56 protein-coding genes and 1 pseudogene (2 of these 57 only partly in view) are annotated in these 57,671 nt (G+C 45.7%); 11 read left to right on the top strand and 46 right to left on the bottom strand.

Annotation, left to right across the window (positions count from 1 at the left end; translation table 11 throughout):
* The 9 genes and pseudogenes from PUT07_RS16235 to PUT07_RS16195 all read right to left on the bottom strand — a co-directional run.
* A protein-coding gene (locus tag PUT07_RS16235) for an AraC family transcriptional regulator (RefSeq protein WP_274469226.1) crosses the window boundary here: on the bottom strand, window positions 1-326 show its 5' portion. 550 nt of this gene lie to the left of the window's left edge; only the first 326 of its 876 coding nucleotides appear in the window; the start codon lies at window positions 324-326; the stop codon falls past the left edge of the window.
* Between the two features lie 23 nt (window positions 327-349).
* Window positions 350-1,708, bottom strand: a complete 1,359-nt coding sequence (locus PUT07_RS16230) for a sulfatase-like hydrolase/transferase (RefSeq protein ID WP_274469225.1) — start codon at window positions 1,706-1,708, stop codon at window positions 350-352.
* Between the two features lie 16 nt (window positions 1,709-1,724).
* A complete protein-coding gene (locus PUT07_RS16225) occupies window positions 1,725-3,080 on the bottom strand; it encodes a sulfatase-like hydrolase/transferase (RefSeq protein WP_274469224.1) in 1,356 nt (451 codons plus the stop codon).
* 48 nt (window positions 3,081-3,128) lie between these two features.
* On the bottom strand, window positions 3,129-4,640 hold the full coding sequence (locus PUT07_RS16220) for a sulfatase family protein (protein ID WP_274469222.1): 1,512 nt from the start codon (window positions 4,638-4,640) through the stop codon (window positions 3,129-3,131).
* A gap of 22 nt (window positions 4,641-4,662) precedes the next feature.
* Window positions 4,663-6,177: an ABC transporter substrate-binding protein gene (locus PUT07_RS16215; protein WP_274469221.1), complete on the bottom strand. Its 1,515-nt coding sequence runs from the start codon at window positions 6,175-6,177 to the stop codon at window positions 4,663-4,665.
* A 39-nt stretch (window positions 6,178-6,216) separates the two neighbouring features.
* Window positions 6,217-7,053 (bottom strand): carbohydrate ABC transporter permease, encoded by an 837-nt coding sequence (locus tag PUT07_RS16210; protein ID WP_274469220.1) that lies wholly within the window; start codon window positions 7,051-7,053, stop codon window positions 6,217-6,219.
* 12 nt (window positions 7,054-7,065) lie between these two features.
* The gene (locus tag PUT07_RS16205; RefSeq protein WP_274469219.1) at window positions 7,066-8,028 is read right to left on the bottom strand and encodes a carbohydrate ABC transporter permease; all 963 of its coding nucleotides are present in this window, start codon (window positions 8,026-8,028) and stop codon (window positions 7,066-7,068) included.
* 36 nt (window positions 8,029-8,064) lie between these two features.
* Window positions 8,065-9,054: pseudogene (locus PUT07_RS16200) on the bottom strand (formylglycine-generating enzyme family protein).
* 283 nt (window positions 9,055-9,337) lie between these two features.
* On the bottom strand, window positions 9,338-10,012 hold the full coding sequence (locus tag PUT07_RS16195; RefSeq protein ID WP_274469346.1) for an MBL fold metallo-hydrolase: 675 nt from the start codon (window positions 10,010-10,012) through the stop codon (window positions 9,338-9,340).
* A 186-nt stretch (window positions 10,013-10,198) separates the two neighbouring features.
* Between PUT07_RS16195 and PUT07_RS16190 the strand changes: the two genes are divergently transcribed.
* A complete protein-coding gene (locus PUT07_RS16190) occupies window positions 10,199-11,344 on the top strand; it encodes a glucose 1-dehydrogenase (protein ID WP_274469218.1) in 1,146 nt (381 codons plus the stop codon).
* Between the two features lie 349 nt (window positions 11,345-11,693).
* A complete protein-coding gene (locus tag PUT07_RS16185) occupies window positions 11,694-12,788 on the top strand; it encodes a hypothetical protein (RefSeq protein ID WP_274469217.1) in 1,095 nt (364 codons plus the stop codon).
* Between the two features lie 157 nt (window positions 12,789-12,945).
* Here the strand turns inward: PUT07_RS16185 and PUT07_RS16180 are convergent, their stop codons facing one another.
* The 6 genes from PUT07_RS16180 to PUT07_RS16155 all read right to left on the bottom strand — a co-directional run bounded on the left by PUT07_RS16180 (window position 12,946) and on the right by PUT07_RS16155 (window position 16,061).
* Complete coding sequence (locus PUT07_RS16180; RefSeq protein ID WP_274469216.1) at window positions 12,946-13,296, bottom strand: hypothetical protein; 351 nt, start codon at window positions 13,294-13,296, stop codon at window positions 12,946-12,948.
* A gap of 179 nt (window positions 13,297-13,475) precedes the next feature.
* Window positions 13,476-13,847 (bottom strand): hypothetical protein, encoded by a 372-nt coding sequence (locus PUT07_RS16175; protein WP_274469215.1) that lies wholly within the window; start codon window positions 13,845-13,847, stop codon window positions 13,476-13,478.
* 93 nt (window positions 13,848-13,940) lie between these two features.
* Window positions 13,941-14,186: a hypothetical protein gene (locus PUT07_RS16170; RefSeq protein ID WP_274469213.1), complete on the bottom strand. Its 246-nt coding sequence runs from the start codon at window positions 14,184-14,186 to the stop codon at window positions 13,941-13,943.
* Between the two features lie 45 nt (window positions 14,187-14,231).
* Complete coding sequence (locus tag PUT07_RS16165) at window positions 14,232-15,110, bottom strand: metal-dependent hydrolase (RefSeq protein ID WP_274469212.1); 879 nt, start codon at window positions 15,108-15,110, stop codon at window positions 14,232-14,234.
* A gap of 94 nt (window positions 15,111-15,204) precedes the next feature.
* Complete coding sequence (locus tag PUT07_RS16160) at window positions 15,205-15,435, bottom strand: hypothetical protein (RefSeq protein WP_274469211.1); 231 nt, start codon at window positions 15,433-15,435, stop codon at window positions 15,205-15,207.
* 254 nt (window positions 15,436-15,689) lie between these two features.
* A complete protein-coding gene (locus PUT07_RS16155) occupies window positions 15,690-16,061 on the bottom strand; it encodes a winged helix-turn-helix transcriptional regulator (protein WP_274469210.1) in 372 nt (123 codons plus the stop codon).
* A 130-nt stretch (window positions 16,062-16,191) separates the two neighbouring features.
* On the opposite strand from PUT07_RS16155, the gene PUT07_RS16150 reads away from it, so the two are divergent.
* Both PUT07_RS16150 and PUT07_RS16145 read left to right on the top strand, forming a co-directional pair.
* Window positions 16,192-17,376 carry an MFS transporter gene (locus tag PUT07_RS16150; protein WP_274469209.1) on the top strand — a complete coding sequence of 395 codons (1,185 nt, stop codon included), beginning with the start codon at window positions 16,192-16,194 and terminating at the stop codon, window positions 17,374-17,376.
* A gap of 155 nt (window positions 17,377-17,531) precedes the next feature.
* Window positions 17,532-18,581, top strand: coding sequence for a DUF3231 family protein (locus tag PUT07_RS16145; protein WP_274469208.1), 1,050 nt, complete (start codon window positions 17,532-17,534; stop codon window positions 18,579-18,581).
* Window positions 18,582-18,781: 200 nt separating this feature from the next.
* On the opposite strand, the gene PUT07_RS16140 is transcribed toward PUT07_RS16145, so the two are convergent.
* Window positions 18,782-19,123, bottom strand: coding sequence for a hypothetical protein (locus tag PUT07_RS16140; protein WP_274469207.1), 342 nt, complete (start codon window positions 19,121-19,123; stop codon window positions 18,782-18,784).
* 47 nt (window positions 19,124-19,170) lie between these two features.
* On the bottom strand, window positions 19,171-19,551 hold the full coding sequence (locus tag PUT07_RS16135) for a YmaF family protein (protein WP_274469206.1): 381 nt from the start codon (window positions 19,549-19,551) through the stop codon (window positions 19,171-19,173).
* 284 nt (window positions 19,552-19,835) lie between these two features.
* On the opposite strand from PUT07_RS16135, the gene PUT07_RS16130 reads away from it, so the two are divergent.
* A complete protein-coding gene (locus PUT07_RS16130; protein WP_274469205.1) occupies window positions 19,836-20,210 on the top strand; it encodes a hypothetical protein in 375 nt (124 codons plus the stop codon).
* A 148-nt stretch (window positions 20,211-20,358) separates the two neighbouring features.
* Here PUT07_RS16130 and PUT07_RS16125 read toward each other — a convergent pair whose 3' ends face one another.
* The 4 genes from PUT07_RS16125 to PUT07_RS16110 all read right to left on the bottom strand — a co-directional run bounded on the left by PUT07_RS16125 (window position 20,359) and on the right by PUT07_RS16110 (window position 24,560).
* Window positions 20,359-21,171: a glycoside hydrolase family 16 protein gene (locus tag PUT07_RS16125; protein ID WP_274469204.1), complete on the bottom strand. Its 813-nt coding sequence runs from the start codon at window positions 21,169-21,171 to the stop codon at window positions 20,359-20,361.
* A gap of 358 nt (window positions 21,172-21,529) precedes the next feature.
* Window positions 21,530-22,393 carry an RNA polymerase sigma factor SigJ gene (sigJ, locus tag PUT07_RS16120; protein WP_274469202.1) on the bottom strand — a complete coding sequence of 288 codons (864 nt, stop codon included), beginning with the start codon at window positions 22,391-22,393 and terminating at the stop codon, window positions 21,530-21,532.
* A gap of 43 nt (window positions 22,394-22,436) precedes the next feature.
* Entirely contained in the window at window positions 22,437-23,633 is a 1,197-nt protein-coding gene (locus PUT07_RS16115; RefSeq protein ID WP_274469201.1) for an NAD(P)/FAD-dependent oxidoreductase, read from the bottom strand.
* Window positions 23,634-23,789: 156 nt separating this feature from the next.
* Window positions 23,790-24,560, bottom strand: coding sequence for a YheC/YheD family protein (locus tag PUT07_RS16110; RefSeq protein WP_274469200.1), 771 nt, complete (start codon window positions 24,558-24,560; stop codon window positions 23,790-23,792).
* A gap of 130 nt (window positions 24,561-24,690) precedes the next feature.
* Here PUT07_RS16110 and PUT07_RS16105 point away from each other — a divergent pair, with 130 nt between their 5' ends.
* On the top strand, window positions 24,691-25,665 hold the full coding sequence (locus PUT07_RS16105) for a CapA family protein (protein ID WP_274469199.1): 975 nt from the start codon (window positions 24,691-24,693) through the stop codon (window positions 25,663-25,665).
* 151 nt (window positions 25,666-25,816) lie between these two features.
* On the opposite strand, the gene PUT07_RS16100 is transcribed toward PUT07_RS16105, so the two are convergent.
* Window positions 25,817-26,527 (bottom strand): glycosyltransferase family 2 protein, encoded by a 711-nt coding sequence (locus tag PUT07_RS16100; protein WP_274469345.1) that lies wholly within the window; start codon window positions 26,525-26,527, stop codon window positions 25,817-25,819.
* 184 nt (window positions 26,528-26,711) lie between these two features.
* Between PUT07_RS16100 and PUT07_RS16095 the strand changes: the two genes are divergently transcribed.
* Window positions 26,712-27,398, top strand: a complete 687-nt coding sequence (locus PUT07_RS16095; RefSeq protein WP_274469198.1) for a GT-D fold domain-containing glycosyltransferase — start codon at window positions 26,712-26,714, stop codon at window positions 27,396-27,398.
* 39 nt (window positions 27,399-27,437) lie between these two features.
* Here the strand turns inward: PUT07_RS16095 and PUT07_RS16090 are convergent, their stop codons facing one another.
* From PUT07_RS16090 to PUT07_RS16045, 10 genes are all read right to left on the bottom strand, one after another.
* Entirely contained in the window at window positions 27,438-28,742 is a 1,305-nt protein-coding gene (locus PUT07_RS16090; RefSeq protein ID WP_274469196.1) for a nucleotide sugar dehydrogenase, read from the bottom strand.
* Between the two features lie 219 nt (window positions 28,743-28,961).
* Window positions 28,962-30,626: a catalase gene (locus PUT07_RS16085; protein WP_379239737.1), complete on the bottom strand. Its 1,665-nt coding sequence runs from the start codon at window positions 30,624-30,626 to the stop codon at window positions 28,962-28,964.
* A 161-nt stretch (window positions 30,627-30,787) separates the two neighbouring features.
* Window positions 30,788-31,414 (bottom strand): isochorismatase family protein, encoded by a 627-nt coding sequence (locus tag PUT07_RS16080; RefSeq protein ID WP_274469194.1) that lies wholly within the window; start codon window positions 31,412-31,414, stop codon window positions 30,788-30,790.
* Between the two features lie 353 nt (window positions 31,415-31,767).
* Window positions 31,768-32,184, bottom strand: a complete 417-nt coding sequence (locus PUT07_RS16075; RefSeq protein WP_274469193.1) for a DUF4362 domain-containing protein — start codon at window positions 32,182-32,184, stop codon at window positions 31,768-31,770.
* A 257-nt stretch (window positions 32,185-32,441) separates the two neighbouring features.
* Entirely contained in the window at window positions 32,442-33,275 is an 834-nt protein-coding gene (locus PUT07_RS16070) for a carbohydrate ABC transporter permease (RefSeq protein WP_274469191.1), read from the bottom strand.
* 19 nt (window positions 33,276-33,294) lie between these two features.
* Window positions 33,295-34,179 carry a carbohydrate ABC transporter permease gene (locus PUT07_RS16065; protein WP_274469190.1) on the bottom strand — a complete coding sequence of 295 codons (885 nt, stop codon included), beginning with the start codon at window positions 34,177-34,179 and terminating at the stop codon, window positions 33,295-33,297.
* A 96-nt stretch (window positions 34,180-34,275) separates the two neighbouring features.
* Window positions 34,276-35,718, bottom strand: a complete 1,443-nt coding sequence (locus PUT07_RS16060) for an ABC transporter substrate-binding protein (RefSeq protein ID WP_274469189.1) — start codon at window positions 35,716-35,718, stop codon at window positions 34,276-34,278.
* A gap of 216 nt (window positions 35,719-35,934) precedes the next feature.
* A complete protein-coding gene (locus PUT07_RS16055) occupies window positions 35,935-37,056 on the bottom strand; it encodes a GntR family transcriptional regulator (RefSeq protein WP_274469188.1) in 1,122 nt (373 codons plus the stop codon).
* A gap of 310 nt (window positions 37,057-37,366) precedes the next feature.
* Complete coding sequence (locus PUT07_RS16050) at window positions 37,367-37,990, bottom strand: DedA family protein (protein ID WP_274469187.1); 624 nt, start codon at window positions 37,988-37,990, stop codon at window positions 37,367-37,369.
* 108 nt (window positions 37,991-38,098) lie between these two features.
* Entirely contained in the window at window positions 38,099-38,668 is a 570-nt protein-coding gene (locus tag PUT07_RS16045) for a phosphatase PAP2 family protein (protein WP_274469186.1), read from the bottom strand.
* Between the two features lie 685 nt (window positions 38,669-39,353).
* Between PUT07_RS16045 and PUT07_RS16040 the strand changes: the two genes are divergently transcribed.
* Window positions 39,354-40,745, top strand: coding sequence for a phytase (locus PUT07_RS16040; protein ID WP_274469185.1), 1,392 nt, complete (start codon window positions 39,354-39,356; stop codon window positions 40,743-40,745).
* A gap of 178 nt (window positions 40,746-40,923) precedes the next feature.
* Here the strand turns inward: PUT07_RS16040 and PUT07_RS16035 are convergent, their stop codons facing one another.
* From PUT07_RS16035 to PUT07_RS16015, 5 genes are all read right to left on the bottom strand, one after another.
* On the bottom strand, window positions 40,924-41,388 hold the full coding sequence (locus PUT07_RS16035) for a hypothetical protein (RefSeq protein ID WP_274469184.1): 465 nt from the start codon (window positions 41,386-41,388) through the stop codon (window positions 40,924-40,926).
* Between the two features lie 99 nt (window positions 41,389-41,487).
* Window positions 41,488-41,646 carry a hypothetical protein gene (locus PUT07_RS16030; RefSeq protein WP_274469182.1) on the bottom strand — a complete coding sequence of 53 codons (159 nt, stop codon included), beginning with the start codon at window positions 41,644-41,646 and terminating at the stop codon, window positions 41,488-41,490.
* Between the two features lie 207 nt (window positions 41,647-41,853).
* Complete coding sequence (locus PUT07_RS16025; protein ID WP_274469181.1) at window positions 41,854-43,284, bottom strand: MFS transporter; 1,431 nt, start codon at window positions 43,282-43,284, stop codon at window positions 41,854-41,856.
* A gap of 103 nt (window positions 43,285-43,387) precedes the next feature.
* Complete coding sequence (locus tag PUT07_RS16020) at window positions 43,388-43,975, bottom strand: TetR/AcrR family transcriptional regulator (protein WP_274469180.1); 588 nt, start codon at window positions 43,973-43,975, stop codon at window positions 43,388-43,390.
* A gap of 107 nt (window positions 43,976-44,082) precedes the next feature.
* The gene (locus PUT07_RS16015) at window positions 44,083-44,538 is read right to left on the bottom strand and encodes a nuclear transport factor 2 family protein (RefSeq protein WP_274469179.1); all 456 of its coding nucleotides are present in this window, start codon (window positions 44,536-44,538) and stop codon (window positions 44,083-44,085) included.
* Between the two features lie 342 nt (window positions 44,539-44,880).
* On the opposite strand from PUT07_RS16015, the gene PUT07_RS35445 reads away from it, so the two are divergent.
* A complete protein-coding gene (locus tag PUT07_RS35445) occupies window positions 44,881-45,072 on the top strand; it encodes a MerR family transcriptional regulator (protein ID WP_338000759.1) in 192 nt (63 codons plus the stop codon).
* Between the two features lie 322 nt (window positions 45,073-45,394).
* Here the strand turns inward: PUT07_RS35445 and PUT07_RS16005 are convergent, their stop codons facing one another.
* Complete coding sequence (locus PUT07_RS16005; RefSeq protein WP_274469176.1) at window positions 45,395-46,132, bottom strand: TetR/AcrR family transcriptional regulator; 738 nt, start codon at window positions 46,130-46,132, stop codon at window positions 45,395-45,397.
* Between the two features lie 127 nt (window positions 46,133-46,259).
* On the opposite strand from PUT07_RS16005, the gene PUT07_RS16000 reads away from it, so the two are divergent.
* Complete coding sequence (locus tag PUT07_RS16000) at window positions 46,260-47,705, top strand: serine hydrolase domain-containing protein (RefSeq protein ID WP_274469175.1); 1,446 nt, start codon at window positions 46,260-46,262, stop codon at window positions 47,703-47,705.
* A gap of 40 nt (window positions 47,706-47,745) precedes the next feature.
* Here the strand turns inward: PUT07_RS16000 and PUT07_RS15995 are convergent, their stop codons facing one another.
* The 8 genes from PUT07_RS15995 to PUT07_RS15960 all read right to left on the bottom strand — a co-directional run bounded on the left by PUT07_RS15995 (window position 47,746) and on the right by PUT07_RS15960 (window position 56,878).
* On the bottom strand, window positions 47,746-48,549 hold the full coding sequence (locus PUT07_RS15995; RefSeq protein ID WP_274469344.1) for an SDR family oxidoreductase: 804 nt from the start codon (window positions 48,547-48,549) through the stop codon (window positions 47,746-47,748).
* Window positions 48,550-48,614: 65 nt separating this feature from the next.
* Window positions 48,615-50,282: an extracellular solute-binding protein gene (locus tag PUT07_RS15990; protein WP_274469173.1), complete on the bottom strand. Its 1,668-nt coding sequence runs from the start codon at window positions 50,280-50,282 to the stop codon at window positions 48,615-48,617.
* 60 nt (window positions 50,283-50,342) lie between these two features.
* Entirely contained in the window at window positions 50,343-51,239 is an 897-nt protein-coding gene (locus tag PUT07_RS15985; protein ID WP_274469172.1) for a carbohydrate ABC transporter permease, read from the bottom strand.
* A 34-nt stretch (window positions 51,240-51,273) separates the two neighbouring features.
* Window positions 51,274-52,227: an ABC transporter permease gene (locus PUT07_RS15980; protein WP_274469343.1), complete on the bottom strand. Its 954-nt coding sequence runs from the start codon at window positions 52,225-52,227 to the stop codon at window positions 51,274-51,276.
* Window positions 52,228-52,362: 135 nt separating this feature from the next.
* Window positions 52,363-53,124 (bottom strand): response regulator transcription factor, encoded by a 762-nt coding sequence (locus tag PUT07_RS15975; protein ID WP_274469171.1) that lies wholly within the window; start codon window positions 53,122-53,124, stop codon window positions 52,363-52,365.
* Between the two features lie 12 nt (window positions 53,125-53,136).
* Window positions 53,137-54,846 carry a sensor histidine kinase gene (locus PUT07_RS15970; protein ID WP_274469170.1) on the bottom strand — a complete coding sequence of 570 codons (1,710 nt, stop codon included), beginning with the start codon at window positions 54,844-54,846 and terminating at the stop codon, window positions 53,137-53,139.
* 531 nt (window positions 54,847-55,377) lie between these two features.
* Complete coding sequence (locus tag PUT07_RS15965) at window positions 55,378-55,695, bottom strand: hypothetical protein (RefSeq protein ID WP_274469169.1); 318 nt, start codon at window positions 55,693-55,695, stop codon at window positions 55,378-55,380.
* Between the two features lie 817 nt (window positions 55,696-56,512).
* Window positions 56,513-56,878 carry a winged helix-turn-helix transcriptional regulator gene (locus PUT07_RS15960; protein ID WP_274469167.1) on the bottom strand — a complete coding sequence of 122 codons (366 nt, stop codon included), beginning with the start codon at window positions 56,876-56,878 and terminating at the stop codon, window positions 56,513-56,515.
* Between the two features lie 256 nt (window positions 56,879-57,134).
* Here PUT07_RS15960 and PUT07_RS15955 point away from each other — a divergent pair, with 256 nt between their 5' ends.
* Window positions 57,135-57,671, top strand: partial view of an NAD(P)H-dependent oxidoreductase gene (locus tag PUT07_RS15955; RefSeq protein ID WP_274469166.1) — the 5' portion only. The gene runs 3 nt beyond the window's last position; only the first 537 of its 540 coding nucleotides appear in the window; the start codon lies at window positions 57,135-57,137; the stop codon falls past the right edge of the window.

The raw sequence follows: 57,671 nt of genomic DNA, 5'->3' as shown, positions 1-57,671 counted from the left end.
GCTTGATTTCCTTGGAAGGCCAGCCAATACATTCTTAACTGCTGATCGTCATTGGCTTGTGCGAGGTGATAACTGTATCGAATCCCAGGGTAAAGACAGAATAGATCACCTTTCCGCAGTTGAACGGTTTCATTGCCATGCAGTAAAGAAACACTTCCAGTTATCACAGCATGAACAGAGTAACACTCGATCACTCTAGGACCAACCTGGTAGTTCGATTTTGCCCTGTTCTGCCCAGCCCGAATGATCCATAACCCTCCGTTCTTCTCGAATTCAGAGGGGGTGTGGAACAGATATTCGGCGAACTCATGATGATATTCTTTCATCCGCTTCCCTCCTTCTCTAGGAACTATTTTCGTGCTATGAAGCTCTGAAGCATTTCATTTTGCTTCTCTTGGAAACGATGCGCTTTCTCATTCTCCGCCTCAGGTGAGCATATTCGCCGCAGCTCCGCATCAAGCTCTGCAGCCTTCTCAGGATATTGCTCATAAACGTTACAAAGCTCATCCGGATCCGTATCTAGGCGAAACAACTGATGCGGTGCTTCCATGTAAGAAATAAGCTTCCAATTTCCTTTGCGTATCATATAAGCGCCCGAACGGGTGCCGTGACCGTGGTATTCGGAAAAAACGATCCGTTCGTTGTCTTCCACGGCGATTTGCTGCAACGGGCTTCCTGCCCAATCAACAGGTCTTGTCACACCAGCAGCGTGAAACAACGAAGCTTGCACGTCATGCAAATCGACAGGAGTCGTTACCCGAATGCCTTGTGCAAAACCGGGTCCTGCTCCTATACAAGGGATACGCACCGAATCTTCATACAAAGAGCATTTCCACCACATCCCGAATTTACCCATCATTTCGCCATGATCCGAGGTATAGATCACCTGCGTAGTTTCTGCTAACCCAGTGTCATCTACCGCATCCAACAGCCTTCCAAGCTGATCGTCGATAAATGCGACGTTGCCCGCATAACCGCGTCGAAGTCCGCGTATTTGCTCCTCTGTAAACAAATCCGCTTCAAAATGTTCGCGCAAATCCTTGGCATACGGATGATTGGCACTCTCCTCATTGACACCGTATCGGGGCAGATCAGCAGCTTCCGGGTACAGGTCCCAATAAGCTTGTGTGTTCCATTGCGGGAAATGAGGATTGATCAAGTTAATCGTTAGATTCCATGGTGTTGTAAGGGTAGGAGCGACATCCTGCAACCACTCCAATGCCGCATCCATAATCTTTAAATCAGAGACGAAAGCATCCACTTTCACTCCATAACCGTTCGCTCTTTGGGCTGCCCCCTTACGGATGGCAAGCGGCCTGCGTTGGAAATTGACATCACCTGGCTGCTGCCGTTCCTTCGTATAATGGAGCTCCGAGAAGCCTAGACGTTCAATATCGTCATAAACATCCGATTTGCCGAAGTAGACTGTGTGAATGCCTTGCTCTCCCAGCACTTTGCCGTAGGAAGAAGCATCCGTCTTCAAGGCCAGATTGCAATTGCTATAGTTTTGGAGCTCATGAACTCTCTTACCCGTAAAAAATGCACTGCGGCTTGGGCTGCAAAGCGGCGATGGGCAATAAGCATTTTCATAAACCGTACCTCTGCTTGCAAGCCGTTCCATATTCGGCGTGCGAAGAAACGGATGTCCGTATACAGAAGAATAAAATGGGTTGTGTTCATCTGAAATAATAAGGACGGAATTACTCATCGTCATTCTCCTCTCTTTACACACGTGTTTCGAATTCAGATACGCGTCGCTGCCCGCTCCGCTTACTTTGTGCCTCGACAATGACAGCTTTCGGTTCACCTGCCGCTTCCAATCTTCGGAGCAGGCGCTCTCTCAAAATAGCTGTGACCTCGCGATGGGATTCGAACCCGATCAGATTCGTCAGTTCGTAAGGATCCGATTGAAGATCGTATAGAAATTCTTCAACGTAGGAATCAGCAGTCGGTACATCTCCAATAGGATCTTTAGCGGACACGGAATATTTCCATCGCGACGTTCGAATCGCTCTTCCAGTCTGCGCTTCGCTGATCTGTACATACACATCGTCCGGCCAACTTGCAGTTTCCCGACGTAATAGAGGAAGAATCGATTTCCCCTGCATCGACTCCGGTATCGGAATGTCTGCCGCATCAAGCAGCGTAGGCGGCAGATCGATCAAGCTGACAAGCTCTCGAATTTGCCCTCGACTGTCAAACCCTGGACCAATTACCGCTGTCGGTACACGAATGGAGCTCTCATGGCATGACCGCTTGTACTCGCTGTTACGTGTTTTGAAATGACAAGCGTGGTCGGAAGTGAACAAGATAATGGTATTTTCGGCGAGTCCCAAGCTTTTGACTGCGTCGAATAGCCGGCCCAGAGCTTCATCGAGCCTTTTTACCATTCCGTAATAACCGCCTAAATGCTGTGCGCTCGTACCGCCTAGCGCAGCCAAATCAGGTGGAGTCCATCTGCCGGTGTAGGCTTCTTGATATATGTCTGGCGACGGATAGTCGTCCCGATGATTTTGATGATGGGGCTCCAGGAATGATAGGAACAGGAAGAAAGGGTTCTCTTTCTCCTTATCGACGAAACGAATGGCCGCGTCAGTCAACGCATCGACCCGATAACCGGGCAGCTTTACTCTTTCATTGTCATTATTATAAACAACGGCATCGTAAGAATCGGATGTCATTTCCAAAGCGTTCGCCGCAAGCCAATACTCGTAACCGCCTCGTCTCGGCTCGGTAACCGGATTCTCGCCGGCCAGATGCCACTTTCCGATGTATCCGGTCTTGTATCCTGCGTCACGGAAATAATGTGCCAGCGTCTGGGTTCCTTCCGGCAGCGGGATTGAATTGCGATGACAACCTGTCGTCGTTGGATAGAGGCCCGTTTGAAAGACCGATCGCGCAGGACCGCATACTGGCTGACAAGTGAACGAATGGTACAGATGCGTGCCTCGCGCAGCCATGCGGTCGAAATTAGGTGTAAGTCCCAGCGGATTGCCATGTGCTCCTGTTGTATCCCAGCGCTGTTGATCCGTAAAAAATACGATGACATTCGGTTGTGAAGTTTTTTGCGCGTTTGCCATATGTATGCATCTCCTTTTTATCAATGAAAAAGTTAATGGAAATTCTAATTAAGCATGAGAGATTCTAGGCATGACAATGGGTTCTTTCCCGAGCTCTGCCCATGCATATTTTAACAGCAGACTTGATTTTAATGCCTGATGTTCCGGTTCATCCCAGAGGTTCCGCACTTCCTGCGGATCCTCCTGCAGATCGAACAGCTCGCCATAGGTTTGATTGTAGTAAACTGTGAGCTTGTAACGCTCATTCACGTATGTTTTTAAATGAATGGTTGTCGGTTCATGGTGATTCTCACATAGGATATGGTCACGTACTGAGTCCTGACTTCCATTCCAAACCTCCCGTTGGTCTTTCCCTGTCATGGAGGAAGGAATGGGCAGACCTGCATAGCTTAGCAGGGTCGGCGCATAGTCAACGAGTGATTGCATGGAAGCCGACACACGTCCTGCTGGGATCTGACCGGGATAACGAGCGATCATTGGAACGCGTATAAGATCTTCATAGTGAAACGGACCTTTGGCAATGAGACCATGGTGGCCGAATAAATGGCCGTGATCGGATGTGAATATGACGAGCGTATTTTCAGCAAGACCGAGCTCATCCAGCTTGTCGAGAATACGTCCGATATACTTATCCATCAAGCTCGTCATCCCGTAGTACACCGCGATATTTTTGCGCAGTTCATGCTCATTATGTACATGAGAACGGAATCCATGCATTCCGAAACCGGACTCCCGGTACGGGGAGAAATCCGGCTTCTTCTCCTGTGTTAACCGAAAATGCGGCGGATTCGCATCATGTTCTCCCTGTTGCAGCTTCGGAAGCGTCAACTGATTCGGATCGTACATCGTATCCCATGGTTCTGGTACAAGGTAAGGCGGGTGCGGATCAAAGAAGCTTGCCCACAAGAAAAATGGCTGATCTGTTTGTTGGTATTGTTCCAGCAGCGCATTGGTGCGCTCAGCGATCCAAGCGTCATAATGATATTGTTCAGGAATTGACCATTTGTGGGCTTGCTTTGGATCCATCGTGCCAGTCGGTGGAAGGAAATAGTTGCGCCAATCCGTGCAGCCATTCTCCTCTAACCATAGGGCGTAGTGCTGACCAACATGAGCCTCATTCGTATGATTCCGTGAAAGCTCTACATGCTTGAAGCCGTAGAACGATTCGTTGAACTGCTTCCAAAAATCCAAATTCTGCAGTAGTGGATATGCCTCAATTGACGGGTAGTCCACCGTCGAGGTCAGTGGTTGGAAATGCGCCTTCCCGATCAGCGCAGTTTCATAACCAGCTTGTTGGAAGTCTTCGCCGACGGTATGCACCTTCTCAGAAAGCTTAGTCCCAAGCGACCATGCGCCATGCTGACTCGGGTATTGTCCTGTAATTAAGGAGCTGCGTGTCGGCGTACACGTCGGATTGGGGCAGTAAGCTCTAGTGAATGTTGTTCCTTCCTTGACCAAGCGATCCAGATTCGGCGTCTTGATTTCCGGTTGGAAGGCTCCGATTGTATTCCAATGCTGTTGGTCGCTGGTAATAAGCAAAATGTTCGGCTTGTGGTTCACAGAATGCAGCTCCACTTCGAATTTATTTTTTGATTAATTGCTTATAATCTTCCGCTGAATAATCTTTACTCGCATTCCAATTAGGAAAAGTGAAATCGTCTCTGCTCACCTGTACACCTGATGCCTTCACTTTATTCACAACTTCATCCAGGCCTTTGTTTAATTTCTCATCATAAGCTTTCAGCAAAGGTGCAGCATCTTTCTCAGCACCCGTAAGCACAGCTTGCAAAATATCGCTGAATGCCGGCTTGATTTTCGGCTGTGAGAGATTGCCAAGTCCCACGATGACCTTGGCGGTCTGCGGATTAAGAATTGCGTAATCCGGGCGAAGCTTTAAATCTTCTTTATGCAGTTTCAAGAACGATTCAAATTCCGGATACGGATACAGCGCCTTATTTTCATTAATCCGTTCGATTGGTGTCAAAGCTACACCACTGTTGAGGTACTTTTCATAAAATAACGGAGAGGCGAAGCCTTTCTCGATAAATTCCGCAGCGGCTTTCGCATTTTTAGATTTGGACGAAATGAGATAGCCGTTCGGGGCGGCCTGCACATAGTAATAGGTTGGCTTGCTGCCGGTTGGCGTTGGTACGGAAGCGAGTCCCAGTTTAACATCCGGCGTATCCCTCTTTGCAATCCACATACGGGCACGGCCATCAATCAGAAATGCTGCCTTACCTTGACCGAATAGTACACTCGCTTCTGTGCTTTTCAATGTAAACGATGAGGGCAGTATACTACCGTCCGCTTTAAGCTTTTGCAAGAAATCGAAAGCGTCGAGCGTTGCTTTGGAGCTATAGGCGTATTGGCCGGTTTTAAAATTAAACCCATCAGCGGCCTGTGGGTCAACGCCCGCGCTCAGCGCGCTTACGAATTTCCCGATACCGGATGCTTCTCCGCTCTCACCGCCGCCGAAGACGATACCGTATACGTCGCCTTTTCCTTTGTCTGTAATCGTTTTTGACATACTTCGCAGCTCATCCCATGTTGTCGGAGGTTTCTGCGGGTCAAGTCCCGCCTTCTGCAGTACATCCTTGTTATAATACAGAATTGAACTCAGCTGCGGTCCGGTAAGCGGCCACGCGTAGGTTTTTCCATCAATTACGTTAACACCTTCGGCAAAGGAGCCTGCAATAAACTGCTTCTTCCACTCTTCTGAAACAAGACCGTCATAGGGAAGTGCCCAACCATTTGCTACGATAGTACGTATATCCGTATTTTGCGGCGTTTGGAAAATATCTGGAAGCTCATTTGAAGTAGCCGCCGCCTGAACGGCAGAATTGTATTCAGCCCAAGGCATGTAGCGGGCTTCAACCCGAATGTGGCCTTTGTTTTTCTCATTAAACTCCTTAACCATACGCTGACCGGGACTGTCGTCCCCCTTCAAGAAATCACTTCCTCCCCATACCGTAACGACCGCCTCTTGCTCGTCTTTCTTCGATGGTTCATGATTCTCGGAGTTTCCTGTGCAGGCAGAGAGAACCACAACACTTCCTAGCGCCAAAGCACTTAATCTATTTATCCGTTTCTTTTTCATGGTGATCCTCCTCTATTTTGTAAATCTGTTTCGCTAAGCTCATCCTTTAATTGCGCCTGAGACTCCTTCAATAAAATAGCGCTGCAGCAATATAAATACAGTCAGGATGGGCAGTAAAGAGATGCTTGCCGCAGCAGCCATTCCCGTCCAGTCCATCGTATTTTCACCAACGAATTGAAACATACCGACACCGAGTGTCCTTAAATTGGGTTTGCTGAGTGTGAAAATGAGAGGCAGCAGGAAGGCGTTCCACGTCCACATAAACTGCATGATCGCTGTCGTTGCGATGATGGGCTTTGCCATTGGCAGCATAATGCTCGCAAACGTCCTGAAGAAACCGCTGCCGTCAATCTCTGCAGATTCCTCCATCTCCTTGGGAAGTCCGCGGAAATAAGCGACGAATAGCAAAATGAATAAGATATGCCCACTGCCAGCCTCGGCCACAATAACGCCCCAAAGGGAATTGTTGAGTCCCAGCGCATTTACAAGTGAATAAACCGGGATAATCGTATATCCCTTGGGCATGAACATCGTCGCTGTGACAGCCGTTACGAACAACAGCCGTCCCCTGAACCGATACCTCCCTATGGCGTAACCGGTCAGCGAGCAAACGGCGAGTACGATTAGCACAACGGAAACCGTAACGATCAGTGTATTCCAGAAATATACGGAGAAATGTGCTGTCTCCCATGCCCGTTTATAATTAGCAAATTGGAACTTTTGCGGTAATAGCGTGATGCCTGAAGCGATATATTCGTTATTCGTCTTGAAAGATGCGGCAATCATCCAAATAAACGGATAAATCCACACAATACCAAGGCCGATCAACAAAGCATGCAGAGCAACTAGCGGTACACGCACCAGATTCTTTTTCAAATTGAGTCCCTCCTATAACCGCCCAGACGCCTTACGTCCGCCAGTCCATTTGACGAATAGCCCCAGCATGATTGAAATGAGCATAACCACAATACCATACAAAACGCCTGCAGCTGATGCGAAGCCGACCCGTGCTTCCCCGTTACCGGAGAATGCGTAGCGGTAAATATACACATCGACCATATCCGTCTTGAAGGCTGGGCCACCGTTCGTCATCGTCTTAACTAGATCAAAGACATGAAGCGCATTGACGGCTGACATCAGGACGATCACGCTCCCGACCGGCAGCAGCAGAGGTATTGTCAGATATCGGAACAATTGCCAAGAGGAGGCTCCATCGATGCGGGCCGCTTCGAACAATTCCTTGGGCAGCGATTGAATCCCCGCTAACCAATACACCAGCTTCATCCCGAACGTTTTCCAAATGCCAACCACAATGACAATCCCCAGTGCCGTATCAATGGATCCGAGCCAATCCACAGGTCGCTCAATCCATCCGAGCCACAGCAGTACCTCGTTCACTAGCCCTTTATAGGCACCAAATGCAAATCGCATCACTAAGCCGACAACCGCTGTGGTCGTTACAACAGGTAAGAAGTAAACCATACGGTAAAATACCTTCCCTTTCAGCCAATTTGCATTCAGCAGAAGCGCCATGAGGAGAGCCAGCGGTACTTGTATAGCGACCAAACAGATCATAAACACAATACTGTTGCGAAAAGCGTTCCAGAAGATCGGATCAAGAAGCGTCTCCTTGAAATTATCGAAACCGACAAAATCCCGTAGAGGACCGTATCCGTTCCAATGAAAAAAGGCATATACATAGCTCATTGCGATTGGGTACACCGTGAATAACAAGAACAGTACCAACTGCGGCGCGACAAAAGCCCAGCACCACAGCTCTTTGCGCAATCGATAATGCAACCATGCAGGCTTCCTTCTTCTCCCCGTTTGGTGACGAGTTACCATTTGCATGCCGCTAATCATCTCCTTTGATTCAAATGAATAGATTTAGGCATCCGCAGCACAGCGGAACCCCATGTGCCCTGTTGAACTGTCCGGCGTATTAGAACTGCGGGCAGCAACTCTATAACGATTGCAGTAAGACTTATGGCATAAATACGACCCTCCGCGTATCACTCGGTTATCGCCGGAAGAAGGCCCTCGCGGGTTTTTCCGGTTTCCGTTCGCAGCCGGCGCAGCTGTAAACCAATCGGAGCACCATTCCCATACGTTTCCGACTGTATTGTACAAGCCATAACCGTTCGGCGGGAACGAACGGGCAGGTGCAGTACCGGCATAGCCGTCGGAGGCATGGTTTTTCTCGGGGAATTTTCCCTGCCACACATTGCATAGATGCTCTGCGCCAGGTTTTAGAAGATCGCCCCAAGGGTAGCGCTTCTGTACTAAGCCTCCGCGAGCCGCATATTCCCACTCCGCTTCCGTTGGAAGCCGTTTGCCGGCCCATTTCGCATACTGCGAAGCATCGTGTCAGGAGACATGAACAACGGGATGATCGAAACGTTCTTCTATGGAAGAGCCTCCGCCTTCCGGCCGATACCAGCAAGCCCCATTCACAGCGAGCCACCACGGTACATTGGGCACCGGTTTTGCGTTCTCTTCTCGCACTTTGTCTGGAACAAATAAATGAAAGACGTATGACCAGCCAAACTTCTCCGCCTCTGTCACATAGCCGGTTTGCCGGACGAAATTGGCGAACTGCTCATTCGTAACCGTGCAGGCATCGATATAGTAAGGCGAAAGCTCGACCGTTCGAATCGGGCCTTCCCCATCACCCGGGAAGCCTTCGGCATCGTCGGTGCCCATTAAGAAATCGCCTCCCGACAAATAAATCATGCTTTCTGCTTGAAGCTGCTCTTTCTTATCAATCCGTGTTATCAATTCCTTATGTAGCAAAGTGATTGTGCTTGGAGGTGTGACGGTTGCCGGCTGAGCCTCCGTTCGAACGGCGGAACAGCAGCTTAATTGGTTTGATTTCATGAAATATCTTCCTTTCTTCTTATGGAAAGCAATAAAAAAGAGACGTACAGCAAGAACAATTACGTTCATGCGATACGTCTCCGTTGATACGGTCGACTTATGTTGATATTAATTCAATAAAACCGATTAAGTTACTTGGTTATCTATTTGTCTAGAATCTTAACTCTGATCCCTATTAATTGTCAACTGTTTTTGGCAAATTGTATGTAATATAAATTTATAGACAGCAAGGCGGCCTCGGTCCGAATTCCAATAGGACTGAGGCCGCCTGCTCATTTGGGAATTATTGATTCACTACGGGTCCGGCTGTTATGATTTCCTGAAGACGCTCCTGCAGGTTGTCGGTGCAGAGACCGCCGTGGAACGTAATGATCGCATCAAGCTCCAGCTTTTGGAATTTGGAAATCGATGCAAGCGCCGTATCTTGATCGGGAGTATAAATTGGATTGTAGGATTGGAGTACGCCGTCCTTTGATGTGAGCGCATCGCCGGCAATCAAGGTTTTACTCGGGATATGGTAGTAAGAAGTATGATCCGGCGTATGGCCGGGAGAATAAATGACTTGAATGCCTCCGGCAAACGGTAGCATGTCGCCGTCCTGCAGAATAACGTCGACCTTGACAGGAGGAGCGGTTCTGTTGCTTTTAACCAGCGGAATTTCCCCAGCCAAGTAAGGGACAGCTTTCTCATGGGCATACACTTGAATTTGATCGCCGAAGGCCTGAATGAGCGCCGGCAAACTGCCGATGTGGTCCATGTCTTGATGGGTAATTATAATTTTGGTCAATTTCTCAAAAGGGACCGGTAATTCCTGAAAAGCAGCACGAATCTGCTCTAGTTGACCGGGAATGCCGGTATCGATGAGAATGACGTCTTTATCATCCCATAGGATTGTCGGAATGAATGGATTGCTATTATTTGCTGCGCCTAACTGAATAGTTGTAATTCCTGCGCCCATTTGAACCAATTCGAACACCGCCTTATCATTTTAGGATACTCTCTCATTATTCCTCTACCATGTTCGAAAAACAAGTGTGCTCAGTTGAACTTACAAAAATAACACACGAAAAACAAAGATTCACACATATTAAATTCATGTATAATCGCTATAGAAGGTAAAAGTTGAATACAAGGAGTGATGGCGTTGAAAGCGGTTGCGATCAGAGACGAAGAGTCCCGGGTGAAAGTTACAGTGAGGGATATCCCGAAACCAAGTCTGACCGGTCCGGAGGACGTAGTCATTCGAGTGCTCTGTGTCGGGCTCGATGGGACAGACCGGGAAATCATCGTTGAGAACTTTGCCCGATTCCCAAGCGGGAAGTTGGAAATGGTTATCGGGCACGAGCTGCTAGGCGTAGTCGCGGAAGCAGGCATCGAATCCGGATTTGCTTCCGGAGATCTTGTGACGGCGCTTGTAAGAAGACCTTGCGGCGAAGAAGCGTGCGTGAATTGCCATCATGGACGGCAGGATTTCTGTCAAACCGGCAACTATACCGAACATGGAATTGCAAGAGCCGATGGCTTTCTATGTGAATATGTCGTAGAGAATGCGAAATACGTCGTCAGAGTTCCCAATGCGTGCATGCCATATGGTGTTCTGGTAGAACCGCAAAGCATCGTGGAGAAAGTCTGGAATCAGACGATGGTGATTCAAGAGCGCATGATTTGGAAGCCGCGAACCGTACTTATTACGGGCTCCGGTCCGTTGGGGATTTTGGCGGCTCTGACATGCAGAGTACTTGGATTTGATACGTATGTATGGTCCAAATCAGACCCCGAAAGCTTGAATGCGGCGATCATTCGCTCGATCGGAGGGCATTACCGGCAAGCCGAATCCTCAACCGACGGAACATTTTTCTCCAGATTGACGGAATATGGGAATCAACTGGGCATGAGCTTTGATATGATTTGGGAATGCAGCGGTCACGCCCCACTAGGTTATGCAGCAATTCCACTGCTCAACAACAATGGGATTCTGGCGCTCCTTGGGGTTACACCGGGCAGTGACCGCCTAGACCTCCCTAGCGATCAGACATATCGGGAAATGGTTGTTAAAAACAAGTGTATCATCGGTTCCGTCAACGCGTCGCATCACGATTTCGAAACGGCCATCAATCGCCTTCAAGAGATTGAGAAACATTATCCTGGCATGCTGAGCATGCTCCAAACAGACCGTTTGTCCATAGATGCAGTGCCGGATATCGATTTTGCCCATATTAAAATTAAAGCGGTTGTCGATCTGATTGCTCCAACTAGGTGGCCAGCTATTATGAATGAACCTAATGGTTAGCCATCTTTTCAAGCCCTTCCGACAGTCGCCTCACGCTATGCTAAGCAGCCTACTGAATCATGGGGGCTGCTTATTTTTTCAGGTGTGCATGTGCTCCGTGATTTTGGAGGGATGGCCTTTACTCCATATTCTTCGAGCAATAAAGCTCAACTACGAACTCTGTAAAAAGACCTTCGTACCCAGTACCAATTCACGCCGGCTGCAATGCTACACGCGATGTTTGTCCCTTCACCTCTAATCACTTTCCTGAATATACAAAAACCATAGGCATTTATCTATTTATCCCATACATCCTGTTCGGCCCACTATGTTATTGGTGTAAAGATCAGGTACAAAGGAGTGTTTCAGGTTGACCGATCAATCATCCCATTATTTTGCTAGAGGCAATACAGCGCGCGGAGCCCATTTCTTATATCATTCCGCCTTTGATGGACTGAATAAGATTTTCGTCCTCACGGGTCCTCAAGGAACGGGGAAGTCCACCATTCTTCGAAAAATATCGGATCATTTATTGGAGAAAGGTCAGCATGTGCAATGCTTTCATTCTCCGCTTCGGCCAAACGAACTGGATGGCATCATCGCCACCGAACTTAAGGTTGGTCTTGTCGATGGGCGTGTTTGTGAGGGAATTCCGGATTGTGAAGTGATCAGAATCGATCTTGGGCAGGCCGTTGACAGCAGACTTCTTCTCTCTGAGCAATTATCCAAGATCGAAAAGCTACAAGCTGAGCTTGCCGCTGCCTATGACAAGGCTTATGAGACTTTCTTGACTGCATTGAAGATTCATGACGAATGGGAAAGCTATTATATCGAGAGCATGGATTTCGAGAAGGCTGACGAAGTTGCGCAGGGATTAATCCAAGAATTATACGCCGGACATGAAAAAACGACATCGATAAGCGGTCGTCACTTATTTTTTGGTGCAGCAACCCCGAAAGGTGCGTTCGATTTCATTCAACGGCTGACGATGCCGTTAGAGAGAAGGATTTTCATTAAAGGAAGACCGGGCTCCGGAAAATCGACATTGCTCAAAAAGCTTGCTGCCGCTGCCGAAACGAACGGTATAGAAGTCCAGGTTTTTCATTGCGGTTTCGATCCGAACAGCCTTGATATGCTGATTTTCCCTGAGCTTAGCACAGCTATCTTTGACAGTACGGCCCCTCATGAATACTTTCCTGAACGCAACGGGGATGAAATCTTGGATATGTATACGCTCACAATGTCCCCCGGTACCGATGAAGCATACGCAGCAGAAATCGCCGCAATTAAAGAACGGTACTCAGCCAAAATGAAGGAAGCCACTTCCTGCTTAGCGTCAGCTGAAGCCATTGATTCGCAAATTAAAGCCTTCTATGTAAGCGCAACGAATTTTTCTGGGGTTGAGGAATTAGGAAAACAGATACTATCAGAAATAGATGAACGGATCAATCAACAATCGAAATAGTTCTCGAAGGTCTCACTAATTATGGATAAAAATTTCCCGTCCTCAGTACACCCAGTTACTATACAACGGCAGTCGTGGAATATCATGATAAAACAAAGCGTTTAAGCTAATAAGCCTTCCATCGAACCGGAAGGCTTATTTTGGTATTTTTCTAATATTAACGCTCGTAGCCGGGATGTTCGTAATCGGTATTCTGCAGCTTATTAAGTATGTTCATATCATGAATATGAGCCTTCGTCTTGTCAGTTCCCAAAATGTAAATGAATTGATAAAGTTTGAGCATATCATCGTTAAACTGATCCGTTGCTTTATCGTGATCGGCGGATTTATACGGTATTGGAGCTCTGAATTGAGTCACTTCATCGTCCCGCTGTAGTTGCTCAAGCATTTGACGCAGCGTTTCGAGCTCTTCCTCTGTCCCGCGGACCTCAAGCTGTTCATTCTTAGAAGCTTCCCTATCCAGACTTTTGGTTGATACAGAAACGTATAGTGTATTTATAGAAGACATTTCAAACACTCCTTTTCCTATGGACTACCTCCTATTAAAGCCAATCTGCCTTGTTTGAAACAGAGTTGCCCGAAGCCAAAACGGGTCAGTTGTAGTTTCATATTCCAGTTTCAGGTTAAGGTTTGTGCTTCCATAATGGCCGCCTTCAATCCACATTTTGCGATTATCGTCATTATCGCTCATTGGAAGTCCCCTGCAATTTGCCTAACAACACTAAGAGCAGCTGCCGCGGCGGCAAACTGCTCTCGGATAAAGAAATTTTGAAAGATAATTGATATCGGATTATCGCAATTCCATTCACGGACATTAAGCATTCGTATCGTTAGACCGCTCGTCGTGATGACCGGGGACAGCGTCCGGAGTCCGATTTTGCTCAAGTAGAGAAGCATTGGCGAAAGATGAGTGATGATGGGGCTGACTAGCTCGAACTCATGCGCGTTCATCGACTCCCGCAGGTGCTTGATGAAGGTGAGCATTTCTGCGATCGGTAGTTTGTGAGCTTCAGCGAGTGTAATTCCGGCAATTTGGATACCCGATACACCCTTGCTCAAGCGAGTTCCCCGGCATGCCTGACACTCTGTTTCGATTCCAAGCATCGCCGCTAGCTGCTTTATTCTCGGCACCGGCGCGCAATTCGTTCCGGCCTACAAGAGGACGGCACCGTTCTTGAGAGACAGCTCGGGGGCGATCATACGGCCATGGTCGATCTCGGGCAACGTCAAGGTTCCACTGCACTCGGCACAAGGACCGTTAAAAGAATCGGAGCCCTTCGCCTCTGCTATACTCCCGTAAAGTACGGCAAGGTACTCCGAAACGGTTATCATGACCCCGACGAGGGCCCCCGGGCGTTTGGGGTTGAACGACCTAACCGGAATTTTCGTGCAATTCATGGGTTCACACTCCTCAGTTGAATGCGATTTTAAACTGCACTGCTCCTACTGTTTTTCGATATATTCAAATAAAAACGATTCACCGTTCCGGTAAAAGCGTGGATCGTATACCCCAAGAACCTTATCATCATCGACTACAACAACGAATGGCGACCACTCTTTGAGAGTTCGGGCTTTGGTATTCGTGGCGAACAGCTTCTCCAGGTCAGAGTTCTCTTTCGATACAAGCTGTGTCTGAAGAGAAGCTCCTCCCCATAAGGTAGCGCGCAACAAATCCACGTTCTCCCCCTTCTTGCCGATTACTGTAAATACTCCTGGAACAAAATCAGCGGCGAGGGCCACCTGCTCATATTGATGGATATACTGCTTATATAGTTGAACTCCTTGCGCGGATTGTACCGCTACATGCAGAGCCATGCACAGCCAAACCAGCTGATGGATGCGATGCGATGGCAGGCTCAGATTCTTGACGAATCGAACAGTAAGCAACCCGGCCCCCATAAATGCCCAAAACACAAGATCCACGATTGGGATAGTGCCAAACGTAACCCGCATTGGTGAGAACGGCTCAAAATAACCCGTCCCCCATGCATTAAATAAATCAATTGTGTCATGAATAAACACAGCGAGAAGCGCAATCATCAGGATTAAACGAATTCGCTGAGTTTTCCAAAGAAGCTTACTGATCCCTGTGATGATGGCCGCCCAAACCGGTACCAGGAAGACCGAATGCGTCAAACCCCTATGCCACATTTGATAGCGTCCTGCCGTATCCCACAAGGAGGAAATCACATCGATATCTGGAATTTGCGATCCCGTCGCTGTTGTGAACAGTAGCGCATACCGTTCTTTTTTCGTCATGTTGCCCTTATCGACCGCGCCATATAGACTTAATCCCATAAAAAGGTGTGTTATTGTGTCCATTTCTCTCCTTAGCGCCATATAGATTCAATACAAATATAACGTGGATTTACTTATGTGCTGGAAAAAGAAAGGATAACCGGCTTCCGCTCTCTCCTTAAATCAAGCTCTTCATGCCTCGCAGCCACTCATAAAAGCGAGATTCGAAAAATAAATCAGGGATGTAAGTCTGCGTGTAATTGCAGTTAGGACAAAGAAGAACCAACCCTTCTTCAAGAACTTTGGGGTATAATTTCTCGTGTTTATTGTTATTTGCGCAAGTAAGGGGTTGCACGCCATCTGCCTGCTGGTAATCTCTAATACGTTGCTTGATTTCCTCGTGGTTCATTTTTAACTCCTTTAATTTGTAAATTCAGCATTATTACAAGATATAATTTGTAAGGTATATCATATTCGATGAACTGGTTTTGCTTTCCTGCTCCAACATCGGCGCGGAAAGGCTTTACTTCCGGTATTTAAATAAGAAAAGAACAGCCCGCGACTTTTCGGTCGCGAGCTAGTTAAATATGAATTCATATACGATCAGCTCAGGCGCAGCTTATCCCCTCTGTTGTGCTCTATACCGGCGGCAAGCTTCGCTTGTTAGGAAGAAATGCTCGTTTCACTGTTTACTTGCTGAGACTTCCCCCATTTTTCCACCCATTTATTCATTTCATTCAGCGCGGTTTGAAATTCGTATCCCTTTTCTGTTAATGAATATTCCACAGTTACAGGTACAGTAGGAAAGACTTGGCGCAAGACAAGACCATTATGCTCCAAATGGCGGAGTGTATCCGTGAGGGACTGCGTCTTAACTACAGCTACATTTCTTTGCAGTTGATTAAATCGCTGTGGCCCGCGAAGCAATTCGTTCAGTACAAGAAAAGCCCACTTGGCCCCAAGAATTTGCAATACCTCGCAGATATTGGAACTATCCGTCTCCAAACAGGAATTAGATTTAACTTGCTTAGACATCCAACATCCCACCCTAACAAAAAGTAAGTTAATCAAAATAAATGGATTATATCCGAATACTTTGCCTTCTTACAATATTATCGTACCCCTTCTATAATGACAATAACACAAATGGAAGGGAATGAAAGGAATGAATAAATGGACGATTTACGTAGTTGCTCTAGGGGTATTCTTAACGGCTACTTCCGAGTTGGTTGTCGCCGGAATCCTGCAAGTACTCGCTAAAGATTTAAATATTTCCATCGCCTTTGCAGGGCAATTAATCACCGCCTACTCGCTAGCCTTTGCAATTGGAACACCTCTCTTGGTATCGCTGACATCCCGCATGGGACGCAAAAAAGTGCTGATAGGTGCATTGGCAGCTTTCATCATGGGGTGCTTGCTTTCCTTCTTGAGTTCGGATATCTTCACCTTGATTGTGTCCCGCCTTATTCTGGGTGTAAGTTCAGGCGTTTATATTGTCGCAGCATTCGGTGCGGCTGCCAAAATTGCTCCTCCTGAGAAGATAGGCAGTGCGATTAGCACGATCGTTCTCGGCTTCAGCAGTGCGATGATTTTGGGCGTACCTATCAGCATAGCCGTTACGAATTGGTTGAACTGGCAAGTTATTTTCTTGATGTTAGGACTTGTAAGCTTGTTGATTACCTTCGTCATTTATCGCTTGCTGCCAGAGATCGATGGAGACGCACCGATGTCATTCCGACAACAATTCAAAGTGTTGGGAAATGCCGTAATCGTGAGCGGTTTGTTTCTTACCTTCTTTAGGGAATCAGGAAATTCGGTGTTGTTTACGTATTTAACCCCTTTTATGCAAGACATCCTTCAACTTAAAGCGTCCAACATCAGCATCGTCATGCTAGTTTTTGGTATCTCTGGTGCAGTCGGTACGCGTCTGGGCGGTTACGGAATCGATCGATGGGGAGCCGCTCGCATCATAGCTTTCAGTACTATCATGCACGTTGTTGTTCTGGCCCTTCTGCCTCTCTTAGCCGGGTTGACCCTCATCGGTTTACTGTTGATTTTAGTCATGATGGTCTCTCTGTTCATGGCCGGTCCAGCGACACAAACATATTTCATTCAACAAGCACCCCAATCTTCCAGTCTCGTCCTTAGCTTGAATACATCGATCGTTCATTTAGGGTTGGCGACTGGCGCTGGGGTGGGCGGAGCGATGATAAGCGCCAATTCCACCGTTTTCTACAATCCATGGATGGCAAGTTTTATTATAGGATTAGCGCTAGTGTCTGCATGCATCAGTTTTTCGCTGGGGAATAAACAGATGCGCAATTTACAAAAAGAACGTCAGATTTCATAAAAGAATGTATAGGGTGCCGTCGAGTGCCCTCATGTTGAATACTTTTTCTCTTTTAACTCACGCTCTTCTATTTATTAATTAGGTTTCATGCATTGATTTATCCAAGAAAGGGAAAAATAGATGGAAGATATTTACGAACGGAGGATCTGTTGGAAATGAATGATGTGAAAGAACAAATGCAGCTTAACTCTGAAAGTTACGCAAACGAAAAATTAACGTCAGCAGAGCAAGGTAAGCTATGGGCAACATATACGGGGAATACCATGAGTATATGCGTCTTAAGTTATATGCTGAATCATGTTGAAGATCTAGAGATCAGGAAAGTCCTTGAAGACGGTCTAAGCTTATCCGAACAATTTGTACAGTCCATCAAAGAGATATTTGTCCAAGAAAATTATCCTATACCTAAAGGATTTTCTGAAGAGGACGTAAATGCCGGTGCTCCGAGGCTATTTAGTGATGAGTTTTACCTTCATTACTTGAAGTATGTCGGCAAAGCGGGAGCAAGTCTATATGCAATCGCCGTTCCGATTGTAACGAGGCCGGATGTTCGGACATTTTTCACTCAATGTCTCGGCTCAACCACTAAATTTTTGAATGAGGTGAACAAAACATTAATCAAAAAAGGGTTTATGTCAAAACCATCCTTAATTCCTTATCCCAAGAGTGTGGAATTCATTAAGAAGCAAAGTTATCTCAATGGATTTTTTGGTAAGATTAGACCGCTTCAAGCTTTAGAGATTACACATCTGTTCGATAACATCGAGAATAACGCGACAAGCAAAGCGGTTTTAATTGGCTTTAGTCAAGTTGCCAAGTCGAAAGAAGTAAAGGCTTATTTTCTAAGGGGAAAGGAAATAGCCACCAAACATTATGAGATCTTTAGTAAAATGCTGCAAAAAGAAAATTTATCGTCCCCCCCAATCTTTGACCCTTTGGTATCGACTTCAACCATTGCGCCGTTTTCAGACAAATTGATGATGTTCCATAAGCTGGACATGTTTGCAATGAGAATAAGAGCCTATGGGAATGCTTTATCGATGTGTGCCAGACACGATGTTGCCGAAAAGTTGGGACGTCTTACACTTGAAGTCGGAAATTTTGTCGAAGATGGAGCAAATATTATGATTGAGCACGGTTGGTTGGAACAGCCGCCGCAAGCTGCGGACCGTGACGCCTTGGTGTCCAATAATAAGGTTGAGTAGTCCGATCATCATATAACTGAATAGATAATAAAAAGCAGCTGCCTCGGCAAGCTGCTGTGGTCTGGTGTAATCATCCAAGGGAGTAGTCTGCCGCGGCAGCTCTCCCTCTTTCATTATATGAGAAGGCTTAGCTGGAATAATGAAACACGCCACTTCCCCGAACAAAAAACAAAAAACCCGCAATATGCGGGTCATTTGCGCTACATGTACGCTACCTCTTCCTCTTTTTTCCGTTCCCAATAACTTCCCTCGCCAAAGTAGTCCTGACATACGTTATCAAGCGTCTGCAAAGTATCAATAAATCCTTTTAAATCACACGTGTGGAAGGTATCTTTAAGTTCTCGGTTCTCTTCTGTAACTGAATATACGTGAATTTCTGTACAACCATCCCATCTAACATTAACATCGAGACACTTATCATCGGTTTCCAGTTCTAGAGCTACAGTTCCACCATCTTCATTTCTTTTGTGTTTTGTTTTTACAATCCACAATATAAACACCCCTTTTGGTATATGATTACCAAAAGTTGAACCTTTTAACAAGATATTCTCCTCCATCAAGGATGATGGTTTCGGCTTCAAAAGTATGCTTATAGTTCGTTGCCCGTGTTCCCGCTGTACATATGAGAATGTGGATGCATTCCGTTAATTGTCGTATATCCTTGGAAATAATGAACATGGCCACCATTGGGCAAGGGAACAGAGGGTCCGGTGGTTCCTCGAATAATATGCGTATGACCATCATTAAACGATGTTTCCGAATAATAATTATGGACATGTTGAACACCACTCGGCGCCGCTTCAGTCATACCTGCATATTGGTGATGATGTCCGTCATCAAATGAAGTGATTCCTGAAAACGGGTGAACATGAACAGGACGACCGTTCCACGTGGTAATAAATAATTTATGCGAGTGATTGGGTCCTTCATCGTTGGGATGCATAATGAATCCAGTAATTGGAATATCCATATACCTCTTCCCCTCATATGGTTTGACTTTGTATTCTATGAAGGAGTATGAGCAATGGTTATAGGCATTCTGCCCAATGACCCGAACCAGTATCTTTTTGAAAACCAAACAAGCAGGATTGCCATTAGCACTAATATTTACGGTTCAGTATAATAGTTATGTATTCATCTCTTACATATAATAAGAATCGAGGTTAGACAATTATGCATGTGAAGAGGTTACCCATTGCGATTACATGGATTGGTCTAACAGTCTTGTACTTTTATGTATATCGGATTGTAAATATGTTTTTAGATATTACGGAAAATGGATTTGGCCCAATTAACCTAACGATCAGCCTGATACCTTTTGTAGTTGGCCTGTCCATCACTTATATATTTATTCGTCTGCTGGCGCTTGGTTATTGGTGCAGACCGCTATGGATCGCACTCACCATCATATTGGCAGTTCCTACAACTTTGTCGATGATTAAACTAAATGATCAGCAGATGAATAAAGTCGATCCACTTCAACACAAAACACTTGAGGAAAATTTGTTGTGCAATACCTTGATATTTCAACATGGATTCAAGGGGATATTAACACGATTTTTACCCCTGAAGGTGCAGTACTACAGTTTTTTAACGATAACCAAAGTAATCATTCAAAGTTACAATTAACCGAAAGGAATTCTTCATCCTGATTGCTTAAGTAGACTAAACTGCTGGTATTTTAACAATAAATTAAAGCGGATTATTATTTTTAGATTAAAAATGTAACGAACAACTTCTTCTGTTGACTTTTTCCAGAAATACAATCCCCTTTTCATCAACTATTTTTCTGATAACAACGCACATAATCAATACTAAACTCGCTGGGATATATATGCGTTAGACTTGAAACATTATCGTCTGAAGGAATTTCATAAATGTTAAGCATCAATTGCATTGGATATCTTGGTGATTGGCGAGATGTATGTATCAATTCGTTATCGATATAAAAATCAACGCCCTGTTCAGTCCAATCGACTGCATAAAGGTGAAACTGAGTAGGGTCGAGACAAAATTCCTTTTCAAAAAATTCGTCATGAATCTCCTGATCACCGAATGGATGAATGCCAAATCCAATCGTACATGTATCGGAACTCACATTCCAACCCTTCAATTCAAAAGGGCATATTTCGGCAGATTTATAGGGTTCATCCTCGAAACCGATCATCCAAAATGCACAAACGTTGTAGGGACTTCTGATCCCTTTTGCCCGTATTTCAAAATATCCATACTGAGGCGTAAACAATCTTTCAACCGGTTGCTCTTCTCGGACAAGACAGCTGCTTGAAAACTTGTGTTGACCATATGGACTGCCAACGGGACCTGCATATACCCCCGTCTGGAGATTGCTTACCTTCACACCTCCATTAAACTCTGGACACCACGGTAACTGGTCCTCGGTTATTTGTAGGATAAGAAGGCTATTATCGATTCTATACTTGGCTTTGGAGTTTTCGCGGCTGCTCCATTGAGGCAAATAGTAAGGAAACCACTTCGCATGGTTTAAACGATCGGACTCAAAATCATCTTGAAATACTAGTGTATAACCCGATTTTTCAATCTCATTTCTTGGAAAATCCCCATTTGCCATGAACTAATCCTCCACTTTTGGTTTGTATGCGCTAAAAAAGAACGCATGTTCGTTATCTTCAGTATATCAATTTCCAAGTTTTGTTACTACTACTTTTATTATTTCTTACGACAAAGAAGCGTCATCCCCCCTCCGATAGAGACTTCTGGCTAAAAGTTTGTTATACCATCTAATGGATGCCGCCATTTTGGAATAAATAAAAGACCTCACACTATTCTAGTGAAGTCTTAAAAAAAGCGCACAAGTATTTGTTACGGCAAGTTTAGATAGGGCCATCCTCGTGGAATGGCTTTTCGTGGTCTGCCTTTTACAAAAAGTAGAATCAGGAAAATTATGATCATATTCTTCGGTAGATTGCTTAAACCCGCACAAGCTTATCTGGGTTTCGAACGGCATATATCCGGGCAATCTTACTGTGTCGGAGTTGCATGAATAAAGCAGCCACGGTTTCGCCCTTCGACCGGATTACGATACTGGTCTCACCGTTCAGAGGGGCGAACTCGAAGTGGAAATCACCCTGGAAATGGGACCTTAAGCTCCGGAGACCGTCGAGCAGGACCTGGGCTACGTGTTCACACGATTGTACTGGATGCCTGAACGCGCTTGCTTTACCGCCTCCGTCGGCGATGAACATGACGTCTTCGGTCAACAGTGCCATTACATGATCGACATTCCCTTGCTCGAGGGAGGTGAGGAATCGGTTGACCCATTCCAATTCGACAGCTTCGGCTGTAATTAGCTCTTCCTCAGATATGCCCATTTTGCTTCTTGCCCGGCTCAACAGTTTGCGGCAGTTCGCCTCTTGCTTGCCGAGCAGGTCCGCGATTTCGGGGTAATCGAAGCCCAGCGCCTCACGCAGGACGAAAACCGTCCGCTCTGTCGGCGTCAGCCGCTCAAGCAGCACGAGCATGGCGTATGACAGCAGATCACGGCGGACGACTGTCGTCTCGAGCTGATCTGTCTCCGGCGACCGAAGCGGTTCGGGGAGCCACGGTCCGACGTACATTTCTCTTTTCTTCCGCGCTGACTTCTGCAGATTGAGGCAATGATTGGTTACCATTTTGCACAAATACGCCTTCGGCTCTTCCAGCCGTTCGGGATGTACATCGCAAGCTTTAACAAACACGTCCTGCACAGCATCTTCCGCGTCTGCAACGGAGCCTGTCAACTGATAGGCCAGTGTGAACAACAACGCTCTATATTGATCGTACAGTTCCTCCATTCGCCGTCTCACCTTTTTCCTACTGTTGGTATTAGTGCCGTTGTTATCGTAGCATACTGCCTTTATCCCAGGCCAGTTTCCTGATTTTCCACCCCAGCTTTCCCGTAAATATGATATGAAGTCCCCATTTGCTTCCCCATACAAATCCGCGGTTCTCCCCCAAGCCGATGCAGAAGAAATCCAGTATCGAGCTGGCGGATTTATGAACCGGAGCGGGGCGTCCCTCCAGATCAGCCATCACAATTTTCCCAAGTCTATCAGCCTGCAGCGCGCCTTCTCCGGCCCTCATCAGATCCGCCCTGCCGTTCACCGGATCGACGATTCTCGCACAGTCGCCGATGCTATATACGCCCGGCGCTCCTTTGACACGATAGCATTCATCCACCAGCACTTGACCATCGGGAGTAAGAGGCAAGCCCATGCTTCGAAGGGCCGGATTCGGGATCAGACCAATTGTCCATATACATAGGCCAACCGGCAGAAGATCGCCATTACTGAGCTTCACCGCCCCTGCTTCCGCTTGCATTACCTTACGGTTATATAGTACTTTTACGCCGCATTCGTCGAGATACTGATCTAATTTCTTTCCGACTTTTTCGGGCCCTTCCAGGAACAGGCGTTTCTGTCCGCTCAGCAAATAGACAGAGATTTCGGACGGGTTCAGTCCTAGCAACGATGCTTCCTTCCGCATCTCAAGCGCCAGCTCGGCGGATGTTTCAACGCCACTGATGCCCGCTCCCGCAACCGCGATCGTCATGAGTCGCTTACGTTCCTCAGGGTTCATCTCTCCGGCAGCTTTCAACAGGTTTGCGCGCCAGCGCTCCCGGATGTCCGCTGCAGCTTGCGGGTCGGTCAAGGCGATGCCGCCCTTATCGGGTTCCAGTTGCCGAACAATGCTGCCGACCGCTACGACCAAAAGGTCAAACGGCATGAGGATATGATTTCCTTGTGCATCCTCATAATGAACCTGTTTTCCCTCGCTATCCACGCATGCAACCGTACCTTGTATGAATTCGACACCTTCTGAGAACGAATAGTGCGTCCAAGGAATCATAATCTCTTCCTGGTCCACGGCTGGTCGGAACAACAGCATTTTACGCAAATGCCCGGGCTGCTTGTCGATCAGAACAAACCGGATCTGCCGTCCGCTCGCCATGTCCTGGGTCTCTTCCTTAATTGCTTTGAGTGAATGAAGCCCAACGTGGCCGCCGCCGATGATTACGCATGTCAAACCATTCATCTTTCCTCAGCTCCTTAACGTTTTGCACATATAACAACGTAAGCCTCTGATTTGTGACAGTGGAAACGAACGAAATGATTATATATCTCACAACTTTGTTTATGTAATTGTTGCGCGAAGGGCTGCCATAATAGACAGCCCTTTTGTATTCTTTATTCAACGAGTTTTGACGGAGATGTTCTTTTTGCAAAGCTTCCTCATACATTTCCAGCATATTTTCTCCGGTCTAGTGTTCACCTCAATAACCCAGGGCTTTAAGTTTTGATCCAAGCCCATATCAATCCCAAAAAGCTGAATACCAGGATATTTTTTTTCGAGCTGCTTGCATATACGACTTCCCAATTTGTTTAACTTCAGGATGATACTTTTTTGAGTAGTTGGATTGGTATGCGAGGCTAACAGGTCCTCGACGGATAATGCGGTACCTCCACTGCGGATATTCGTTACAATTTTTTTGTGATGCGCAACGCGGCCGACAAAGCCTTCATTTCGCCAAGTATGATCCTTTTGTTTTGTGATCATTAAGCGAAGGTCAAACGGGCGTTTGTTCCATCTGAGCAGGTCTATGCCTTGTTGGACGAGATAATCGGCGCTCACTCTTTTGCCCAAATAGAAGGCATATACTTCCTCTTTTGATTGGAACTTATTTTGCCGGGTTCCTGAATGGACACGAAAATACGGTTTCTTTTTATGAACAATCCTTCGAACCTGCATGACCCCCACTCCAAAAGCTCCTTGATTAGGTTTCAAATAAATAGTCTTATAACGAGAAAGCATGGCAAAGAAAGATTGTTTATTTAGTTTCATCGTTGCGGGAAGGTGCCTGTTAATGTGGCTGTTCTTCATTAATTCACGATGTTGATCCCACTTGATACCTTTTGCAGGTTTCTTCGGTTTGTTAGGAACGGTGACATTACTTTGTCTCATGGATTAGTCTCCTCACACTAATATTTCCATATCATATTCGGCTAGCTGTAACAGGCTATAGGACATCGCCTATCCTGCAAACAATAATTCCTTTCATTGAATAAATTAGTCAGGGAAGGAGTGAATCCATGTGATCAAAATAACGATAGCCGCTGTCGGGGATTTGTTGATGAAAAGTGAAATCATTGCCTCAGCTAAGAGATCAAGCGGATATACGTTCAGTCCTATTTTTGAAAAAGTTAAACCTTATCTAAAAAAACACGATTTGACGATCGGGAATCTGGAAACGACGTTCTCCGGTAAAAGGAAATTAGGCGTTATCGGAAGCCGTCCAAAATGTAACTGTCCGAGAGAACGAAGGAATCCGAAAACAGGTTTTCCATTATTCAACTGCCCTGACACGTTGGCATCAACGTTGAGAAACGTCGGATTTCGTGTATTAACTACTGCAAACAACCATTGTATGGACGGAGGAGTAACCGGTTTAAAACGAACATTGAATGTTCTCGATAAACATGGTCTCAAGCATACAGGAACCTTTCGTTCCATCCAAGAATCTAAGCGTCATCTGATTATGCGTGTAAAGGGAGTGAATATTGGGATTTTATCCTATACGAAAAGCACAAATTCCTTACAAGTACCTAATCGGTGGTTAGTTAACCGCATCGACCATAAGAAGATGATAGCGGATATCCGCGAAATGAAGAATAAAACAGATTTCATCGTTGTTTACCTCCATTTCGGGAGAGAGTATCGGCCATTTCCGAGCAAAAATCAAAAACAATTGATGCATTTACTGTTTAAACAAGGCGTAAATGTGGTTTTAGGTGCACATCCTCATCTGCTCTACCCGGTAACTCAGGCAAAGGTGAAAGACATCTATGGTCAAGTACGAAATCGAGTCGCAGCTCCTTCTTTAGGTAACTTTGTATCAACGAGATTAATAAGAAATCATAATACGATTCGGGGAATGATTTTGTCATTGACTCTATCTAAAAATAAACGAGGGATAACAGATATCTTAAAAATTGATCGTATTCCTACGATTGTGGAGAGGAGGAAGACAAAAAAGAAAACTTTCACAGTTATCCGAAGAAAGGAATGAGCCTGGTTTAGAAGTAGGAACGATCTCGCAAGTATGCTTGCAAATATCCAAATTTCAAGTATCTGGTTCAAAACAAAAAGCGCCAGAGCTTTAATAAAGCCCTTGGCGCTGAGCCTATATCCGACGTTGGCTTCCATACTTGGAAGACCATTCAAATCTTCCCCCTTCGTACGAGGCGCTCATAATTTACGGTCCGCGCAACGACTTCAGCCCGCATATTTCGAACTGCGTTTCGATTAAATTTCCATGTATGCTTGGATTGATCAGCTCTTCGTACGGCTACGAAGTGACGATGGCTCGTGGTTCGTACCACCCCGCCACGCTTCCAAATATCCGCGAGGAATTTCATGTCCGAGCCTGCGCGCCTCCGAGTGAACTTAACGGCAGGAAACAGCTTTTTACGGAATACCAAAGTTGCCCCAGCGACACAATCCTTCCGCCTCTTCGTCAATAGGAGTAGCTCCTTCGAACCCATCATGTACATGTAAAATCGGTTTTTACCGACTACGTCCGCCCCCGTCCATTCCGCCGTTCGGACTGCTTCCGCGAGATAAGCAGGACCATAATAGTCATCGTCATCGAACTTGGCAATATACGGATAACGAGCTCTCTTTATCCCATAGTTCAGACATACTCCCAATGGCAAACTCTCAGGAAGTTGATAAATAGTAGCTTGTATGCCCTTTCGTCGAGCATAAGCTCGGTAAGTGGAGGGTTTCATGTTATGATGGTTTAATACGATGATCAGCTCTCTTTGATCCCATGACTGATGACGGTAATTGCGAAAGATATTCTTTATAAACTCCGGCTTATTCGTCACCGTAATCACCGAAACACCTGCTTTTGGATGCACCTGCTTCATCACCTTCACGTTCAACCTCCACTCTCCCAATATTGTTCCTTGACTTACTTTATTCCTATTGCCGGGGGAAGGTTCAGATATACGGATAAATGCATATTTCCAGCGTGAACAAGTTCGAACGCGAACGACTAGGAGGTACTGTCATATGATAAAGGGAAATCCTATGAATGAGGAGCGATGATGGGTGCCGATTAACTTAACCCGGGAACAGACATACGCCAAAATCCAGTATGCCTTAGATCATAACCGGCCGTTCTCCTTGGTTCGAATCGGAGATGGAGAGAATATCTGTCTGGCTCAAAGCTCCGTTTGGTCTATCAAACGCGTATTGATGGAACCATGGGCAGTGAAAGCTAACCGTGGGAAGAAGGGGGTAACCCTGCCGAATCTTCGCCTCCGAAATCAGATGGTGGCCGAGATTCGGAGGGCTACCGTTGTCGGTGTCCTGCCACCTGAAGACAGTCTGATTCGGGCACCGCGCTACCTTAAACGTCCTTTAACAAATGCTATATTCGCCCACTTTCGAATTGCACCCTCCTACAAGTGCAGTGCCTGTATAAATCGGTACGCTCCGCAGGACAAGAGCTTCTGGAAGCTACTGAAGGGAAGGCGTATCCTGATTGTCAGTAAGCACGCAGAGGACATGAAGGATACTCTAGAACGAAAACATGGGTTAAAGGTTGTGGGGACAATTCCCTTCTCCCACTACTACCAGATTGACCGAACCCTTACACGAATAAGGGCTATGAAGAATTCTTTCGACCTAGTTTTCCTATCCACGGGTGTGAACGCCGTCATTCTCGCCCCCAGAATCGCCCGAATGACCGGGAAGGTTGCTCTCGATTTTGGCAAATGGCATAAAAAAATATAAGGATCGGCCAGCAGGCCGATCCGTTCTTTCGTTATCTCCCTACGATCCCCCTCCTCCTAAACGGACAACCCTTGCCTTCCCACTTCCTGAATAGCCGCTTGTAACATTCCGGGTGTCATAGATTAGTTTTGCATGCTCAAGAAGAAGTGGTATGGGAATACAGGTATGATCCGTCGACACAATTACGGCATCCATTTCTGCCAATAGTTGCGGTGTTAGTTCCACACTATTCCATTTTTCGCCGCCCACCGAAACATGAGGGATATACGGATCATGATAGACGGCTTTAGCCCCCATGCTGTTCAGAATCTGCAGAAGCTCTAGTGACGAAGACTCCCGCGGGTCTGCGATATCCTTTTTGTAAGCTACCCCGTAAACAAGCATCTTGGCATGCAGCAGCGACTTCGCACCCAACAGCTGTTGGACCTGTTTAGCAATATATTGAGGTATCTTGTGATTGACCTTCTGTGCGAGCTGAATGAACCCGGAACCAATACCATACTGCTGCAGTTTCCACTCCAAATAGATGGGATCTACGGGAATGCAGTGCCCCCCGATCCCCGGTCCCGGGTAAAATCCGGCGAAGCCGAAGGGTTTGGTTTTGGCTGCTTCAATGACCTCCCAAATATTTAGATGCAGCTCATCGCAAATCATGGCCAGCTCATTCACGAAGGAAATGTTGATGAGACGATAAGCATTCTCTATAATCTTCGCCATCTCAGCCGATTCCACAGAGGAAACCGAATGAATCTGAGGGAAAACGCCCCGGTAAAGCTCCTCGACCTTCGATAAGCAGTCTGGAGTCATGCCGCTGACAACCTTCGGGATCTTGTGAAAAGGAAATCGCTTATTTCCCGGGTCAATCCTTTCCGGTGAGTAGGCCAAAAATACGTCCTGTCCGATCGTAAGGCCGGTTTGCTCCAGGATCGGAGCAATGACCTCCCTTGTTGTGCCAGGAAAGGTTGAGCTCTCCAAAACGATCAATTTCCCCTTGGGAACCAGTTGGTTGATCTCCCTAGCAGCTTGGGTTAAGTAGCTAAGTTCTGGTGTCCCCTTATCGCTAAGAGGGGTCGGTACACAGATGATGAAGACTTCTGACTCCTCAATCTCTTGATATCGGTCTGTAGGAAAAAAACGCTGCGTTTCACGAGCCTCCCGTATCTCCGAATCCTCGATCTCCGAAATATAACTTTGCCCTGATAGAAGAGTGGCAATCTTAAGAGGGTTAAGATCGTAACCAAATACCCGGAAGCCCTTCTCTACTAGAAGGAGTGCTAAAGGAAGGCCTACGTACCCAAGCCCGATTATAGCTACAGTTTGCTTTTTTGAACTCGCTCCTTCCACAGGATCCAGACTACACATCACAGTAGATCCACCCTTTCACACTAGTCTCTCAATCTATCCTAGTATATGATGGGTCTCCCGATTGGATTGGACGCCTTCTCCGAAAATTGTAAATTGTACGAGGGTATCTGTCTCTGACTGTTCGCAAGCTTGCTCGCTTCCATTTTATTGTAGAAAAAGGAAACTCCCCTCATTGCAGAGTGGAGTTTCCTTTTTGTATTAGTACGGATCTGCTTCGTGACTTTTTTGCACGGCTTCTTTCGTTGCGTTGTTCGCAGCTAACGTTCCTTGACCGTATTTGGTGATGCCTGCTTCACGGCCAGGAATTTTAATTCCCGACTTCATTTCTTGCATTTCCTTCATTTTCTTGTCGATCCCTTCCTTCACACGTCGACCATAGTCTTCGTTTGCTTGTGTGAAGTGCCCGATCATGGCATCTTGAATCCGCTTATCACAGATTGCAAGCGCATCGGAGAGATTTTTGATCAATTCCTCTCTCTCCCATTCTTGCAAGCTACGGTACGTATGACCCGCTTGACCGTAGTTGTTCGGACGATCGATCGGAGCGCTCATCGCCGCCGCGTTATACATCGGTTGGTGCGGAGGCCGCTGTTCCTTGTCCGCTTCCTGATAACCACCCATCATAGATGGCTCATAGTTGATGTGTGGATTTTCTCCGGACTCTTTCGGGTCGCGGATGTCCATTTGCCCGCGATGCTGGTTCGTGCGAACCGGCACTTTCGGAGCATTCACAGGCAGCTTCAAATAGTTCGCACCGACACGATAACGCTGCGTATCAGAGTAGGAGAAGGTACGTCCTTGCAGCATTTTATCATCCGAGAAGTCCATCCCGTCAACAAGAACTCCTGTACCGAAAGCGGCTTGCTCAATCTCCGCATGGAAATCTACCGGATTACGGTCAAGGACCATACGTCCAACCGGCAGCCATGGGAATTTGTCCTCCGGCCAAAGCTTCGTATCGTCGAGCGGATCAAAGTCGAGTTCAGGATGGTAGTGATCGTCCATAATTTGCACGAAGAGCTCCCACTCCGGATAATCGCCGCGCTCGATCGCTTCATATAAATCTTGTGTTGCATGACCGACGTTCGTCGCTTGAATAGCGTTCGCCTCTTCTTGCGTTAAGTTACGGATACCTTGCTTCGGCTCCCAGTGATACTTCACGAGCACAGCATCTCCCTTGTCATTCACCCACTTGTAGGTGTTTACGCCGGAGCCCTGCATGTGGCGATATGTTGCTGGAATTCCCCATGGAGAGAATAAGAAGGTTATCATATGTGTAGCTTCAGGCGTCTTGGAAACAAAATCGAACATCCGTACAGGATTCGGCACATTCGAAGCCGGATCGGCTTTAAACGCGTGAATCATGTCTGGAAACTTCATCGCATCTCGGATAAAGAAGATTTTTAGGTTGTTACCAACTAAGTCCCAGTTGCCTTCTTCCGTATACATTTTTACTGCGAAACCACGCGGATCCCTTGCCGTTTCGGGCGAATCTTTGGATCCAGCTACTGTCGAGAAGCGAACCATTAACGGCGTTTTCTTCCCAGCACCAGAAAACACTTTGGCTCGACTATACTTCTCTACCGGCTCATCACCGACTTTTCCATACGTTTCGAAATACCCGAATGCTCCCGTTCCGCGCGCATGTACGACACGCTCCGGTATCTCTTCCCGATCGAAATGGGAGATCTTCTCGATAAAGTGGTAATTTTCAAGCGTGGCCGGACCACGGTTACCGATGGTACGGATGTTTTGATTATCCATCACCGGATGGCCCTGTCGCGTCGTCAATGTCTCACGTTGAGCATCTTGTCCGGTTGGCGTATGATTCTCCGTCAAAATTGACCCCCCCTTTAATTTCATCCCAAATAGATTACCACGCTGCTGGTAAATTTATACTAATACGCTAAGGATTATCTTTATCTTTGACTTGCAAAATGAAAAAGCCGCATATCATGCGACTTTGGATGTAATCATGTTTTTGTCACCATTCACTTGCAACACTCGAATTCTTCTCAATAGATTTATAAGTATGAAATAGCTTCCATTGTCGTCCAACTAGCACTGGCAAATGCTTTGTAATTCGTAACGGCTGCTTGAAAATCTTCTTCACTAATTGTTGCCGTAGCATCGTAGACAACAGCTGTTTCAAAACCAGTTTCGATTAAATGCCTCATATGGGACTCTACACAAATGTTGGAAAGAACTCCTGCGATAATGATCTTCTCTTTTCTATGTTGTCGTAATTGGTAAACCAAGTCATTCGTTTGTGGGCTAGCAACCTTGTGTGGCGTTGAAACGACGGTTCTCCTATCAAAAATATAAGGTTTTAAGGAATGAACAAAATCAGCTCCAAATGACGGTGGTGTGTACACATTTGCCACTTGGTACATTCTAAGACCTAATAACATCTGTTGTTCATTTCCTGTAAATTGCCATCCATAATCATGAGGGTATAAATAATGGGGTGAGATAAATAGTTGGTACCCTTTACTCATGGCAGTACTTATTAATAGTTCAAGGTTTTGTATCGTATTGTTTCGTTCTATATTTGCTTTTGTCAGATGATAGCCTCTCCCCCCAGGACACATAAAGTCATTTTGTGGGTCTGTAATCACAATTGCGGTATTATCCGGGTGTGGTTGAAACATCGATTACCTTCACTCCCTCTCAGAGCTTTCTTACGGCAATTTATATGACTATTCCAGTTTGTCTTATGTGTATTTCTATAAGAGTCAGTCCATTAAAAAGGGAGAGATCAATCACGTCTAACAACTTGCAAATTGTCTCCATTACAATATAGTTTTGAAGTACTACTGACAAAACAATGTCGTCATGGATATTATCCAAATCTGCCTTCTCTTTGAAATCGACATTGTATCATTCCTCTCTCGTTCATTATTATCCTGGTTACATAGATATTGAAGAAATATAAACATAGGAAATATGAAAAGCAGCCCCAATCTTCCCATGTTTGGTTCCCAAAAAGAAAGAAGTGGCAAACTCAAAATCTGTCTCCGAGGGAGCGCAATAAAACATCTTCCTTAAGGAGGCTAAAAATGGGTATGCTCTTCTCACCTTCATTGTCACATTGACTAAGAGTATACACATAATGATCTTTTGTTTCATCCAAACTAATTCTCTTACATTTGTAAACCTGTTTACCATGCTCAGAACTCATTCCATCCCTGGTATTATCGATGGTCCAAGTGACCTCCCTACCGTTTGAATGCACATCATGTATCCAGTAACCGCCGTCGATTATCGGTGGAATGAGCATTAGATAATCACCTTTTCCGTCTTTATGACGTTGAACCATTTCATTTAAACGGTCTACTTCTCCCTTGTTGAAATGATGAAGGATAATCTCATTCCTTTCATGTGTATTCGTGTCAGTCGTTAAACTAAAAACTAAGATCATTCCCAACACCCCGATGATGCCAACAAGTACTCCGATAGTTATCTTTGTTCGTATGATGCAAGCACCCCATTTCTTTTTATGTTAGACGGTTAAACATGCTATATCGTTGAGTTATTCGAGACATTCCAACCTGGGAAGTAACCATCATTAGCCGCGGTGAAATAAGATAAAATGAAAAAAAGCCCTATAAATAAGGCTTTACTTTCTTAATACTCTTTTATGGTAGTTGGAACGTGCTACTATGAAATGCATTCACGCTACCCTTTGCTCCCACCTTGGAGGCCGAAACCTTTGGACATAAATTGCTGAGAAAGAATATACATGACAACGGATGGAATGGCATAGAGCGTAGAAAAAGCTGCCAATTTACCGTAATCCACCATGCCGTACTGCCCGAAGAATTGGTATAGCTTGAGCGCCGCCGGGAACTTCTCAGGCGTATTCAAGAGAATGTAGGGAACGAAAAAGTTGCCCCAGCTGCCGGAGAAGGTAAAGATGGCAACCGTACATATTCCCGGAATCATCAATGGAGTGACGATCCTGCGGATGCCTGCGAGTATGGACGCACCGTCCACCCATGCCGCTTCTTCTAATTCGTTCGGTACGGAATCCATGAAATTTTTGAGCATCCAGATGCCATAAGGCATGGCGGAGGCGACTTTAAAGAGAATGACGCCAAAGATATTGTCATAAAGCTTTAAGGTCAAAAACAATTGATATACAGGGACCATAACTGCTGTGATTGGCAATGAGGTCATAAATAAGATGGTCAGCATGAACGGTTTTTTATACTTCAATTGATATCTGGACAGTGGATAAGCCGCTAGCAGACCTAATAAAACGACAATTAAAGCTTGACCGAGCGAAATGACGAGTCCTATTAGAAATGCGCGCTGGTTCGCGCTGCTAGTGATCACGTCGATATAGTTGCCTGCTGTCAAAGAGCTGGGGACCTTGAGCGATTGCATGGCGTTAGGGTCCACGGAGGCAACTAGCACCCATAAGAGTGGGAGCAGGAAACAAATGCCGATGAAGGTGAGCGCTGCGTAGGGCAAGGTGCGATAAACGACTTTACGGTATATCTCCGTCATACGAACTCTCCTTGTGGTTTTACTCTTTTAAAGTGCGAATATAGAACAAACTCAACACAATACCCAGAAGCAAGAGCAATAAAGAAATGGCCGTACCGTAGCCGAGCTGATAGTTAATGAAGGCTTGGTTATACATGAAGATGGGTAAGGTCGTTGTTGCTGTGCCTGGACCCCCGCCGGTCATCGCATAAATGAGGCCGAATACGCCTAAGGTCTGTAAAGTAACAAGCATCGCATTGGTAGTAATCGTTCCTTTAATATAAGGAAGGATAATGAAAATTAGAATTTTCCAACGTGAGGCTCCGTCGACGAGCGCCGCTTCCTCGATTTCTTTCGGCACATCGTCAAGTGCTGCTTGAAAGACAAGCATAGAGAAGGCTGTTCCATGCCAGACGTTCGCTAATATAATCGTGAGCATAGGGACGGTATATAGCCAAGTGACCGTCGGAATGCCTAGTGTACTTAGTATGGCGTTTAGTGTACCCTCGTCGCCGAAATAGCTGTAGAGACATAAGGCGCATACAATTTCAGGTGTTACCCACCCCGCCAGAACGATAGTACCAATCACGCGGCGGAACGTTTTATTTTTCCGTTTCATCAAGATTGCGATCAGAAATCCCAGCACTTGCTGGCCGATGACAGCAGAGCCGATCAGGAAAACTAACGTGTTCCAGATACTGATTCTTACGGTTGGATCCGCAAACATGCGGACATAGTTGTCAAAACCAACGAATTGCAGTTGTTTTGCGGATTCTCCGGTCAATGCCAAGTTCGTAAATGAGTAGAAAAACGTTAGCAAGATCGGATAGATGAAGAAAACGAGCATAACGGCCAACGAAGGGAATAAAAAATACAACCATGTATACGTCTTTCTCGATGTTACTGGGATTGCCGGACTGCTCATCAAAGTTCGCTCCTTTCTCCCTGGTGATCGTAGGGCAAACTGGGCTTGCCCTGGACCCCGTATTCGCAAATAGGGCCCCAGGGCAAGGTGTTGCCATTACTTCACGCTGACTTTATCCTCTCCAACGATGCGGGTTACGTCTTGCTGATACTTCTTCATCGCATCTGCGGGAGAAGTGCCCGTTGCTACAGACTCAACCATTGTCTGAATTTGTGTGGATACTTCTGGATATTTGTCACGAGCAGGTCTGAACTCCGCGTTTTTCAAATACTCCGTAGCAATCGCATTAAATGGCATTTGTGTATAGCCCGGATCTTTTGCGACGTCCGCCCGAACCGTAATGTTACCGCTTGCAGTTACAAGTTTTTGCGTGTTTTCTTTGTTAAGGGCGTACTTGATGAAATCCCAAGCTTCATCTTTATGCTGAGCGTTAGCAGGAATAGACAGCGCCCATCCCCCAGCTAAAGTAATGGAACCTGGAGCTTGACCTTTGCTTGTCGGCATTGGAGCAAAGCCCAGAACGTCTTTATACTCCGGCCATGGAGCAGCACCATTCGGCAAATAGTTGCCTGCAATCCAGGAACCGTCCAAGGAGATGCCGAGTTTGCCTTTTGGCAAATATTCACGAGCAGAGGAGTTGCCCGCTTGGCCGTTCAATACTTTGGAAAGTGGAGGGCCAAGTTTCTCTTTGTTAATGGTATCAACGAATGAAAGCGCATCCAAAATACCCGGGCTTTTAACGATCCACTTCGAACTTGAGTCATCGTAGAGTCTTTCACCTGTTCCGTAAAGCAGCATTTCGTAAGTTTGCATGGAAGTCGCTTCGCCAGTTGCTTTCCCCATATTCATCCAGAAAGGTACAACGTCCTTGGCTGCTTTTTCCTTGATTGTTCTTGCTGCGCTCAAGACTTCATCCCAAGTTTTTGGTTTCCAATCTTCAGGCAGTCCGGCTTGTTTGAAAATTTGCTTGTTGTACCAGAGGCCCCGGGAGTCCGTATTATACGGCACGCCGTAAATCTTACCGTCGGCGGCTGTTACCCCTTTTTTCATCGCTTCGATGAAGGAACCATTTGTCCAGTCGGCCCAGCTCTTCACTTTGTCATCCAAAGGAGACAAGAGTCCGGCGCTGGCATCGGAGTTTAACATGAAGGTGTCTTCTGTAACGATATCCGGTGCTGTGTCTTTGGATTTGAGGGCTAGCGCAATCTTCGCGAAGTAGTCGCCTTCCGAAGCCTGAATCGGCGTCTGCTTGATAACGACATCTTTGTTCGGATAGCTGGCAGCCACATCTTTGAGCCATTTGTATAGCGTTCCGTTCTCACCAGTACCATCGTCTCTATATGTGATGGTGATGGTTTTTTTGGCTGCATCCGGTGCTTTCGATTCCTTTGCCGCAGTTGTAGCTGCACTAGTTGCTGCCGGGGCCGTCGTACTGGGTGTGGTGTTTGTCGTTTCAGTCCCCTTCGAACACCCGAATAACATGGATGCACACAAGACACAGGTGGAGATGGATAACATTTTATTACTGCTCCGATACATACTGTTACCTCCTTCAGAAAAGCAAGAATAGTATGACACTTCCTGATACAAACAAGCCGGTAAAATATGTTTGTATACTAAGTATAATAATATGGGCAAATATACCATGTCCACTACGATTTTGCGACATGTATGTACAAAAAAATGATTTTTTTAACGAAAGGAGACGTCTAATAAGAAAAAGCAAAAAACCATGGAATTCCATGGCTTTCTCTGTTAATTAGATATACTTGCTTCTTGCACGATCATTCTATGTTCGACAATTCTATGTTCCGTAATAACTTCACCATGTATCTGCGAGATCAATAAATCCACCGCTTCTTCGCCCATCCGTTTCTCATCTTGTTGAATATGGGTAAAAATCGGCTTTCCCAAAAAATCGTTTAATGAGTCGAAGCAGACGATATCGTAGGTTTCCAACTGCTTTCCTTGTGCGTCAATGACTTGAGCCAACATGGTGGCGACCAGATATTCCGAAACCACAAATCCTTTTACACTGGTGTTCTGTACTAAAAAGCTCTTAAGCGTCTCTAAATCCTCTGCCCATGAACCTGAACGGGTGCCTGTAAAATTCGTTAGACAATATTCCTGATTCAACTTCAACCCTTCCCAGGTAAAAGCCAAAGTATATCCCAGAAGCCTGTCTTCCAGCGCTGACGTATTCTCGACGGGTGGCGACAAATAGGCAATGTCTTGATGGCCTTTCCCGATCAGATGAAGCGTAAGATCTTGCGCAGCTTTTCGGTTATCCGTGTAAACGGAACATACCGGAATTCCTTTCAAATACCGGTCGACCAGTACGACAGGAAACTTGGCCAAGACAAGACGAATGAGTTCTGCATTATAGTGCGTGCCATGGACGGGAGTCACGATTAGGCCCTTGACACCTAGGCTGACAAGAAGCTGGATGGCATGCTCTTCTTCTTCTTTGCTGCCGCCGGTCCTCTTAATGATTAGATCACACTCGTGCAGTGCGCTCTGCTTCTCCATGGCTTGAAGGAGCTTCAAGCCATATTCATCCGAGAAACTTGGAATAATTAATCCGATGAGCGGTCTTTGCTGAAAATGGATGACCGTACTCGTTCTTTCCTCCGATTGGCGCATTGGTTTCAAAGCCGAAGGATGACCATCGGCCACAAACGACCCTTTTCCCTGAATACGTGTGATAACACCCGCTTCCGCCAACTTTTCGAGCGCCTTTTTGGAAGTGATGCGGCTCACGCCAAATTGTTCGGCCAATTCTTTTTCGGATGGCACACGATCTCCGGCCTTCAATTTCCCCTGTTGAATCTCATGAACAATATGCATATACAACTGTTCGTATAAATGCGTATCCATCTTATTCTCCCTAACGCTTTATCTTGATATACTTAGTATACCATTCCATGCGTGAATATCAATTCTTATTAATCGGGAATGAGATAATGTTCCTATCACCTTACAGTTGTTGTCATGGATGAGATGTAAGGGCATTCGGTGCAATCGCCGCTGTAGCTAAGACAAGCTTTAACCTCGACCTTATTCTCACAAGCTTCTATCGGGTGCTGGAAATGCTCCAGATTAGATGCACATATTCGCACTGACTTCGTATTCAAAAGTTAACAAGAAAAAGACGAGCTGTTTATCTTCAGATAACAACTCGTCTTTGTTATTTAAGCCAGTTTAATGTTCGTAACCAATCTATAATTGCTTGTTTATTACGCTTAATGTGAAATCCTATCACCACTCCAACCACCAATACAATAATTGCCGCTATAGAGTATTGAGAAATGATGTGTAGCATTTGCTCAATTTTTATTCCGAAAATTTTACCGATCATGACATAAGCGAATACCCAAACAAGTCCGCCCGTGAAGTTATAGATGAGAAAGGTGCCTAACCGAACCCTTAGAATGCCGGATACATAGCCAGTGAAGTGCCGCAAACCTGGGATAAAGTAGCTGACAAGAATGAGCTTGTTGCCATATTTATTGAACCATTTCGTGATCGTAATGATACGTTCTTGGTTCAGAAAAAAGAATCTTCCATATTTTTCGAAAAAAGGGGTACCAAGTTTATAACCTAAATAATAAGTAACTGTCGTACCCGCTATAGCCCCAAAATAAGAACAGAAAATTATGATTGAGATATTCAAACTCCCCAAAGTAGACATGTGACCAGATATCGCCATGGCCAATTCTCCTGGGAAAGGCAAGGCCAATGATTCGGCGAACAATCCTAAAATTAAAACAAAATACCCATACTGCACAAAGAGATTGCTAATCCACTCCATATTTACACTCCTCGAGGGCTTATTATTTACTTATTCTCTAATCGTTGCATAGCGTTCAAGAGGCGGCATCCCCCCCCAACCCGTTCTTGTACCTCATTCGTGTCATGGTCATAATGAATTTGTCAGATAAACCACTAGCAAAGCAGAACCCATTCCGATCGTACCTCCTGCAACGCAATCCGTTGGGTAGTGATATCCCCAATAAACACGTGAAAAGGCAACCAATCCAGCAAAGATGATCAATAAAAGAGCCATTCCCTGTGACGATAGGAAAAGAAAGGGAGTGACGAATGCAAAAATGGCTGTAGTATGTCCGGATGGAAACGAGTAATCCTTAAGTGGAAATTTCCCTACTCTCACATGCTGCAGGACGCGGAATGGGCGAATTCTGCGCATTTTTTTCTTAATAATAAAGGCAATCACATGGCTGAAAGTCAAAGCCGCTAAACTTTGCAGACCGGCCGATCCCCAAGCATCGGGTGCAAGCCAGATAACTAAAACGGTGCATAGAATTGTAAACGTCGCGCCGCCCATGTGGGTAATCACTCCGAACAACCAATCCAGAACGAAATGATTGACCCTTTGATTGCACCATACAAATATGCTGTGATCGACCTTCCTTAACCATTGCATGTTCCTATTCTTCATAAATTCATTAGTCGTATTCAGTTTGTTCATTGGTCCTCCATCTGGACTGCCGCCCGGGCCCGCTCGAGTTGTTGACTACAACATTAAGATTAGCAAACAAATAAAATAGTGATAACTGTCTAAGGTTTAGTTTAGTGCTGGACTTTGGTCTTGGTACATTCTCCCTGCAGGAGCGAATTTCTCCAAAGCATTTTTCCTCTAAACATGAAAAAGCTCCCCTCACAGTAGCAGGGCTTTTACCTGTCTACCGTATGGGGAGTATATCAATGACAACTGACTCGTTATATCCATCTATGTAAAGAGAAGTCTCTTGTTGATAATGGTTAAGTAAATCGTTCACTACAAGTGTCATCCAATCGATTTTCGATACACGATGATAGTGAGTTGTGCCTGAAATATATGAATACACCAAGTAAGCGTTACTAGGGTCGGTAAACATTAATTTTGAAAGTAAAGGGCTCCTGGAATATGCTTGGTGAAACTGAGATGCCAAAGAAACATTTATTTCATCGTCGATTTAATTGAATAAAACTTAACTATGCTGCCCGTTGCTTCAATAGATGACGGCAGCCGATGTGCGCCGGTTTTACATCGTCTTGATATTTGCTTCCATATATTACAAACCGTTTACATAACTTGTACTAAGTTTTGATCTTTGTTTGTTATTCTTTAACCTAAAGCGAGACTATTATGAAATATAAGGAGACTGTGCAATATGAGAAAGCATCATACGTTAATAGCATCTACATTAATCGCGGGGATGATCTTGCCCACACTACACCTGAACGCTGCTGAGGCTGATTATGTACCGCTGCGTGAACAATTAGAGAAGATCGGATCGAAGATTATGTGGGATATGGAAGATCGTACAGTTACATTCAAGCTGAAAAATGGCATTGCTGGGATCGTAACTATCGATGATGCGAAGTACCGCTTAGCTGGGAAAGAGGCCAAACTATCCGCTCCAGTTAAATTGGTGAATGAAAAAACGGTTATTCCTGCATCGTTGATGCAAAGTATTCTTGCAGAAAACGCTAAATACCAGGACTCAAAAGATATAATTCCAACTTTCTCCGTGAAAGCACAGGGAGAGACGGAAGCGGTTGACTCGGGGGAAGATGCAGCCGACGATCCGGCGATTTGGGTAGATCCGAAGGATCCGGCGAAGAGTAAGTTGGTCGCTACGAATAAAGCAGGAGGCTTGCTCGTATATGATTTGAATGGCAAGCAATTGCAGTCCTATAAAGTCGGTAAAATGAACAATATCGACCTGCGTTACGATTTCCCGTTAGGTGACAAAAAGGTCGATATCGTCGCTGCGTCCAACCGCACAACGAATACGATTGACGTATTTGTGATCTCTGGGGATACGGGTGAGTTGACGAATATCGTGGCCGAACCGATTAAATCAAGCATGAGCGAAGTTTACGGATTCAGCTTATACCACAGCTTGAAAACAGGTAAATTTTACGCACTTGTACTCGGAAAAAAAGGCGAATTCGAACAATATGAGCTCTCGGATAACGGGAATGGTAAAATTGCCGGCAAGCTCGTTCGTGAGCTGCATCTCGCAACACAATCAGAAGGACTTGTAGCCGATGATGAATATGGTACGATGTATATCGCTGAAGAAGACTTCGCGATTTGGAAATACAGCGCTGAACCAGATGGTGCCAAAGAACCTCTAGCGACTGTTGATATTGCGGATGGACGGCGTTTACAAGATGATATCGAGGGTCTCACCCTCTATTACGGTAAAGATGGAGCGGGTTATCTCATCGCTTCAAGTCAAGGAAGTAACAGCTATGCCATTTATAAGCGTGAAGGCAATAATCCGTTCGTGACAACATTCAACATTGCGGATGGTGATAAAATCGACGGAACGAGCGAGACGGATGGAATCGATGTAATGAGCTTCGGTCTCGGAGTTAACTACCCTAACGGTATCTTCGTTTCACAGGATGACGCTAATCTAGAGAACGGCAAGAAACTCAACCAGAACTTCAAGATTGTCGGTTGGGAGCAAATCGCGGATGGCGCTTTGCCGAAGTTGGACATTCAGAACAACATCAATCCTCGTCAGTTAGTTAATCGAAATACGCAATAATCGGTTGTTATCCGAGTCATTCCTCCCTCCATTCCACTGTGCAAGTGGTTTGGAGGTTTATTGTTTAATGTTCATCTTTCCAGTGTTCATCTTTGCCCAACTCTTATAGAATGTTACTTGAAAGAAAACGGGACTCAATCAGAGTTTCTCATACCCATTCAAAAATTCTTTAGCCTTATCAGGGTTCCTCATACTTCGTCCACGTTTTGTATCCATCAATGTTTTTTTCTGAAGTGTCAGAAGCATCAAACGTTTTGAAATAACTCGCAGAATATTTTAAGGGAGGTTTTTTTTCTGAAGGACTATGAATAATAAGATTAATATTGTAAATCTCACTTTTCCATTTTACGGATTTTGCAATTTCATTTATGTTCTCAATCGTTGAGAATTCCTTAATGTTACCTAGTATGGAATTTACCGATTCTTCGGTAGGAACATCTCTCATCTCAATGTTTATAGTTAGATTGGGTCTAGTGAATGTGTATTTGATGTTTTTGATTGTTGGGATTTCTTTTTTTAACTGTTTCGATAAGGAAACGGTTGATGATGTGCTTACTGAATGTGTAACACTACAACCTAAGTTAATAAGTACGATTAGCAAAATGATCATTTTAACCCGACAACCATTCATTAAATTAATCAATAAACACCTCTTCTCACTAATTTCTAGTCGGCGATAGCGGGGATCAAACGTTTCTGCCCGTGGGACTTGGATCCAGATAGCTCTTCAGTATGAAATTATTTATCCTAACCTGTATTGTTTATTATTCATGATCTCATCAACCACCTGATGGATTGCATCTACATTATTTTGACTTGTATCCAAGAGATGTTTCCCGTTGAGCCAGTTAGCCTCTTCTGGAAAAGTAACATAATCAATTACATTCCAAATAAGGGTCAAGATTTTCCAACTCCCGCTGGCCCCGATAAGATATAGACTGTTCGGATAACAATTCCTTCTTTCCATTCATTATATGGAATATTGTACCACATTCATAACGGTCACTGTATTAACCGATTCAATAGACAAAGGCAGCCGGTCGCCGGCTGCCTTTCTTATTCATGAATTCCGCCCGGTAACCGTACCGAACTAGCCGCGGATAACCTGTTAATGAGAGGCCGTTACTTGAATGTCATCCACATTTGATGGCTTCTGCAGCTTTAGAGTAAAGAAGGCAACCAGAATTCCAAGTAAGGTAATCACGGCGGAGATTATGAACGCGATATGGATGGCATGATTCAGATCCGCTTGCGGCATATGCTCAAGGGTCGATCCCATACCAAGGCTGGCCGAGATGATAGCCATAATAACCGCCAGTCCAATGGCCCCTCCGATTTGCTGACCGGTCGAGATCAATGCAGAGGCAACGCCTTGCTCCTTCGGATTAATACCTGAGCTCCCCGCGATAAACATGGTCGTGAAGACCAGTGCCTGACCGATACCGATGATCACGGTTCCTGGTATGATCCCTAGAGCCGATCCGTTCTCGGACAAGCCTGTCAGCATCAGGAATCCTACGAACCCAAGTCCCATCCCCGTTACGATAGTACCTGCCACACCGACCTTGGTAAGCATTTTATTGATCAGCTTGGCACCAACGAAAGCACTCAGTGTCAGCGGCAGGAAGCTAAGCCCCGATTGTATAGCTGAATAATGCAGTATGCCTTGCGTATACAGTGTCAAAAAATAGTACAGCGAGCCGAACGAAGCCGAGAACAGGAATGCCGTAAGTGCGGCTCCTGTCAAATTGCGGTTACGGAACATGCGGAAGGAAATCAGCGGCTCCTGCGTTCGTTTCTCAATTGCTGCGAAAGCTAACAGCAGCACTGCACCGAGCAAGACAAAAGGAAGTGTTGAGGCGCTATACCAGCCTTCTACCGGAGCTTGAATCAAATAGTAGACAACAAGCAGCAGTCCGACTGTTACCGAAAATGTTCCAGCAGCATCATAATGTTGGCTGCTAGTCGATACCTTGCTTTCCTTCAGCACGAAAGGTGCTAGAATAACGACGCCGAGCGCGATTGGCACATTCACCAGGAAGGTAGCTTCCCATCCAACATAGCTAGTGAGCACTCCACCAAGGAGTAGACCGAGCGACATGCCGACACCCCCCATGGAAGCCCATATGCCCATTGCCCGGTTACGCTCTGAACCCTCATTGAAATTCGACATGATGAGCGACAGAGTTGCTGGCGATAACAGTGCACCGCCTAAACCTTGAAGTCCCCTGGCAGCAATTAACATCAGTTGCGATTCGGCCAGTCCCCCAAGCAGCGATCCTAGTCCGAAAAGCCCCATCGCGATTATAAACATGCGCCTTCTCCCCAACAGGTCGGATAATCTCCCGCCTAGAAGCAGTAAGCCTCCGAAAGCGAGTGAATAAGCACTCACAACCCACTGCAGATGATTAGCCGAGAAACCAAGCGCATTACCTAAAGACGGCATAGCTACAAAAATGATTGTATAATCAAGCGCCATGACCAGCTGTGAGATCGCCAGGATAAATAACGCTAAGCCTTTGAAATTCGATCCGTTCATCTTTCATTCTCCTTCGCATGCAGACAAGTTAGTCTGTATTCTCTTGTATTTTTGACCAAACGGTCTATTTTGGGTAAAAAGGAATGAAGCTCCTTGCAAAGCTTCATTCTTGGTCCAGCACAGACAACGTAACTGCTGTAATCTGTTCGATAACGAGTGGGTCATCCGTCAATTTGGCTGCTTGCGTCAACCCATATCGCGCATGGTACAAATAACGTGCCAGTGCCAGCATATCCCGGTTCGCGCTGAATTCGCCCAGCTTCTGGCCGCGTACCAACGCATCATACAGTGCTTGTTCCAACCGGATTTTATCCTGCTCGAACAACTCCGCGATCTCCGGATCATGAGGAACTTGATCAATCGCACTGTAGAGAATAAAGCACTCCTTCCGGCGTTGCTCGTCTCGCAGCGTATCCCCGATTACATGGAAGATATCGGTAATGGCTTTTTTTACAGGCGTAGTCTCCGCCAAATAGGCGACAACCGCGGAAGACTTCTCGTTCACATAGTGTTTGACAGCTTTCAAAAAAAGATCTCGTTTCGTGCCAAACGTATCATACAAGCTTTGACGGGCGATGCCCAAGCCTTCGAGTAGCAGCGGCAAGGAGGTGCCTTCATAGCCATAATGACCGAAGACCTCCATCGCTTTGTGCAGTACAAGATTTGTATCGAATTCCTTGCTTCTAGCCATAGGGATCTCCCCCTTTCTCCCCATCCATGCTACCCCTAATGGAACGTTCAGTCAAGAAAAGGAATGTAGCGGTCATAAAGGCAGTTATGCTAACTGTATGCTCCAAGTTACTCAGAAAAACGTACTGCATCATTTACACTGCCGACCGATTCAATCGCGACAAGAGGGTTCCAGAAGTCACGGTAGCGCGTGATTAAACCGTCTTTCGTTTCCACAACACTAATGTACGTCTGGTTATATGGGTTACCCGTTTCCCGATGCTTGCCGGCCGACTTGAATTCTGCAATTACCAGCTCCGGGTCCACCGTCAGATGGAATTCAAGGTCAGTGAACACCACTTCGAAATGTTTTGGGAAATTCTGCATGTAATCATATAGTTCGACCTTGCCTACCTTCTTGTCCGGGAACCCCGCCGGTCCGTATGGGAATTCAAGCACGCCGTTCTCTTCCCACAGTTCTACCCATGCCTTAATATCTCCACCGGACAGATGCTTCAAGTGATTTCGGAATGTTTGATGTGCTCTTTCGCGTACCACTTCTTGTATTAATGTTTGATTTTGCATGTTCTTTTCCTCCATTTGATTCATTATTTTGACTAATCAGTCCGAAAAATCCAAAATAAATCTATTCTCTGCGTCTCCTTAACACCTCTTTTCCCTCTCATTCATTCTAGACTGATCGATCTGAAATCATATTATCATTTCCAGATCGATCAGTCAATAATTTTTTTTATTTAATTGCCTCCCTCCCCCAGGCAATTCGAAAGCAATACATTTTCTTTTATATCCCACCTATCGGATTGAGAAGATTATATTGACTTTGTACCTTGGTACAGGGTTAATACTTGTATAGAAGGAGGACTAGAAATGAACTGGTTACTGTAAGCCAAGTAGCAAAAGCTTCAAATGTTCATATTGAAACAGTCATATTACGAAAGACGTGGACTTCTCATTAATCCGCCTCGATCCGAATCCGGTTACAGGATGTATTCTAACGAAGCAGTTGAAGACATTCGGTTTATTAAACGTGCACAGGATTTAGGATTTACCCTAGATGAAATTAAAACTCTTTTACATGTTCACAAGAACGAAGATTAATTTCCTATTGAGGAAATGCGCCAATTTGCCGCGGTAACAATCAACTAAGTTATTTCAAATCTATATTAGAGTTTGCTATTAAAGAACCGGGTCTCTCACTTCCAAAGGAACAATGCCCTATTATCAAAAAATTATCTGAAGGAGGAAGTTAACTATGCCTAAGGTCTAAATTTTTATAGCCAAAACCTACGGCATTCAAGCTGTTCCAGCTGTCGCGATAAACGGAAAGTTAATTTCGCTAGACTTATTGAAAAAATCGACGACCTCGGACTCTAACATCCATTCATCTCAAAATTGATACACAAAAAACCGTCAGGAGGAATCACTCCAGACGGTTTAAATTAGCTGCATGATTTGATCGTAATGAGACCGCCATTGCCTCCACTCCAGCCAGTATAAGGTCTGCACCGAACTTAAAGTGACGATCCTTATCGACGCAAGCAGCAATATTCGGGGCTGCTTCTACAAGCCAAGGGTATTCTTGCTGCGGAAGTCCGCCATAGAATTCCAATAATTTAGCTCCCCACACTTGGCGTTCTTCTTCAGACCCTTGAAAGTAACTATCGCCCGTTAGAATCAACGATACGACTTGACTTAGCAGGTATTCAAAAGTTAAGAATGCTTCTTGAGGCCCGAATCCAGCATTGCGAAGGATGCCAAGCGAAGTCTCGAAGATTTTGAGCCTATTTATCGAAGGCACGGACCGTCTGGATAGCAAGAATTTGCCAGAGGGATGCGTAAGCAGCACTCGACGTAAGGCATAAAGTAACCCTCTAACCTGTTCCCGCCAATCCGTTTCCTTTACTGCCGAGGTATCGAAAGAAGTTAACAATTGTTCGGTCATAGCATCTAGAAGATCATCTTTGTTGTGAACATACCGATATATGGCCATGGGGGTTACGCCTAAATCGTGGGATAAACGCCGAAAACTTACCGCATCGATTCCTTCCGTATCAGCAACATGTAATGCCAGTCCTACGATGGCCTCTCGACTAAGGCGAACAGGGTCTTTCCGTTTATCAGTATCTTCAGGTATTTGATCATTGTTATTATTGAACACAGTTCAACGCTCCCGCAAGAAATAGTATAACCGTAGTATACAACAAGAAGGTTGACTAGTATACATCGTATACTTATAATGTCAGGTATACAGTGTATACCTGAGAGTGTGAGGAGTGAGCTCGTTATTGAATAATCCATCTTCCAACCTTTTTAGAAGTAAAAACAAACGCAGATTTACTTTGCTTACGGTCGCATCAGTGATGGCACTATCCGCTTGCACAGGCTTTATCCTTTATCAACCATTAATGGTTGCTTCGGGATACGCCAGCAAGGAAATCTGCTCCGGGACCTTTGTCTCCAACCTTGATCCCCATCAAGTTTACTCCGACATGGTCAAGCCTGAAGGGGCAATTGGAATCATTAGTCGTTTGATTCACTTCACCGTTGACCGTGACAAGCATGAAGTTTCAACCACTATTGGGGGACTTTACAAAACCCAGGCCGTGTACGGCAAAGGCATTGGTTGCATGCTAGTTCATAAACATGAAGATGCCAATCTAAGTACAACGCCTGCTTTTAATTCCCCAGTTGTCTCAACGAGTTCACAGGCCCCCGAGATTGCGGGAACTTCTGTGGTTGAGCCAACGAACGAACAACTTAGTGCAGCGCTCGACCGTGCTTTTGCAGAACGTGAGCAACCGCCCTATATACGCACTCAAGCGATTGTTGTGGTCAAAGACGGCAAGATCGTCGCCGAGCGGTATGCTACTGGCATAGGAGTGGATACTCCGTTATTGGGATTTTCCGTAACGAAATCAGTCACCAATGCACTTATTGGCATTCTGGTCCGCCAGGGAAAACTGAAAGTCGATCAAGCTGCACCGATTGCAACTTGGAATCATGAAAGAGATCCGCGCCAAACGATTACAATCGAAGAATTGTTACGGCAAACAAGCGGCCTCGCGCTTAAACAAACGAGTTCAGGCTTCGATCCCGCATCCAGAATGATCTTTCTCGAACGTGACATGGCGGGTTTTGCAGAGAGTGCAAAACAAGTTGCGACGCCTGGAAGTCAATGGGCTTACACTGACGGCAACTACATCCTTCTCTCGCGCATCATCCGTGACGTCGTTGGTGGTCGGGCCTCGGATGTAAGACAATTTTCACAGCGCGAACTGTTCGGACCGATTGGCATGGAACATGTAACACTTGAATTTGATGCGACCGGCACACCTAACGGTGCGATGTCTATGCTGGCATCCGCGCGTGATTGGGCTCGTTTTGGACTCTTGTACTTAAACGACGGCATGGCCGGTACTGAACGTATCCTTCCGGAAGGGTGGGTTCAATTCTCGTCTTCACAGACACTTGATACCGGCTATGGAGCAGGCTTTTGGATAAATGTTGCTGCGAATGGCAATGCACCGTATGGACTACCATGGGGAATGCCCCATGTACCGCATGATGCATTTTTCGCCATGGGCAATATGGGGCAGCATGTTGTAATCGTACCTTCACAGAACTTGGTCGTAGTGCGATTGGGCATGTCACATCATCCAGAAGGACTTATCGCCGGAGCCAACCGGCTCGTTGCCGAGGTGATCGCAGCGCTTAATGACGAGAATAGTTAATGAACCAGGTGAATCCGGTTCCGAATTAATAGGAGTCTTTCTAAAGTAAGGTTTCTGCCCCGTCGATGTAAATCTCAGTGCCAGTAATATGACTGGACTGGTCGGAAGCAAGGAACATGACTAGATCAGCCACTTGCTCGGGCCGCCCTGGCCCGTGTTCAAGGGGTTCCGAACCTTCCGGGTATTCGACCGGTATTCTGATTTTATCAGCCTCTTTAGTTCGCATTGTGTTCTCTCCGATATTTGTCTCAATTCGCCCCGGGCAAATGGCGTTGACGCGGATCCGGTAACGGGTCAACTCCAGTGCGGCCATCTTGGTGAAGGCTACTTGCCCGGCTTTCGAGGAACTATAGGCTGACATGCCGAAGCCAGAGAACTTACGGCTTCCATTAATCGAGCTCGTCACAATGATACAGCCTCCCTTCTCTTTCATATAAGGAACGGCGTACTTAACCGTTAAAAAAGTCCCCCTCAAGTTGACCCCCAACGTCTCGTCCCACGCCTCAGGCGTTAAGTCCTCGATCGGAGCGAGCGTGCCGTTGATTCCGGCATTGGCAAATACGATATCAATGCTGCCAAAGCGCTCTGATACGGCGCGAATGGCATGCTCCATTCTACCCGGATCAGAAACGTCAACGTCATAACACTCAACTTCCATGCCTATGCCGCGAATCTCTTCCTCGACGTCCTTAGTCCGCTCGTCCATTAGATCAAGCAGGCAGATGTTCGCTCCGGCGCGCGCAAGCTTCAACGCGGACGCCCGGCCGATTCCCGAGCCAGCTCCAGTCACCACCGCCGTTTTGCCGGCGAATGTTAGCCCCTCTTTTGGAGTGGAATGAAACAAGGGACAACCGCCTGCCGTGGCGATCTGTCCCTTGTTTGAACTAACGCTATTTATTTCATTTTTAGTTATTTCATTTTGTCGAGATTCGATTTCCAAATTTTTGTTTTTTCCGCCAGCACAGTCTCATAGCCGGCCTTCGTGACATCCGCTTGCAGCTTTTTATAAACCGCTTCGAGCTCTTCGTCGGTTTTGGCAAACACCATTTTGGCATTAGCTTCGTACCATAATTGCTTGATTTGCTGCTCTTTGATCCCGATGTCAGACTTAGGGTCGAGCGACATGTTATTGAATTGATCGGCATTAAGCTTGGCAAAGGAACCGAAAAACTCGCTGGCGGCATTCCCCCAATTCACCGCGTTGGGATTTTGTGCATTTTTGAAATGTCCGATTTTATAGAACAACCAAGAGCCTTCCGGATTAAAAAGACCAAACTTTAAGTTTGCCTTTTCCTGTGGAGATATCGTTTTCGCTTTTTCGTTGTCAATCGGCGCCCCGTTCTCATCCACCTTGTCGTACAAAAGTCCCGGAGGACCGAAGGCATTGATACGCTGCCCGTCTTCCCCTGCCCACCAATCATAAAATTGGAATATTTGTTCCGGATTTTTGGCCTTTTTCGTGATCACATTCACATTCCAGCCCAGCGTTCCATACGTGTGCGGATTTACTGTTTTCGGATCAACGCCCTTGTTATATAGGAAAGGTATGAAATCATAGCCCGCATTAGGGTCCTTCGCTTGTAAAATGGCATTCGCGTTATTACCTTGACCTGTAATGTTTGAAAAACCGGTTACGGCAATCCGTCCCGTATTCAGCTTCTCTTGCACTTGTTCAAGCTTCTGCGTAAACATATCCTGCGTAACGAGTCCTTCTTTATAGAGCTTGTTCAAAAACTTATACGCATCCTTATAAGCAGGATCGTTAAAAATGGGTTCCAACGTACTGGTTATCATGTTCGGGAAGGAGGGGACATCGCCAATGTTCCAAATCGTCCGGTTATCCCCGAAACCGGCATAAAGCAATTTATATAGCATGTTGATCCCACTTAGTGTCATGCCAGGTTCAAGGGGCACCACGTCCGGGTATTTCGCTTTAACTTGCTTCAAGTAATTGTACAAGTCGTCATACGTCTTCAACTCAGGCTTTCCGAGTTCGGCATATATCTTCCGATTCACGGTCCACCCGGTATTCGAATATTTATATTCATTCTGAGCGCTGTCAAACCAGTTCGGAATGACATAGATGTGGCCGTCTTCCGCCTTCAGCATATTGTAGGTCTGCGGATCCACCAGCTTCTGCAGGACAGGATATTTCTTGTAATAATCGTCAAGCGGGACTAACATGCCGTTTTTCTGCATCGTCGTATACTCCGATGAGCCTCGATCCAGCATAATGACATCCGGAAGATCGTTCGAAGCGACCATCGCTCCGAACTTCTGTTTGGCGTTACCGTTCGATCCGATTTCAATGAGATTCAGTTTTTTGTTCTCCTTCAGCCACTTCGTCGTTACGTCGTTGCCATAACCGATCGGCGATGCAAAATCATAGTTGGAGTAAAAACTGTACGCAAGTGGCTGTTCCCCAAACTTCGCGACAGCTGCAGACGGGTTACTATCTGCCGCATTCGCAGAGGCGGCCGGTGCTTGAGCCGGTTCTTCCTTGCTGCATGCGGACAGTAGAAGACTTGAAGCGACAACCCCGGTAAGCAGTACGGCTAGCTTTCTTATCCCTATCATGGTTGATACCCCTTTCAGACCGTCATTGATATCATTTAAAGGCCATGCCTGTAAATGCGCTTATTCTTTGAGCGAACCGACCATAACGCCTTTCACGAAAAACTTTTGAACAAACGGATAAACCAGAATAATCGGCAGACTGACGACCATTAAAGCGGTCATTTGCAGCGATTTCGGTGTAATCGATCGGGTCACCATATCGCCAACGCTACCGGATACGCCGCTAAGCTGGCTGATCATTTCCTGGGCGGAATTCGAATTGATCATGTTCATCAAGTAATTTTGAACCGGCAGCAGATTCGAATCGTTAATATAAATTCCGGATGCAAACCACTCGTTCCAGAAAAAGACGGCTTGAAAGAGCGACAAAGTGGCAATGACAGGACCCGATAGTCGTAGAACGATTCGAAAAAATAAACCATAATGACCGCAGCCGTCGAGCTTAGCCGATTCCTCCAGTTCCACCGGCAGCTCTTGGAAAAACGTGCGGAACACGATCATATTCCAAACGCTGATGGTCCAAGGGATGAACAACACCCAAAAATTATTGAAAAGACCGAGCTCGCGTAACCACAAATAGGTTGGAATCAAGCCGCCGGAAAAATACATCGTAAAGACGGCCATGATCATATAAAATTTGCGCCCCATCGTTTCTTTTCTGGATAGCCCGTAAGCCAGGAGCGCCGTGAAAAAGATTGAGGCAATCGTCCCGCAAATTGTCCGTAACGTTGAAATCCCTAAAGCTTTAAAAAAACGTGGATCGCTTAGAATCACGTGATAATTGTCCAGCGTCATGTCTCTCGGCCATAGGGTCAATCCGCCTAAGGAGGTATCCGTACCTGAATTCAGTGATACGACCAGTGCATTCCAGAAAGGGTATAGCGATAATAAAGAAAGTATAAATAACACGATGTATACGAATGTGTGGAGCAATCGATCTTCGAGAGAAAGCTTCATTTCTTTTCCTCCCATGCCGTGAATGCGATGTGCTTTACCAAAGCGACGAGCCTCCTGTTCTTCTGGCGATTGAATTGGCGCCCCATAGGAGCAGCACATTGATAACCGCTTTAAACAGCCCCGCTGCAGTAGCGAACGAGTATCTCTGCTGGTTGACGCCGACATTGTAGACGTAGGTATCGATAACTTCAGAAACCTCGCGCAAAATGATGTTTTTCCCGCCGTTCGTGATCGCCAAAATATCCTCAAACCCGGCATTCAACAAATTGCCGATATGCAGAATAAAAAAGATGATGATGACCGGAGCGATGCTTGGCAGTGTAACCAGATAAATTTGCTTGAATCTACTGGCTCCATCCATAGCAGCTGCTTCGTAAAGATGTGGATTCACACCGACGATGGCAGCCAAGTAAACGATGGAACTGAACCCGATTTCCTTCCACACGCCGGCTGAGATTAATATCGTGTAGAAGTACTGAGGAAGTGAGAGCCAGTTAACCGGCTGATCAACGAGCTTCAGCTTCTGAAGCAGCAGATTTAGGCTCCCTCCGTCAACTGCAAGTATGGAGAATACAAGACCCGACACGATTACCCATGAGATGAAATGCGGAAGGTAGGTCAGGGTTTGCACGGTTTTCTTATAAACCGCATGCTTCACTTCATTTAGCATTAGGGCCAGAATAATCGGAGCTGGAAAGATGAAAATAAGCTTTAACAGCGCGATGACGATTGTATTTTTCATAATCATTAGGAAATCAGGGGATTGAAAAAATAGCTGAAACTGTTTAAACCCCACCCATGGACTGCCGGATACCCCTTGGAAGATGTCGTACTCTTTGAACGCTATGGATATTCCCCACATGGGAATATAGCTGAACAAGAAGATCAGCAGAATACCGGGTAAGATCATCGACTGAATTTGCCACTGGGCGGAGAGTCTGCGCGACAGGGATTTCGACACGGCCCTCTTCTCATTTGATTTTTCCATTTTTGCCGGTGCTATAGGATTCATGCCATTCACAACCTTTTCTTGATTGTTCTATCTTTAGCATAAATGAATGACAACGCTTCCAATATGGGGCTGAGCAACGAAATATGATACATATTCAACGGTTTGAAGCTCTCAAACATGATTGGCTTTGCGGTATTCGCCCGGTGTCATATTGAAATGTTGCTTGAACTGCCGGTTAAAATATAAAATATTTTTATAGCCGATCCGATCCGCGATCTCATAAACCTTCCATCTTGGATCAAGCAGAAGCTCGCAGGCTTTCTGCATACGGACACGGACTAAGAAATCACTGAAATGTTCCCCTGTTTCTTCCTTAAACAACTGGCCCAAATAATTAGGAGAAAATCCGAAGTGGTCGGCTGTCATCTTAAGCGTAATTTTCGACTCAATCTGATCTTTTACATAAACGGTAATTAGATCAATGATTTTGCGGTTCTGTTTGGATGCCACCTGTTGCTCCCGCTCTTTCTCCTTATCGGCGGGAGGCAGCTGCGATTCCAGCGAATTCGCCAATTCAAGCAATGTTTCATGCAGTTCGTGATCATCCACCGGTTTCAGGAGGTAAGCGGCGGCGTTCAGCTTAATAGCCTGTTTGGCATAGCCAAAATCCTCATGACCGCTAATAAATACGATTTTTACATGCGGATGAAGCTCCTTCGCCTTCGTAGCCAGTTCAATCCCGCTCATAATGGGCATATGGATATCGGACAGCAGAATATCTATCGATTTTTCCCGCAAAACTTGTAGGGCTGCGAAACCGCTATTCACCGTCGCGGCAATTTCAAGTTTGTCATAGCGGTTGCGGATTCTTCGCGCAAGCCACTCCAAATCAACCGATTCGTCATCGACTAACATGATTTGATACGCCATCATAGGCTCTCCCTTCTAATAGTCTGCTACTTGATTGGGAAGACTGAGCTGGACTGTCGTTCCGATCCCGTGACGGCTGAAAATTTCCACCCCGTATTCCTCCCCATACTGCAGTTTAATCCGTTCGTTCACATTGCGGATACCATATCCGCCAGGCTCCTCTTTACGGTCGAAAGCCTGCTGCAGTTGATTCGTCGTCATTCCGACTCCGTCATCAATGATCTGAAGCACAATGCGGTTCCCTTCTCGCCTGCCGGTAATCCGGATATGGATCCGTTCCTCGAACCAGGCATGCTTGAAAACATTCTCTACAAAGGGCTGCACGAGCAGCTTAATCGTTAAGCAGCGCTGGATTTCGGGCTCAATATCATAAAATACGGTAAACCGATTGGCATACTTAATTGCTTGAATGTCCAAATAGCTTCGAACCTGATTGATCTCATTCTCAATTGTAATCATGATGTTCCCGTCATTGAGCGTCAGTCTGTAAAACTTGACAAGCCCCGATACCATCGCACTCAGCTTCTCGGTCTCGCCAATTTTCGCCAGGCTGTTGATAGACGATAACGTATTGTATAAGAAGTGCGGGTTGATTTGCGCTTGGAGTGCTTGAAGCTCCGCCTCTTTTTTTTCAATGCCTTGGACATACACCTTGCGGATCAATTCGTCAATATGTTGCGCCATTTGATTGAACGCTTCGGAAATTTGGCCAAACTCATCGTTGCCTTTTACCGGAATACGTCTGGCAAAATTGCCGGACTGCATGGCGCGTGCAAACGAGACAATGCGAACCATTTTACGCCCAGAGTATCGGGCAACCAGAATAGCCATCCCCGCCATTACCATGAAGCTTAAAACACAGACAAACAACGTGATTGTTCGGATTTGACCGGCGTCTTGGTTCAAAACCGACATAGGAACTTTGACTTTAAGTGATAAATTTGTATCCGGTATTTGTTCGATCACGGTTAAATAACGGGTCTCATCCAGAGGTAATCCGCTCTCTTGATTAGTGAACAGTACCCGGCTTTCTCTCGTATCCTCCACTTCGATGATTGAGCCGCTGGTTAAGCCAGATGAAGTAAATGCCTGAAACAGCTCCTTCATCGGGACGGAAATCCGCAGAAAACCGATCTCCGTGTGGTAATCGGTAAATGATATCAACTTCCGAAGCAAAGAAATGTTGCCCTGATTTTTATCAGTGCCTACTTGCCTCCACGTATTGTCCTCTCCATGAAGGACCAGCTCACCGTACCACTTTTCATTTTGCAGCCTGGACATCGAAAGAATCGCGATGCTTTTATCTTTAATTTCCGATGTTAAATCTCCATAGATCTCATTGATAAGGGGATTTTTAACGTAGACGGTGATTCTTTGTTTTTGGGCAGTCATTCTGAGCGGTGTTTCCATGAGTGGCACAATGCTATGAATCATGACGTTATTCATCAGCGCAGCATCGCCGGTGATCTGCAAATCATGCTGATAAGCCGGACTACTGAATAGCGAATCCGATACAGCCTGTAAATCAGCCAGCTGATAGTGGGTATTGTCACGGATTTGCCTTAAGGCCCAGCTCACATTGGATTGGACCAGTTCAGTTCTGGACATCACAGCCGTCCGGTAAGAGAAGTATCCGACGATGATATCAGTCAGCATAACTAGCAGCAGATATGGGATCATCATTTTATAAGAAAATGGGACATATTGTCCGTATCTGTATTTCAATTGAGGCCCCACCCGTCTGTACGTTGATTTCCCCTCAATAACGAAGAAGCCCCTTTGACCAGGGATCTGCCGAAGAGCTTTAGCCATCGGATCATTTTGCCTAATCAAGGTGCTATATTAGCGTTTACAAGTAAACGTATAAATGCTAAACCGCTTTCTCTATGCTAGCATAAAAATAGAACGAAGACATTCGCCAAAAATATCGTTTCGATGGGCATTCCTACCAAAAGCTAAGATCGTTGGTGCGTAATCACGAACCCATCCGCCTTCCGTGATTTCAAAACTGTAATCAGCTGCTCCTGAAGGGAGGCTTGACATGTTACCTCGATAATTTCCTCACTTTTACGGCTCGAAAAAACACCCGATGAATCGTGTCAATGATATGGGTTTGTGAATCCAGGTTTTCCAAAGGCAATGCTACGATATTCTGCGACGGCACGCCCAACTTCTCCATATCATGGATCGCCATGTTTTCAGCCCTCACTCTCAGGAATCGTATTTGTTCAATATCGAATAAAGTATTGGATTCAGTTACCGATACATAAGCCTGATAAATTGCAAAGCCGTACATGGACGAACTGCCACAGCCTTATAGTAAATTACTATCCACCAAGCCAAAACAAATGTGCCAACAACTGTACTGCCGCCATATAATTGCCCTAAGCCAGGTGAGAAAACGGACCAGAGCATTCCCACCCAAGGATTTTTCTTGTCAAGGGTGACAATGTCGAAAAAGCTAATATCTGATGGTGTGACAGGCGCATCTTCGAATTCAGACAGAAGATGATTTTTTTTGATCTCAACTGCACACCGATAACTGTCCCAAATGCAGAATACATATACGGTCAAAGCTGCCGACCACCCTGATGTAACCCAAGGCGTGCGGGGATATACAGAATTGATCCCGAATACGGATATTTGCCCTTTGGAATAACGAGGTTTTATGTTAGCTGACTGGAACCTCTGATGTGGCTTAGCTTTGTTTCCCCCTGCATCTAGGTATTTTCATGAAATATATCCAAAGAATACCTCATTTATCCGGCAGTCTAGTTATGCTGCCTTTCGTTTTATACCGTCCCGCGGGCTGCCTGGACACTAGAATAACTGGAGTTTTTCCAGTTATTGCGGCGCGGCTAGTTGTGCAGCTTGTGCAGCTCAATGTTGTGCGTGCAGCTTGTGCAGCTCAATATACGGGCGCACCTCCTCACCAGCAAGTTAACGGAAATACGGTTCGTTATTTAGCCTCAAGAGGGAGCTTTGGTGGAGGATGCGGAAGTGTAAGACCTTATTTCGCGGTTGTTCCTTCAATTTCTGCGAAAAACCGCGTAATAACGAATCGTATTTCCTCTTCATTCGCAGAATAGGTGGTTCGTGGTGAAATAGCGTACTGTATTTCCTTTTCGCCGATGGATGTGCAACGTGGGAGCTTGTGTGGCGGAAATGGATGTAAAAAAGAGCCAAGCCGTATAAACAGCTTAGCTCTTTCTTTACTGTGCCCGCCGCTTAAAGATAAGAGAATATCAAAAAAGGACAAGATCTTCCTGTCCTTAATTCTCACCCATTCTCCTCTATTTTGAATATATGCTCCCTGTTAACAAACCTAAAAATGAACGATACTTGGTAAATAGGGAGAAATAATCGGGGTGCAATAGGGTCAAGATATCACTCAATCGTTCTCCGATTCTGTCTTCGATTGGTTCATAAATTCGATATGCTTGAAGCCCCACCCGCACATATCGGTCAACACCGAGCTTAGCGTCATTCCATGATCGGATAACGAGTATTCGACCTTCGGCGGTATTTCTTGATAGACCCGGCGTACGATAAGTCCGTCCTGTTCCATCTCGCGCAGCTGGCCCGTAAGCATTCCTTGGGTAATGTGCGGGAGCAGACGGCGCAATTCCCCGAATCTTTTAGTCCCGTCATGCAGCAAAATAAACAGGATCAGCGGTTTCCACTTCCCCCCGATCGCGTGCAGCGTCGCTATAATTCCTTGTGTGCGTTGATTCGGTTCGCGTATACCGTCGTGCATGTTTCCCACCTCCACGTTACTGATAACGATTCTTCTAATGCCACTTTACCAGAGTATCCGGAAATCGAACAGTACGATCATTTACCGTACTTAGTACGGTTTTTCGTACTTTTTGACATATAAATCCCGCGGAAACTATAGTATGTTCGGCAGAACCTAGTACGAAAAAAGAGCGTACTTTGCAAGATGCTCTTTCTCCCTAATAATAGTGATTGCAGATCGCGATACTGCCAAAACCAAGTAAAGGATGATCGTTATGAACATTATGGTTATCGCCGCACACCCCAATTTAGTTCAGTCCAGAGCCAATAAGACCTTACTCCAAGAGCTTAATAAACACACGGATATTCACGTACGTGACCTATATCAGGAATACCCCACTTGGCAGATCGATGTTGAAAAAGAGCAGCGGATGCTGCAGCAATTCGATCGGATTGTGCTCCAGTTCCCCTTTTATTGGTACAGCTGTCCACCTCTGCTTAAGAAGTGGTTTGACGACGTACTGACGTTTGGCTGGGCTTTTGGTCCCGGTGGAGAGAAGCTGCTCGGCAAAGAATTCATGATCGCCACTACGACCGGAGGAACGGAACCATGTTATAGGTCGGGCGGTGAGAACTTGTATACAATCAGCGAGCTCTTGCGTCCAATCGAAAGAACACTGACGAAATGCAACGGTACCTTTCTTCCGGCCTTCGTTATGTACGACGTTATGCAAGCTACGGATATTGATTTGGCGCATGTAGCAGAAAAATACGCCGAATTCATAAAAGCACCCAGGGGAGCGCTCATCCAT

Origin of the sequence: Paenibacillus sp. MAHUQ-63, from assembly GCF_028765165.1 — a bacterium.
Lineage (GTDB): Bacteria > Bacillota > Bacilli > Paenibacillales > NBRC-103111 > Paenibacillus_E.
The sequence above is the reverse complement of the archived record's forward strand: the minus strand, read 5'-3'. Positions and strand labels throughout refer to the sequence as shown.

What these genes read in the sequence shown, in the direction of transcription:
- PUT07_RS16230 (WP_274469225.1), bottom strand. Translation starts at nt 1,708, where the DNA reads ATGAGTAATTCCGTCCTTATTATTTCAGATGAACACAACCCATTTTAT.
- PUT07_RS16225 (WP_274469224.1), bottom strand. Translation starts at nt 3,080, where the DNA reads ATGGCAAACGCGCAAAAAACTTCACAACCGAATGTCATCGTATTTTTT.
- PUT07_RS16215 (WP_274469221.1), bottom strand. Translation starts at nt 6,177, where the DNA reads ATGAAAAAGAAACGGATAAATAGATTAAGTGCTTTGGCGCTAGGAAGT.
- PUT07_RS16205 (WP_274469219.1), bottom strand. Translation starts at nt 8,028, where the DNA reads ATGCAAATGGTAACTCGTCACCAAACGGGGAGAAGAAGGAAGCCTGCA.
- PUT07_RS16195 (WP_274469346.1), bottom strand. Translation starts at nt 10,012, where the DNA reads ATGGGCGCAGGAATTACAACTATTCAGTTAGGCGCAGCAAATAATAGC.
- PUT07_RS16180 (WP_274469216.1), bottom strand. Translation starts at nt 13,296, where the DNA reads ATGTCTTCTATAAATACACTATACGTTTCTGTATCAACCAAAAGTCTG.
- PUT07_RS16170 (WP_274469213.1), bottom strand. Translation starts at nt 14,186, where the DNA reads ATGAATTGCACGAAAATTCCGGTTAGGTCGTTCAACCCCAAACGCCCG.
- PUT07_RS16165 (WP_274469212.1), bottom strand. Translation starts at nt 15,110, where the DNA reads ATGGACACAATAACACACCTTTTTATGGGATTAAGTCTATATGGCGCG.
- PUT07_RS16160 (WP_274469211.1), bottom strand. Translation starts at nt 15,435, where the DNA reads ATGAACCACGAGGAAATCAAGCAACGTATTAGAGATTACCAGCAGGCA.
- PUT07_RS16155 (WP_274469210.1), bottom strand. Translation starts at nt 16,061, where the DNA reads ATGTCTAAGCAAGTTAAATCTAATTCCTGTTTGGAGACGGATAGTTCC.
- PUT07_RS16150 (WP_274469209.1), top strand. Translation starts at nt 16,192, where the DNA reads ATGAATAAATGGACGATTTACGTAGTTGCTCTAGGGGTATTCTTAACG.
- PUT07_RS16145 (WP_274469208.1), top strand. Translation starts at nt 17,532, where the DNA reads ATGAATGATGTGAAAGAACAAATGCAGCTTAACTCTGAAAGTTACGCA.
- PUT07_RS16135 (WP_274469206.1), bottom strand. Translation starts at nt 19,551, where the DNA reads ATGGATATTCCAATTACTGGATTCATTATGCATCCCAACGATGAAGGA.
- PUT07_RS16130 (WP_274469205.1), top strand. Translation starts at nt 19,836, where the DNA reads ATGTTTTTAGATATTACGGAAAATGGATTTGGCCCAATTAACCTAACG.
- PUT07_RS16125 (WP_274469204.1), bottom strand. Translation starts at nt 21,171, where the DNA reads ATGGCAAATGGGGATTTTCCAAGAAATGAGATTGAAAAATCGGGTTAT.
- sigJ (WP_274469202.1), bottom strand. Translation starts at nt 22,393, where the DNA reads ATGGAGGAACTGTACGATCAATATAGAGCGTTGTTGTTCACACTGGCC.
- PUT07_RS16115 (WP_274469201.1), bottom strand. Translation starts at nt 23,633, where the DNA reads ATGAATGGTTTGACATGCGTAATCATCGGCGGCGGCCACGTTGGGCTT.
- PUT07_RS16110 (WP_274469200.1), bottom strand. Translation starts at nt 24,560, where the DNA reads ATGAGACAAAGTAATGTCACCGTTCCTAACAAACCGAAGAAACCTGCA.
- PUT07_RS16100 (WP_274469345.1), bottom strand. Translation starts at nt 26,527, where the DNA reads ATGAAGCAGGTGCATCCAAAAGCAGGTGTTTCGGTGATTACGGTGACG.
- PUT07_RS16085 (WP_379239737.1), bottom strand. Translation starts at nt 30,626, where the DNA reads ATGAAATTAAAGGGGGGGTCAATTTTGACGGAGAATCATACGCCAACC.
- PUT07_RS16080 (WP_274469194.1), bottom strand. Translation starts at nt 31,414, where the DNA reads ATGTTTCAACCACACCCGGATAATACCGCAATTGTGATTACAGACCCA.
- PUT07_RS16075 (WP_274469193.1), bottom strand. Translation starts at nt 32,184, where the DNA reads ATGATCTTAGTTTTTAGTTTAACGACTGACACGAATACACATGAAAGG.
- PUT07_RS16070 (WP_274469191.1), bottom strand. Translation starts at nt 33,275, where the DNA reads ATGACGGAGATATACCGTAAAGTCGTTTATCGCACCTTGCCCTACGCA.
- PUT07_RS16065 (WP_274469190.1), bottom strand. Translation starts at nt 34,179, where the DNA reads ATGAGCAGTCCGGCAATCCCAGTAACATCGAGAAAGACGTATACATGG.
- PUT07_RS16060 (WP_274469189.1), bottom strand. Translation starts at nt 35,718, where the DNA reads ATGTATCGGAGCAGTAATAAAATGTTATCCATCTCCACCTGTGTCTTG.
- PUT07_RS16055 (WP_274469188.1), bottom strand. Translation starts at nt 37,056, where the DNA reads ATGGATACGCATTTATACGAACAGTTGTATATGCATATTGTTCATGAG.
- PUT07_RS16050 (WP_274469187.1), bottom strand. Translation starts at nt 37,990, where the DNA reads ATGGAGTGGATTAGCAATCTCTTTGTGCAGTATGGGTATTTTGTTTTA.
- PUT07_RS16045 (WP_274469186.1), bottom strand. Translation starts at nt 38,668, where the DNA reads ATGAACAAACTGAATACGACTAATGAATTTATGAAGAATAGGAACATG.
- PUT07_RS16040 (WP_274469185.1), top strand. Translation starts at nt 39,354, where the DNA reads ATGAGAAAGCATCATACGTTAATAGCATCTACATTAATCGCGGGGATG.
- PUT07_RS16025 (WP_274469181.1), bottom strand. Translation starts at nt 43,284, where the DNA reads ATGAACGGATCGAATTTCAAAGGCTTAGCGTTATTTATCCTGGCGATC.
- PUT07_RS16020 (WP_274469180.1), bottom strand. Translation starts at nt 43,975, where the DNA reads ATGGCTAGAAGCAAGGAATTCGATACAAATCTTGTACTGCACAAAGCG.
- PUT07_RS16015 (WP_274469179.1), bottom strand. Translation starts at nt 44,538, where the DNA reads ATGCAAAATCAAACATTAATACAAGAAGTGGTACGCGAAAGAGCACAT.
- PUT07_RS35445 (WP_338000759.1), top strand. Translation starts at nt 44,881, where the DNA reads ATGTTCATATTGAAACAGTCATATTACGAAAGACGTGGACTTCTCATT.
- PUT07_RS15990 (WP_274469173.1), bottom strand. Translation starts at nt 50,282, where the DNA reads ATGATAGGGATAAGAAAGCTAGCCGTACTGCTTACCGGGGTTGTCGCT.
- PUT07_RS15985 (WP_274469172.1), bottom strand. Translation starts at nt 51,239, where the DNA reads ATGAAGCTTTCTCTCGAAGATCGATTGCTCCACACATTCGTATACATC.
- PUT07_RS15980 (WP_274469343.1), bottom strand. Translation starts at nt 52,227, where the DNA reads ATGGAAAAATCAAATGAGAAGAGGGCCGTGTCGAAATCCCTGTCGCGC.
- PUT07_RS15975 (WP_274469171.1), bottom strand. Translation starts at nt 53,124, where the DNA reads ATGATGGCGTATCAAATCATGTTAGTCGATGACGAATCGGTTGATTTG.
- PUT07_RS15960 (WP_274469167.1), bottom strand. Translation starts at nt 56,878, where the DNA reads ATGCACGACGGTATACGCGAACCGAATCAACGCACACAAGGAATTATA.